The organism is Bradyrhizobium sp. (assembly GCF_036735945.1).
Classification (GTDB): Bacteria; Pseudomonadota; Alphaproteobacteria; order Rhizobiales; family Xanthobacteraceae; genus Bradyrhizobium.
In genome coordinates this window covers 1-57671 of sequence record NZ_DAINNI010000007.1, presented here as the reverse complement: position 1 = coordinate 57671, position 57671 = coordinate 1, and the positions used below count along the sequence as shown (strand labels likewise).

General features: G+C 61.5%; 47 protein-coding genes and 2 pseudogenes. 23 read left to right on the top strand and 26 right to left on the bottom strand.

Annotation, left to right across the window (positions count from 1 at the left end):
• Positions 1–82: 82 nt before the first annotated feature.
• A complete protein-coding gene (locus V7E26_RS04320; protein ID WP_324413833.1) occupies positions 83–334 on the top strand; it encodes a hypothetical protein in 252 nt (83 codons plus the stop codon).
• A 21-nt stretch (positions 335–355) separates the two neighbouring features.
• On the opposite strand, the gene V7E26_RS04315 is transcribed toward V7E26_RS04320, so the two are convergent.
• Entirely contained in the window at positions 356–709 is a 354-nt protein-coding gene (locus V7E26_RS04315; protein ID WP_324413922.1) for a phasin, read from the bottom strand.
• A gap of 279 nt (positions 710–988) precedes the next feature.
• Here V7E26_RS04315 and V7E26_RS04310 point away from each other — a divergent pair, with 279 nt between their 5' ends.
• Entirely contained in the window at positions 989–1174 is a 186-nt protein-coding gene (locus V7E26_RS04310; RefSeq protein ID WP_324413831.1) for a hypothetical protein, read from the top strand.
• Here V7E26_RS04310 and V7E26_RS04305 read toward each other — a convergent pair whose 3' ends face one another.
• The 5 genes from V7E26_RS04305 to V7E26_RS04285 form a co-directional block, all read right to left on the bottom strand.
• On the bottom strand, positions 1175–1381 hold the full coding sequence (locus tag V7E26_RS04305; RefSeq protein ID WP_324413920.1) for a hypothetical protein: 207 nt from the start codon (positions 1379–1381) through the stop codon (positions 1175–1177). It abuts the gene before it with no gap.
• Positions 1382–1522: 141 nt separating this feature from the next.
• The gene (locus V7E26_RS04300) at positions 1523–2656 is read right to left on the bottom strand and encodes an alpha-hydroxy acid oxidase (protein ID WP_324413829.1); all 1134 of its coding nucleotides are present in this window, start codon (positions 2654–2656) and stop codon (positions 1523–1525) included.
• A 127-nt stretch (positions 2657–2783) separates the two neighbouring features.
• Complete coding sequence (locus V7E26_RS04295) at positions 2784–4046, bottom strand: CaiB/BaiF CoA transferase family protein (protein WP_324413827.1); 1263 nt, start codon at positions 4044–4046, stop codon at positions 2784–2786.
• Between the two features lie 300 nt (positions 4047–4346).
• Positions 4347–4769, bottom strand: a complete 423-nt coding sequence (locus tag V7E26_RS04290; RefSeq protein WP_324413825.1) for a GFA family protein — start codon at positions 4767–4769, stop codon at positions 4347–4349.
• Positions 4770–4801: 32 nt separating this feature from the next.
• Entirely contained in the window at positions 4802–5287 is a 486-nt protein-coding gene (locus tag V7E26_RS04285; RefSeq protein WP_324413823.1) for a hypothetical protein, read from the bottom strand.
• Positions 5288–5420: 133 nt separating this feature from the next.
• On the opposite strand from V7E26_RS04285, the gene V7E26_RS04280 reads away from it, so the two are divergent.
• Positions 5421–6977 carry a winged helix-turn-helix domain-containing tetratricopeptide repeat protein gene (locus tag V7E26_RS04280; RefSeq protein ID WP_324413821.1) on the top strand — a complete coding sequence of 519 codons (1557 nt, stop codon included), beginning with the start codon at positions 5421–5423 and terminating at the stop codon, positions 6975–6977.
• A gap of 21 nt (positions 6978–6998) precedes the next feature.
• Here the strand turns inward: V7E26_RS04280 and V7E26_RS04275 are convergent, their stop codons facing one another.
• Positions 6999–8018 carry a hypothetical protein gene (locus V7E26_RS04275; protein WP_324413918.1) on the bottom strand — a complete coding sequence of 340 codons (1020 nt, stop codon included), beginning with the start codon at positions 8016–8018 and terminating at the stop codon, positions 6999–7001.
• 270 nt (positions 8019–8288) lie between these two features.
• Here V7E26_RS04275 and bamA point away from each other — a divergent pair, with 270 nt between their 5' ends.
• Complete coding sequence (gene bamA / locus V7E26_RS04270) at positions 8289–10634, top strand: outer membrane protein assembly factor BamA (protein ID WP_324413819.1); 2346 nt, start codon at positions 8289–8291, stop codon at positions 10632–10634.
• On the opposite strand, the pseudogene V7E26_RS04265 reads toward bamA, so the two are convergent.
• Both V7E26_RS04265 and V7E26_RS04260 read right to left on the bottom strand, forming a co-directional pair.
• A pseudogene (locus V7E26_RS04265) lies at positions 10589–11187 on the bottom strand (DUF6456 domain-containing protein). The gene bamA and the pseudogene V7E26_RS04265 sit on opposite strands and share 46 nt — an antisense overlap.
• Before the next feature lie 77 nt (positions 11188–11264).
• Positions 11265–11762, bottom strand: coding sequence for a GcrA family cell cycle regulator (locus V7E26_RS04260; protein ID WP_324413817.1), 498 nt, complete (start codon positions 11760–11762; stop codon positions 11265–11267).
• Between the two features lie 128 nt (positions 11763–11890).
• Between V7E26_RS04260 and V7E26_RS04255 the strand changes: the two genes are divergently transcribed.
• The 7 genes from V7E26_RS04255 (at position 11891) to V7E26_RS04225 (ending at position 18484) form a co-directional block, all read left to right on the top strand.
• Positions 11891–12526, top strand: a complete 636-nt coding sequence (locus V7E26_RS04255; RefSeq protein ID WP_324413815.1) for a S24 family peptidase — start codon at positions 11891–11893, stop codon at positions 12524–12526.
• A gap of 122 nt (positions 12527–12648) precedes the next feature.
• Complete coding sequence (locus tag V7E26_RS04250; RefSeq protein ID WP_324413916.1) at positions 12649–12924, top strand: hypothetical protein; 276 nt, start codon at positions 12649–12651, stop codon at positions 12922–12924.
• A gap of 157 nt (positions 12925–13081) precedes the next feature.
• The gene (locus V7E26_RS04245) at positions 13082–14269 is read left to right on the top strand and encodes an OpgC domain-containing protein (RefSeq protein ID WP_324413813.1); all 1188 of its coding nucleotides are present in this window, start codon (positions 13082–13084) and stop codon (positions 14267–14269) included.
• 397 nt (positions 14270–14666) lie between these two features.
• Entirely contained in the window at positions 14667–15125 is a 459-nt protein-coding gene (locus V7E26_RS04240; protein ID WP_324413812.1) for a hypothetical protein, read from the top strand.
• Between the two features lie 3 nt (positions 15126–15128).
• Positions 15129–16157, top strand: a complete 1029-nt coding sequence (locus V7E26_RS04235) for a DUF4153 domain-containing protein (protein ID WP_324413914.1) — start codon at positions 15129–15131, stop codon at positions 16155–16157.
• A gap of 33 nt (positions 16158–16190) precedes the next feature.
• Positions 16191–16895: a response regulator transcription factor gene (locus V7E26_RS04230; RefSeq protein WP_324413810.1), complete on the top strand. Its 705-nt coding sequence runs from the start codon at positions 16191–16193 to the stop codon at positions 16893–16895.
• Positions 16892–18484: an ATP-binding protein gene (locus tag V7E26_RS04225; RefSeq protein ID WP_324413808.1), complete on the top strand. Its 1593-nt coding sequence runs from the start codon at positions 16892–16894 to the stop codon at positions 18482–18484. Before V7E26_RS04230 ends, V7E26_RS04225 begins: the two co-directional genes overlap by 4 nt.
• A gap of 8 nt (positions 18485–18492) precedes the next feature.
• Here the strand turns inward: V7E26_RS04225 and V7E26_RS04220 are convergent, their stop codons facing one another.
• Complete coding sequence (locus tag V7E26_RS04220) at positions 18493–19725, bottom strand: acetyl-CoA C-acetyltransferase (protein WP_324413807.1); 1233 nt, start codon at positions 19723–19725, stop codon at positions 18493–18495.
• 33 nt (positions 19726–19758) lie between these two features.
• On the opposite strand from V7E26_RS04220, the gene V7E26_RS04215 reads away from it, so the two are divergent.
• From V7E26_RS04215 to V7E26_RS04195, 5 genes are read left to right on the top strand one after another with little or no spacing between them, the layout of a single operon-like run.
• Positions 19759–20952: a TRAP transporter substrate-binding protein gene (locus tag V7E26_RS04215; protein ID WP_324413805.1), complete on the top strand. Its 1194-nt coding sequence runs from the start codon at positions 19759–19761 to the stop codon at positions 20950–20952.
• A gap of 56 nt (positions 20953–21008) precedes the next feature.
• A complete protein-coding gene (locus tag V7E26_RS04210; RefSeq protein WP_324413803.1) occupies positions 21009–21557 on the top strand; it encodes a TRAP transporter small permease in 549 nt (182 codons plus the stop codon).
• On the top strand, positions 21554–22843 hold the full coding sequence (locus V7E26_RS04205) for a TRAP transporter large permease (RefSeq protein ID WP_324413800.1): 1290 nt from the start codon (positions 21554–21556) through the stop codon (positions 22841–22843). Before V7E26_RS04210 ends, V7E26_RS04205 begins: the two co-directional genes overlap by 4 nt.
• A 29-nt stretch (positions 22844–22872) precedes the next feature.
• Complete coding sequence (locus V7E26_RS04200; RefSeq protein ID WP_324413798.1) at positions 22873–23910, top strand: TRAP transporter substrate-binding protein; 1038 nt, start codon at positions 22873–22875, stop codon at positions 23908–23910.
• Positions 23907–25169 carry a CaiB/BaiF CoA transferase family protein gene (locus V7E26_RS04195; protein ID WP_324413796.1) on the top strand — a complete coding sequence of 421 codons (1263 nt, stop codon included), beginning with the start codon at positions 23907–23909 and terminating at the stop codon, positions 25167–25169. Before V7E26_RS04200 ends, V7E26_RS04195 begins: the two co-directional genes overlap by 4 nt.
• A gap of 20 nt (positions 25170–25189) precedes the next feature.
• On the opposite strand, the gene V7E26_RS04190 is transcribed toward V7E26_RS04195, so the two are convergent.
• Genes V7E26_RS04190 through V7E26_RS04175 form a run of 4 tightly spaced genes read right to left on the bottom strand, consistent with a single transcriptional unit; the run spans position 25190 to position 28513 of the window.
• A complete protein-coding gene (locus tag V7E26_RS04190; RefSeq protein ID WP_324413794.1) occupies positions 25190–26047 on the bottom strand; it encodes an HpcH/HpaI aldolase/citrate lyase family protein in 858 nt (285 codons plus the stop codon).
• 5 nt (positions 26048–26052) lie between these two features.
• Positions 26053–26508, bottom strand: coding sequence for a MaoC family dehydratase (locus V7E26_RS04185; RefSeq protein ID WP_324413792.1), 456 nt, complete (start codon positions 26506–26508; stop codon positions 26053–26055).
• Positions 26508–27284 (bottom strand): enoyl-CoA hydratase/isomerase family protein, encoded by a 777-nt coding sequence (locus V7E26_RS04180; RefSeq protein WP_324413790.1) that lies wholly within the window; start codon positions 27282–27284, stop codon positions 26508–26510. The genes V7E26_RS04185 and V7E26_RS04180 overlap by 1 nt, the downstream gene beginning before the upstream one ends.
• On the bottom strand, positions 27281–28513 hold the full coding sequence (locus V7E26_RS04175; RefSeq protein ID WP_324413788.1) for a CaiB/BaiF CoA transferase family protein: 1233 nt from the start codon (positions 28511–28513) through the stop codon (positions 27281–27283). The genes V7E26_RS04180 and V7E26_RS04175 overlap by 4 nt, the downstream gene beginning before the upstream one ends.
• A gap of 248 nt (positions 28514–28761) precedes the next feature.
• On the opposite strand from V7E26_RS04175, the gene V7E26_RS04170 reads away from it, so the two are divergent.
• The 5 genes from V7E26_RS04170 (at position 28762) to V7E26_RS04150 (ending at position 34231) form a co-directional block, all read left to right on the top strand.
• Positions 28762–29412, top strand: a complete 651-nt coding sequence (locus tag V7E26_RS04170; RefSeq protein WP_324413786.1) for a TetR/AcrR family transcriptional regulator — start codon at positions 28762–28764, stop codon at positions 29410–29412.
• Positions 29409–30182 (top strand): SDR family NAD(P)-dependent oxidoreductase, encoded by a 774-nt coding sequence (locus V7E26_RS04165; protein ID WP_324413784.1) that lies wholly within the window; start codon positions 29409–29411, stop codon positions 30180–30182. The genes V7E26_RS04170 and V7E26_RS04165 overlap by 4 nt, the downstream gene beginning before the upstream one ends.
• A 14-nt stretch (positions 30183–30196) precedes the next feature.
• Entirely contained in the window at positions 30197–32107 is a 1911-nt protein-coding gene (locus V7E26_RS04160) for a flavin-containing monooxygenase (protein ID WP_324413782.1), read from the top strand.
• Positions 32108–32633: 526 nt separating this feature from the next.
• A complete protein-coding gene (locus tag V7E26_RS04155) occupies positions 32634–33263 on the top strand; it encodes a 2-hydroxychromene-2-carboxylate isomerase (RefSeq protein ID WP_324413780.1) in 630 nt (209 codons plus the stop codon).
• A gap of 173 nt (positions 33264–33436) precedes the next feature.
• On the top strand, positions 33437–34231 hold the full coding sequence (locus V7E26_RS04150; protein ID WP_324413778.1) for a class II aldolase/adducin family protein: 795 nt from the start codon (positions 33437–33439) through the stop codon (positions 34229–34231).
• Between the two features lie 51 nt (positions 34232–34282).
• Here the strand turns inward: V7E26_RS04150 and V7E26_RS04145 are convergent, their stop codons facing one another.
• The 3 genes from V7E26_RS04145 to V7E26_RS04135 form a co-directional block, all read right to left on the bottom strand.
• Positions 34283–35434, bottom strand: coding sequence for an epoxide hydrolase family protein (locus V7E26_RS04145; protein WP_324413776.1), 1152 nt, complete (start codon positions 35432–35434; stop codon positions 34283–34285).
• Between the two features lie 238 nt (positions 35435–35672).
• On the bottom strand, positions 35673–35921 hold the full coding sequence (locus V7E26_RS04140; RefSeq protein WP_324413775.1) for a hypothetical protein: 249 nt from the start codon (positions 35919–35921) through the stop codon (positions 35673–35675).
• Positions 35922–36972: 1051 nt separating this feature from the next.
• The gene (locus tag V7E26_RS04135; protein ID WP_324413773.1) at positions 36973–37221 is read right to left on the bottom strand and encodes a hypothetical protein; all 249 of its coding nucleotides are present in this window, start codon (positions 37219–37221) and stop codon (positions 36973–36975) included.
• Here V7E26_RS04135 and V7E26_RS04130 point away from each other — a divergent pair.
• The gene (locus tag V7E26_RS04130; protein ID WP_324413771.1) at positions 37214–38281 is read left to right on the top strand and encodes a metallophosphoesterase family protein; all 1068 of its coding nucleotides are present in this window, start codon (positions 37214–37216) and stop codon (positions 38279–38281) included. The genes V7E26_RS04135 and V7E26_RS04130 overlap by 8 nt on opposite strands.
• Positions 38282–38308: 27 nt before the next feature.
• Here V7E26_RS04130 and V7E26_RS04125 read toward each other — a convergent pair whose 3' ends face one another.
• The 4 genes from V7E26_RS04125 to V7E26_RS04110 form a co-directional block, all read right to left on the bottom strand.
• The gene (locus tag V7E26_RS04125; RefSeq protein ID WP_324413770.1) at positions 38309–39625 is read right to left on the bottom strand and encodes an HlyD family type I secretion periplasmic adaptor subunit; all 1317 of its coding nucleotides are present in this window, start codon (positions 39623–39625) and stop codon (positions 38309–38311) included.
• Positions 39610–41535 carry a type I secretion system permease/ATPase gene (locus tag V7E26_RS04120; protein WP_324413768.1) on the bottom strand — a complete coding sequence of 642 codons (1926 nt, stop codon included), beginning with the start codon at positions 41533–41535 and terminating at the stop codon, positions 39610–39612. Before V7E26_RS04120 ends, V7E26_RS04125 begins: the two co-directional genes overlap by 16 nt.
• 78 nt (positions 41536–41613) lie before the next feature.
• A complete protein-coding gene (locus V7E26_RS04115; RefSeq protein ID WP_324413767.1) occupies positions 41614–45681 on the bottom strand; it encodes an Ig-like domain-containing protein in 4068 nt (1355 codons plus the stop codon).
• A gap of 1517 nt (positions 45682–47198) precedes the next feature.
• A complete protein-coding gene (locus tag V7E26_RS04110) occupies positions 47199–48560 on the bottom strand; it encodes an IS1380 family transposase (protein WP_324413765.1) in 1362 nt (453 codons plus the stop codon).
• A 371-nt stretch (positions 48561–48931) separates the two neighbouring features.
• On the opposite strand from V7E26_RS04110, the gene V7E26_RS04105 reads away from it, so the two are divergent.
• Positions 48932–50272, top strand: a complete 1341-nt coding sequence (locus tag V7E26_RS04105; RefSeq protein ID WP_324413763.1) for a glycosyltransferase — start codon at positions 48932–48934, stop codon at positions 50270–50272.
• A gap of 8 nt (positions 50273–50280) precedes the next feature.
• Here the strand turns inward: V7E26_RS04105 and V7E26_RS29995 are convergent.
• The 5 genes and pseudogenes from V7E26_RS29995 to V7E26_RS04075 form a co-directional block, all read right to left on the bottom strand.
• A pseudogene (locus V7E26_RS29995) lies at positions 50281–50427 on the bottom strand (DapH/DapD/GlmU-related protein); the annotation flags it as partial.
• Between the two features lie 405 nt (positions 50428–50832).
• Positions 50833–51693, bottom strand: a complete 861-nt coding sequence (locus V7E26_RS04095; RefSeq protein WP_324413759.1) for a hypothetical protein — start codon at positions 51691–51693, stop codon at positions 50833–50835.
• A 318-nt stretch (positions 51694–52011) separates the two neighbouring features.
• Complete coding sequence (locus tag V7E26_RS04090) at positions 52012–53238, bottom strand: polysaccharide biosynthesis/export family protein (RefSeq protein ID WP_324413757.1); 1227 nt, start codon at positions 53236–53238, stop codon at positions 52012–52014.
• 426 nt (positions 53239–53664) lie between these two features.
• Positions 53665–56955 (bottom strand): Ig-like domain-containing protein, encoded by a 3291-nt coding sequence (locus V7E26_RS04085; RefSeq protein ID WP_442893351.1) that lies wholly within the window; start codon positions 56953–56955, stop codon positions 53665–53667.
• 532 nt (positions 56956–57487) lie between these two features.
• Positions 57488–57671 (bottom strand): hypothetical protein (locus V7E26_RS04075; RefSeq protein ID WP_324413756.1); only part of this gene is annotated, 184 nt, incomplete at its 5' end.

Sequence of the window (57671 nt, the reverse complement as noted above, 5' to 3'; positions counted from 1 at the left end):
TGCGCAGTTTTAGGGAACCAATGGCATAACCGCGTATTGTCAGGACACCAGTCCGTGGCCTGACATGAACGAGTAGCAGCCCGTGAATATCGAAGAGCCATCGCAGCCCAACATTGCCGAACGCGCTATCGACACCGCGACCGATGTGTCGCGCACGCTCACGGAGGTGTCCGATGGGCTGCAGGCGGCGGTCAACCGCCTTGGCGACGCGATCACGACGGCGCGGCGGCCCGGGATGCCGCTCTCGACCATCAGCGCGATCACCCGGGAAGCGCCGCTGGCCAGCCTGTTCGTCGCCTTTCTGTTCGGCGTCGCGATCGCGCGCCGCCGCTAGCATTTTTCAGAACTTGCCTTTTCAGAACTTGCCCTTGGCCGAGTCTTTTGCGGCCGAAATGACGCCGCCGGTGATCTGTCGCATATGCTCCCCGGCGTTGGTGAACTGGCTGCGCAGGAACTCGGACTGGATCCGCAGCGCTTCCTGAAGATCGGTTGCATGCACCAGTTTGCGGGCATGCTCGAATGCAGCCCTCATGTTCTGCTCGGTGAACGATAGTGCCTGCTTGGAAATCTCTGTGCCCGCCCCCGGCATCGATGTCATGGACTTCCCGGCGGCATCGAAGAACATGCTGAATGCCTTTTCCGCCTGATCGATGGTTTTCTCGGCCAGTTCGCGCAGCTCGGCCGGGACTTCGAGTTTCGGTTCAGTCATGGTCGTCCTCCAGTATCGACTTGGGCAGGTTAGCATAAATCCCGGCGAGGTCTGCTTCGTATTGGAGCGGGCCCGCCCGGCGTCGACCGCCGCGACATCGGCATTTGATCCGTCCAACCGGGGAGCACGATCCACGGAACCCTTTGCTTACCTTGCCACCATTGCCCGATTCCAATGGTGGCAACAGTGTGGCACAACAGTGTTGCAAAGTGATTCGTGTCAGGGTTGTCGGTGGCGTTGCGTCTCTGGTTTTCGTCTCTTTTGGGACAAGGGGATAAGATGCTGCTAACGTTTCGACCGACGCCGACCTGTACGCGTTTCAAGACCAGCATAAAGATGCCCTGCATGAAATGCGGCGCGCAGATGCGGCTGGCCGCGATCGAGCCCCGCGACCAGAACTACGACGTTCTGACCTATCGCTGCGCACCCTGCGATTCCGGCGAGAGTTTCCTGAAGGCGCGCTGATCAGGACCCGTTCAGCACGGCAGTCCCGGCTGGCGTCAGCACAAGCCCGTCATCTCGAACTTCGATCAGGCCCAGGCCTGTCAGCGTCTTCAGATCTTCATCGCTGACCGGCGACAGTTTCAGTCGCCGCGCCTGGATATCCCGCAGTGTCCAGCGAAGGCCGATGGCCTTCTCGAGGCTGAATGCCGCGAAAGGATTTTCTGCCATTCGCCCCAACAATTACTTCGTTAAATCAAAATCGATCATGCGGCGGCGCACCACACGCGCCTGATAATGCGGCAATCGACCTCGGGTTCCCCCGGCCACTCGACCCGGGGGATGATGCAGGCCCGGCGGCGGCCCTGGCCGTCAGTAACGATAGGGCTCGATATCGACCAACGGAAAGGCGCTGAACACGCTGGGCAGATTGGTCGGTGTTGTCGGATGCAAGTAAGACCTGTCGAGTTCGGAAAAACGGGTGACACCCAATAGCCCGAGACAGCGGATGACCTCGTCTTCGAGCAATTCGAGCATTCGCACGATGCCGGCCTCGCCGGCGGCGGCGAGCGCCCAGCACTGCAGGCGGCCGATGCCGACGAGGTCGGCGCCGGAAGCGATCGCCTTGACGATATCGGTCCCGCGGCAGAACGAACCATCGACCATGATCTTGGCACGGCCGGCGACCGCATCGACGATTTCCGGCAGCACATGCATGGAACCGCGGCCGTGATCGAGCTGGCGGCCGCCATGGTTCGACACGTAGATCCACTCCACGCCGTGATCGATTGCGATCCTGGCATCTTCCGCGGTCGCGATGCCCTTGATGGCGAGCGGAATTTTATACTTGTCCTTGATCAGCTTCACGGTGCGCCATTCCAGCCCCTTCTGGAAGTCGCCGCCGGTCGCCCTGATGCGGCTTTCACGGACATAGCGCTTGGCGATATCGCGCTCGCGCCGGCTGTAATGCGCGGTATCGACGGTGAGGCAGAAGGCGGCATAACCATTGTCGATGCTGCGGCTCACGGTGTCTTCGACGAAGGCGTCATCCCCTCGCACATAGAGCTGGAAAATGCGCAGCGCGTCGGGAGCCGCCTTGGCGGTCGCCTCGAGGCCCGGCTCGGAGACCGAACTCAACATGTGGGCGGCGCCAAACCGGCCGACGCCGCGCGCCACCGCAGCACCTGAATCCGGATCGAAAATCTCGAGCGCGCCGACCGGCGCGATCATGACCGGCAGGCGGAGGCGGCGGCCCAACACCTCGGCCGAGGGATCGACCTTGGCGACATTGCGCAGCACGCGAGGCCGGAATGCGATCTCGTCGAGGGCCATGCGATTGCGGCGCATGGTGGTCTCCGTCTCCGCGGCGCCGACGATATAGTCCCAGGCATTCTGGTTCAGCCGCGCTCGCGCCTTCCTGATGAACTCGTGGAGGTTCTGGAATTCCTCGCCGCTGGCGCCGAGTTCGACATTTCGCGCCGGCCGGATGGGGGTCGCGTCGTTCATGTTGTTTCTCTCCCGCTTTGGCGACAGATTAGCCGTAGAAGAACGGGAAAAGCTACCCGCTTTGAATGGGTTAGACGTGGCGTAAACGCAGGGATGTCATTCGTTGGCGGGATGCGTCGGGCCACCGTCAGCCCGTATTGCCCACCTTCCCGAAAGCCCCCGCCTCTGCGAGATCGGCGAGCCGCTTCTCGTCGTAGCCGAGCGTCTTTTGGAGCACCTCCCGCGTGTGCTGGCCGAGCAGCGGCGCCGCCACCGGATCGATGGTCGGCGTCAGGCTCATATGCAACGGGGTTTCAATATTCGGGACGGTGCCCGCGGTAGGATGCGGAATCCGGCTGAGGCGATGGCGGTCGCGCACTTCCGGCGCATTGAAGCCTTCCTCCACGGTACGCAGATAGCCAACCGGGATGTTGGCCTTCTTCATCTTCGCTATCCAGTGCTCGAGACGATCGCTGGCAAAGACGCCGGCGATGATGGCGCGCAATTTTTCCTTGTTGGCGGTCCGGTCCTTTCGATGCGCGAACCGTGGATCGGTGACGAGGTCCGGTCGTTCGAGCACGTCGACCACCAGCCGGCGGTACAGACGATCATTGGCGCAGGCCATGTAGAGCGGCCCATCGGACGCCTGATAGAGGCCGACGGTGGGCGAGCCGTTCGGCGAATTCCCGAAACGTCCCGGGTTCGCGCCGCTGACCAGATAGGCCATGCCGTAGAATCCGGTCATCGAAACGGCGGTGTCGATCAGCGCGACCTCGACCTGCTGGCCGCGGCCAAGCCGGTCGCGCGCGATCAGCGCCAGCAGGATCGCATTGCACGCCGACATGCCCGTGGCCATGTCGACGATCGGCGGGCCGGTCCGCACCGGCTCTCCATCGGCAAACCCGTTCAACGACATGAAACCGCTCTCGGCCTGCGTGATCGGATCGAAACCCGGACGCAGCGCGAACTCGCCCTTGCGGCCATAGGCCGAGATCGAGCAATAGATCAGCCGCGGGTTGGTCGGCGCGACGGAGGCGTAGTCGAGGCCGAACTTCTTCATCACGCCGCCGGAGAAATTCTCCACGACGACGTCCGCCTTCGCGATCAGTTCGCGGGCGACTTCGAGCGCCGCCGGATTGTTGAAGTCGAGCGCGATACCGCGCTTGTTGCGGTTGAGGCTGAGAAAGGCCGCGCTCTCGCCCCCGATTTCCGCATGTTCATAGTGGCGGGTGTCGTCGCCGCCGTCGGGGTTTTCGATCTTGATGACCTCGGCGCCGAAATCCGCCAGCGTTTGCGTGCAGGCCGGGCCGGCTACGACCCGGGTGAAGTCGACGACCAGCAGACCGTCCAGCGCAGTGGGTTCGCCCTTGGCTCGCGGCGTTCGCTCCGGCAATTGCGGTCTGACGGTCATTTCCGGCGCTTCCCTTGTTATTTTGCCTGACGAAATGGAGGTTTTCGCCATGACTTCAAGGCTTTCTTACCGGAACCGGATGGGGAACACCAAACCCCGATTTTGCAGGGCCGGACCTGCGGCTGACATAGCTCTTCAAGGCCGAACCGCTCCACCCCAGGCCTGAACCGGATCGCGGGGGCATATGCAACGGCGCCGCCCGTCTCCCGGTCCGGTCCGGGAGTCGAGCGGCGCATTCCGGATCGGCAGACGCCGCCAACGGCGTTCGCAACACCGTCAGTTCGGCGAAACCTGCCTGGCTTACTCGGAAATCATTTCACCGGAACCGCCAAGCTCGGCAGGAAAATCCTTCAGCTTGGGCAGCCCATCCCGCATGGGCAAAACGGTCTCGGCGTAGTTGACATGCACGCCAGGCTTGAAGGTGAGCGTTGGAAGTGTCGCGGAGAAGACATCGACCAATCCCAGCGTCGGGTGGTTGGTCATCAGATGACCGCCGCATTTCGCGCAGTATTTGCGTTCGCTCATCGCCGTCTTCGCGAACGTCGAAACATGTTGCGATCCCGACGTGACCTCGACGGCTTCCGGCTTCCACAGGGTGAATGCGTTCACCGGTCCGCCGGACCAAGAGCGGCAGGAACGGCAATGGCAGTAGCCCATTCCTTCCGGCTCTCCAGTGACCTGGATCTCGACCGCGCCGCAAAAACAGCTTCCAGTATGCTTCATAGTTCTTTCTCCTCCATGCGATCGAAAATCGATCAGGTCAGTTTGTGCCAGGGGGACAGCATCGAGACGCGCTCCCGGTGACGGTGATATCGATCACCTGACATGTCAATCAGGTCTCGCTCCTCGAGCTTGATGCCGACGAAGATGCAAGCGGTGGTCACCGCCGCAAACAGCAGATGCCCGGCGCTCATCACCGGCGCCGCCCAGAATGCCGTGCTGCGCCCGACAGATCGCGGAATAAACTGCGTCCACCAGTGTTTGAACGGTTTCCGCGCCACGGCGCTATGTTGGACTACGCATAACGAAATCAGAATGAGATCAACCGCAATTGCCTCGAACCAGCCGGTTTCCGGGCCGGTATCGATCGTCTTCGGGACGGCCAGTCCGGACACAAATCCGATGGCGTACAGAATCGTGAACAGAAATGTGAGATAGGCCACACCCCCAAACAGAAATGCAGTGAATGCTAGTATCCAATTACCCGGAATCGCCGGGTGGATGGTTTGGGTCTCCGTCATGAAATCGCTCTGTTACGGCAGATGGAATTGCCGCTGCCGGCCTTGAAACGATGCACGAAGAGCGTCCACAGGACTTTGCCTTCTGCTTCAGCTCTTCTTCAGACGGACTTGATTGTTTCTTGAGAAAGCACACGTGAAATTCAATTTCGACAATCACATATTGGACACCGATCGACGCGAACTCCGCCGGGGCAACGACCTGGTGGCGATGCAGCCACAGGTCTTCGATCTGCTGGTCCATCTGCTAAAATACAGCGATCGCGTGGTCAGCCGCGACGACCTCCTTGCGCTGGTTTGGGGAGGACGGATCGTCTCGGACTCGACCCTCGACAGCCGCATCAATGCCGCCCGAAGCGCGATCGGCGACAATGGCAAGGACCAGCGTCTGATCCGCACCATTCCGCGCAAGGGGCTCCGCTTCGTCGGCACGGTGAATGGCCACTGTGATGCAAAGGTCGCATCGCCGGCAGGAAGGGAGCAACCGCTCTCGCCGCTAGCGTTGCCCGATCGGCCGGCAATAGCCGTACTGCCCTTCGACAATATGAGCGGCGATCGCGAGCAGGAATATTTCTCCGACGGCATCAGCGAGGACATCATCACGGCGCTGTCGAAGCTGCGCTGGTTCTTCGTGATCGCGCGCAACTCGTCGTTCACTTACAAGGGCAAGCCGGTCCACATCAGGCAGGTCTCGGCCGAACTCGGGGTGCGTTACGTGCTCGAAGGCAGCGTCCGAAGAAGCGGCGATCGGGTACGCATCACGGCCCAGCTCAACGACACCTCGACCGGCAGTCACATCTGGGCTGAGCACTATGACCGAGAGCTCACCGACATCTTCGCCGTACAGGATGAGATCACGGATGCGATCGTCGCAGCGATCGAACCGCAGATCTACGCGGCGGAGAACTTTCGCAGCCGGCGCAAGCCGCCCAACAACATCGACGCATGGGATCTGGTGATGCGGGCATTGTCGCATCACTGGCGCGTGACGCGGACCGACAGCCTCACCGCGCAAGAACTGCTGCAACGCGCCATCTCGATCGATCCGCATTACGGCCAGGCGCTGGCCCTGTTCGCGACCAACCGCATGTTCGGCGTGCATCTGGGCTGGACCGATCTTGCAACCGCAGCGCCTGCCGCCGAGGAGGCGGCGCTGGCGGCGATCGCCGCCGACAGTGAGGATGCCTGGGCGCATACCGCCCTCGGCAGCGTCTATTTCTCCACGCGCCGGCTCGATCATTCGCTGGCCGAGTTCGAATTGGCGCTGCAGCTCAACCCGAACTTCTCGCTGGCGCAGGGATACTATGCCCTCGCGCTGTCGTACACCGGACGGTGGATCGACGCATACGCGGCGACGCAACGCGCGATCCGCCAAAGCCCGCGCGACCCCTCCTCCGCGATCTACTACGGCGTTGCCGCCTATGCCCAGTTCGTCGGGAGAAACTATGATGAAGCGATTGCCCTGGCGCGCGAGGCGACCCGCCAGCGTGGCGACCTCACCGGTGCCTACCGCGTGCTGACGGTTGCAGCCGGCATGACCGGCCAGATCGAACTCGCCCGATCCTCGCTGCAGGAATTGCGCCGGACCCAGCCCAACATTTCGCTTGCATGGATCGCAACGCAGTTACCCTGGAAATACGACGCCGATCGCGAACATTATCTTGAAGGCTTTCGCCGCGCCGGGCTGGAGTGAGACGCAGCGGCTGGTCGCGGATTACTGCTGCCTCTCCCAGAATGACAGCAGCCCTTGAGAGGCCGAACCGCCGATCACGCAGGGAATGCCGACCGCGACCTGGCCCAGCGCTGCGGCCGAGACACAGCCGAGCGCGACGGCGCCGACGCCGACCTGCCCCCAGAAGCTGAGGTCGCGACGGCTGTCGGAGCCCTTGGTCTTGAGTTCATCCACGGCGGCCAGCGCGTCCTTGCGAAGCGCTGCGATCTGCACCGTATCCGCCGCCTCGACCACTTCCGCGAGCGGTGCTTTCACCGCCGCCGGCTGCGTGGCGAGTTCGCTGCGGAGATATTCGCGCAGACCGGCGTCGCGGATCGCGTAGCTCGCGAGCGTATAGCGCGCCATGTTTCCGACCGTGAGCTTGTCGACGGTATCGCGGCTCTTGCTCCATGGCAGCATCTGAACGATGCGCTGGATCGGCGCATGCGAGCCGGTCGCAAAATAGTAACCCCACAATGTGTCGAGCAGGTCCTGGTTGCTCGCAAAGGTGAGCGTCGTGTTCAGCTTGCGCTCCTCCTTGGCGAATGGATTCCTGGCGAAGGCGCCGCGCAGCTTGTCCATCATGCCGGGCTTCGCTTCCTCCAGCGGAATGTCGGTCAGGGTCGGCAGCTTGCCGGCCAGGTAGGCGTCGATCATGACCCGCCGGCCCGGCATCCGCGGCGCGACCCGGCGCAGAACGTTTCTCCAGTCGGGCAGCCCTGAATAGGCGATGGCGCGGATGATCACCCATTCGTCCTCGGGGCGTACCGGAAAGAAGCTGGCTACGAGTTGTTCGGCCTTGGCCGGATTTGAGCCGATCGCTCCGGCGATGAAGCCGAGATAGATTCCGGCGTTCTCAGGCTCCTTGAACGTCTGCGAATGAAACAGCACACGCACGGCTGCCGCGACATGGGTGTAATCCGGCTTGGCGCGGTAGTTGTAGATCCATCGCCGAACCACGCCGAGCGAGGCACTCGGATCGACCTCCGGCGTCGGCCCGGCATACGCGGGCTGAATCAGCATGAGCGCGGCAACAACGACGAAAGCTGCATAACGCATGTGATGCTCCTGCGAGCAACGCTTGCGCGGGTTCCTGCGCGAGCGTCCAGGCTCTCTCGATGGCGAAGCATGAAGCGTTCATTGCGACAATTCTGAGAAAACCGACCTTAATGGAAAACGCCCGAATTGCGGCATTCGAAACCAGACCCGCCCGCAACTCACCTTATCCAAGACATTCTTTCGCCCCGCGCCGGCAATTCGATCCTACTCGATCAACTGGAGCCCTGCAGGGACGTGGAGATCAGGCGCATCACGCATCGCAACCGGTCGCTGGGATCGCGTGCGGCCGCTTGCCGGTTTGCCGCCGCTGTCGGCTTCATGCTCGCGACACCAGCCGTCGCCGAGCCCGCGTCACCACTGCAAGGATCGATCATTGTCGAAGGCAATCGCCGCATCGACGTCGAGACCATCCGCTCCCATTTTCATCCCTCCGCCGACGGGCGTTTCGATGAGGCCGCACGTGACGCCGCGTTGAAGGCGCTGATCGCAACGCGCCTGTTCGAAAAGGTTTCCATCGAACGGATCGGCGAGCGGGTAATCGTGCACCTGTCGGAGGCGCCCGTGCTTGACCGCGTCGCATTCGAAGGCAACAAAAAGGTCAAGGACGCCGACCTCGCCGCGGCCATCGAATCCAAACCGCGCGGCTCATTGCAACGCGCCACCGTGCAGAGCGACGTCGGCCGTATCATCGAGGCGTATCGACGCACGGGCCGCGCCGATGTCCGCGTCGACCCGCAAATCATCGACCGCGGCAATGGCCGGGTCGACCTCGTCTACGCCATCAACGAGGGAGCAAAGACCCCGGTACGGCAGATCAATTTCATCGGCAACAAGGCCTTCGGCGACCGCCAGCTCCGCGCCGTCATCAAGACGTCCGCCATCCATATGCTCAGCTTCCTGACCGGCGGTAACGTCTACGATCCGGACCGCGTCGCGCAAGATCAGGAACAGATTCGGCTTTACTACCGCAGCAGGGGCTACGCCGACGTCAATGTCTCACCGGCAAAGGCCGAGTACGATCCCGCGACAAGGGATTTCACGCTGACCTTCACGATCGAGGAGGGCCAGCTCTATCACTTCCACGACGTCGGCGTCACCTGCAACATCGCGGGTATGGATTGCGACAGGCTTCGTGCCTTCCCTACCGCCCGTGTGGGTGCGGCGTTCGACGGCAACGCCCTGGACAAGTCGACCGAGCTGTTGGCAATCGAAATGGCGAAGCTCGGCTATCCCTTTGCGCAGGCAACCCCTCGCCTCACCCGCGATGCGACGACGCAGCGCATCGATGTCGCCTTCGTGATCGACGAGGGACCACGCGCCTATGTCGAGCGGATCGAAATTCACGGCAATACGCGCACCCGCGACTACGTGATCCGGCGCGAATTCGACATTGCGGAAGGCGATCCCTACAACAAGACGCTGATCGACCGCGCCGAGCGGCGCCTGAAGAATTTGAACTACTTCAAGACGGTGAAGATATCGAACAGGCCGGGATCCGCGCCGGATCATGTCATCCTCGATGTCGAGGCGGTCGACCAGGCGACGGGCGATTTCAACGTCGCCGGCGGCTACTCGACCGTCGACGGCGCACTGGTCGAAGTCAAAGTGGGCGAGCGCAATTTCTACGGCACGGGCAAGAACGTCCAGGCCACCTTTACCTACGGCCAATTTGCGCGTGGGGTTAACTTGGCTGCATCAGAACCCTATTTCCTCGGCACCAAAGTCGCGGCCGGAATCGAACTGTTCGGCCGGCAAACCGACGCCAGCACGTATCAATCCTATGGCAGCACCACCTATGGAGCGAGACTGCAGCTCGGTACGCCTATCACCGAGGAAATCGGCGTGCAATGGCGCTACTCGATCTTCAATCAGAACATCACGCTCACACCGAACAATGCTGGCCTGATACCATCGCTGGCCGTCCGGCAGGCGGCCGCAGCCGGTCCGACCTGGGTCTCCGCTCCCGGCAGCACGACCACCTACAGCACGTTGGACAATCCGACGAGCCCGACCAGCGGAATCAGGTCGCAGCTCAGCCAGGATCTGGCCGGGCTCGGCGGCGACGTGAAGTTCCTGAAGACCACGGAAGACGTCCGTTACTACAAGTCGATCAACAGCGATCTGGTCGGCATGGTTCGCGCCCAGGGCGGCTACGTCACCGGCTGGGGCGGCCAGCAGGTGCCGCTGATGAACAATTTCTTCGGCGGCCCGACCATGGTGCGCGGCTTTGCCCCCAACGGATTTGGTCCTCGCGACCTGACGGCGGGCACCACGATGGATAATGTCGGCGGCAGCGCCTACTGGGCCACGACCGCCGAACTGCAGAGCGCCATCCCCGGCGTACCCAACGAATACGGGCTCCGGGCTACCGCCTTTGTCGATGCCGGCACCGTATTCCGCTACAGCGGGTCGACCGCAGGGCTACAGGTCGCCAACAAGACGGTCGTTCGCTCGTCGGTCGGCGCGGGCCTGACCTGGGCCTCGCCGTTCGGCGCATTGACCGTCGACTACGCCGTACCGCTGACCAAGGCGGCCTATGACGTGGTGCAGCCGCTGCGGTTCAGCGCCGGAGGGTTTTGACGAGTTGGGTGCGCCGTCGCGAACCCATACAGCAGCGCCAGCCGATCCAGGCACTCGCGCAACCGTCTTGAAAAATAGTCGTGCCATCGCTGCGTGCACAGCCCTCTCCGCTGCCCGACCTGCTCCATTGTCATGCCCTGGACCAGGACGTCGTGCACCAGCGCCGAACCGTCCGCGCCAAGCTCGCGTTCGGCCCGGTTCAACCGCAGCACGGCCTTGCGCTGACTTTCGGTGATCGGCTCGCGCCCCTGCCCGCCGTCGACATATTCCCTGCCAGGATCGACCGCGCGCGGTCCGCGCTCCGCCTTCTCCCAATCGCTCTGAAACGCGCGTCCCGCCTGAAATTGCGCCTCATCGATCTGGCGATGGGAATGCAGCCGGCCAAGCGGATCGTTGCGGATTGATCGCAAGGCGACGATCTTGTCGCCCGGGTCCAGCGCGAAGGGATTGTCGACCTCGACGGTTGCGACTTCGGCGTTGCGCGGCAGGTCGCTGACCTCCGATCATGTGCACTGACGGGATCATAGGGCTTTCGGCGTCTGGCTTTCGGCATCTGACGGTCTCCTTGAAGGCAGCGGGATCTGGTGTCGGGCAGAGGTCACAGGGACGTTATTCAAGCCATCGCCGCCATCACAGCCAGGTTGGTTCCGGCGGCACGATCGGGTCGCGGCACAAATGAAAATGCGGCGCGCAATAGCTCGAACCTGCCCGGCAGGGATGGCCACAGAAGGTGATCGCCTCACCCTCTTCATCGCCGCCATAGGGATAGTGACAATCACCCTGCTGCAGCTCGACCAGAGAAAGATGGCGCGGTTCGATTTCAACACATCGCAGCTTGACCGGCTTGGTCGGCTTGAACACCGGCACTGGCCAGGGAAGCGCGAGCGTCCTGGCCTCGACGGCGGGATGCGCCGCGATGTCAAGCACCCCTGCGGGCTTGGCGACCGTCGAGCGTGGCTGTGGATCGGCCAGTCCCAGGCGCCGAGCGCGTCCGAGGGCGGCGTTACGCGTGTAAGCGGTGTTGAATCGTGCATTGATGGCGTACGCTGCCTCCGCGTAGCTCAGCCCTTTGGCAACAAGCTCCCGCAGCGCGTCCGAGTGCTCGGGCGCCCAGTTCGACAGTTCCATTGTTATTCCTTGCTATTGTGAGCGCCGCCCGACGTCGGGACTTAATTTCTGATATTCCGAAGCAAAAGTCAAGCTTGATTTCTGATAATCGGAAGGTTACGTTTTCGAAATTCGGAAAGGATTCGGCCATGCTGGACGTGCGACTGATCGAACGGGGCCTGGAAAGGCCGGGCAAGACCAAGGGCGGACTGGCGGCCGCGATGGGCGTTCGGCCCGGCGCGGTCTCCGAAATCCTGTCGGGGATTCGGTTGATCAAGGCCTCGGAAATCACACCCATCATCGAGTATCTCGAGCTCAACTCGGTGCCGATCATGGGCCGGGTCGGCGCCGGCGCATCGATCGAGCCGGAGCTCGAGCAGGTGCCGCCGGAAGGCCTGGGCGAGGTCGAACTGCCCTTCCCGATTGCCGAGGAAACCATCGCCTTCGAGGTATCGGGCGATTCCATGCTGCCGAAATACGAGAACGGCGACATTATCGTGGTCTATCGCAAGCAACGTCACTCGCTGGAAAGCTTCTACGGCGAGGAAGCCGCCGTCCGCCTGAAGACCGGCGAGCGCTATCTCAAGACGATCGAGCGCGGAAAAACGCCGAGCGTGGTCAATCTCAAGAGCTTCAACGCCAAGCCGATCACCGGCGTAAAGCTGGAATGGATCGGCGAGATCTGCGTCACCCTGCCCAGGGGCCAGATCGAGCGGTTGCGCAACAAGTCCGCGGCCCGTGCGCGCAAGGCGGCCCGGGCGGCGAGCCGCGGATCGGACAGATAGGGGAGCTTCGCGGAGCTTGACACCAATTCTGCTTTTCCGAATTTGAACTTGACTTGTTTCCGATTTTCGGAAATACTGCGCGTCGTCGGTTGCGACTCGCGGAATGGGGACATATTGCCAGCATGCAGTATTTCGTTGTGATGATCGACTACGGTCGCCGCGGCCGCGAGGCCATCGTCGATCCGGAAGTCACACGGCGCGAGGTCATCTCGCGCGTCGCCTCCGGTGAATACAGAAACATCAGCTTCATCCACGAAATTGCAGATTGCTCGGTCGAGGACGTCACTGCCGAGATCCTCGACGAGGCCGCGCTGCCTGTCATCGGCACAACCGCCGCCGATCTGCAAGCCAGCCAGTTCGATCACGTTCGCGACCTGCGCAAGCACGAGCGAGTATAGGCACCTCGCACTTCTCAAAACATTGTGATTGATGCACGGCTGCAACAGCCGGCGGCCTGACTACCTGTTGTTCACGCAAAGTCTATTCCGGCGGTGCGAGCAAAGCGCGATATTGTCGCGATTCGATTCCTCCGAAATGCAAAGTTCTAACCTCCCAATGCATCCGTCTATGAACGCCGAACTCGCCGCGCGGGACGGCGACCTCCGACTCTGCTTCCTGCTCGGTATCGCGGCCTGGTTTCTTTTCCTGGATCACGTCCCGCACAATGCGGTCGGCCTGCTGACCATGCGCAATTTTGGATTCAGCGGGGCCGTCGACCTGTTCCTGTTCATCGGCGGCTATACCGCCGCGATTCTCTATGGACGGATGATGCTGGAGCGCGGGTTCGTCGTGACGGCAACCCGTATTTTCAAGCGGCTGTGGCAGCTTTACGCCGCCTATATCGTTCTGTTCGTGATCTACATCGATCTGATCGGCTATGTCGCACGCAAATCTCGTGCATCCCAACTGATCGGCGATTTCAACGTCGCGGGGATCGTCGACCACACGATCCGGACCCTGATTCACGGTCTGCTGCTGCAGGCCAAGCCGCTGAACCTCGAAGTACTGCAGCTGTTCATCGTGCTGATTGCAGCCTTTCCGCTTGTCCTGTTCGGCATGGTGCGCCGGCCGAACGTCACGATGGCGGCCTCGACCGCGCTCTATGTCGCCGCACGTCATTTCGACTGGAATCTGTCCTCGTTTCCGGATGGAAAGTGGTATCTCAACCCGTTCTGCTGGCAGCTTCTGTTCGTGCTCGGCGCCTGGCTGGCGTTGAGCGGCGCTACTCAACTCCGCGCCTTGCGTACCCTTCAGGAATTCACGGTCCTGCGCGCCCTGGCGTGGCTCTATCTGCTGTTTGCGCTGGCCATGACGGTGGCGGGTAAATTTCCACAAGCCGGCATCGTTCCGGACCTGCTGCTCGATCTCTTTCCTCCCGGTCACAGGGAAAACCTCGCTCCATACCGGGTGCTTCATTTTCTCGCGCTGGCCTTCCTGTTTGCCTATCTGGTGCCGCGAGACTGGTCCGGCTTCCAATGGCCGGCATTGCAACCCATCATCAGATGCGGCCAGGAGTGGCTCGCCGTGTTCTGCGCCGGCGTGTTTCTTTCCTTCGCGGGACACCTCGTCCTGATCACCGGAGCTGATGCGCTCATCATGCATGTGCTGGTCAGCATCGCCGGAATTTCGATCATGACGGCCGTCGCCTACTATGTGTCCTGGTCCAAACGGCAGGATCAAAAGCCCGCTTTCCAGACCCCCGCGATAACCGGATTGCCGGAGCAGAGCCGGTTCGCGAAATAGTTCGCGTCGGCTTTCTTCTCCTCCGACCGCTGTCTCAGTCGACCGGGAATGCCGCTTTCAGCCGCGTCTCACCTCCGGGAATGACGAGTATCCGACGATGAAGTGCCGTCCAAGGCTTCGCGCCAAGGTCGCATCGGCCTGCAGAACGCGTTGCTTGCGCCATGCGCCGAGCATCGTTAGCGGCGGAGGCTGCACGGAAACTGCATGAAAATCCTGAACTCCTGCAGAGAGCAGTCCAATCAACTGCACAACAGGGCCGGATAGTTCGCCGCGTATAAGCAGCAATGATCATCGAATGTCTATTCCAACAAGACTGGCAAACGACGGGTGGTGGCTATGCGAGCGCCCCACCGCTGCGCTGGTTCACAACCTCCCTCTCCGCACAGGTGGCGCAAGAATGACCGACCTCACCACGCCGGCAACCGACGCGGGCTCTTCCCATACGATTCCGCTGCCGGCCAAACCCGCGATTGCCTTTGCCTTGGCGGGATTGGCCGACTGGTTGTTCTATGGTCACCAGATCGGGATTTCCGCAGTCGCCTTTGCCCTCGCACTGGTTCTAGGATCACTCGTCGCCAATTTCGCAACGTTGAACAGAAGCCGAATGCTCCTGGCAGCGACCCTCGTGGTCGCCGGGCTAGTTCCTGCCATTGAGGAGTTCAACGCGGCGTCTCTGGCCTTCATGGTTCTGGGACTCGGCGTCGGCCTGCTGCTGACGACAAATCACGATCGGCATCGTCTCGGCGAGCGCGCCGCCGCGTTGTGCGACCTCTATCTGGTCGGCCCGTTCAGATTCTTTCGCGACGTCATCGGCACATTCAACCTGCCCGCACTGAAGACCGGATTTGTCGTGTGATTCATTCCAATCGCTCTCGGCGGCGTCTTCGTGTTCCTGCTGGTATCGGCCAACCCGTTGCTCGAAAAATGGGTCAGCCTGCTCAACCCGGGCAACACGGCCTCTCATATCAGCCTCGGACGCGTACTGTTATGGGCCGCGGCGCTATCAGTCGTATGGCCCTTTATCCACGTCCGGTGGAGCGGCAGGCGAGAGATGCCGGCATATATCGTTACAGCGGCGGCACTGATGCAGACGATGCCGTCGGGCCAGAGCAACTTTTTCGGCGCGGCAACGATCCTGCGCTTGCTGATCCTGTTCAACCTGTTGTTCGCCGTCCAGACCATCCTCGATGCGGTCTACCTCTGGGGCAACGCGGCCCTGCCCACCGATATCAGCTACGCTTCCTATGCGCATCGCGGCGCCTATCCTCTCATCGTCACGGCGCTGCTGGCCGCAGGCTTCGTCCTGGCCGCGATGAGGCCGGGCGGGCCGGCCGACCAATCGCCGGTGATCCGATCACTGGTCTATCTGTGGGTTGCGCAAAATGTCCTGCTGGTGATCTCATCGATCCTGCTGCTCGACCTCTACGTTCAGATCTACCTGCTGACCTGGTGGCGCGTCGCCGCGTTCATCTGGATGATCCTGGTGGCGCTGGGCCTTGTGCTCATTGTCGGCCGCATCGCTCTCAACCGCTCGAATGCCTGGCTGATCCGTGCCAACCTGATCACCCTGACGGCCACGCTCTATGCTTGCTCGCTGGTTAACTTCGCCGCTGTCATCGCCGACTACAATGTCAGCCACAGCCGCGAGGCCACGGGCAAGGGAGTGGCGATCGATATGGATTACCTGTTTTCGCTGGGGCCGCAGGCGCTGCCGGCGATCGACCGGGCCATTGCCTTCCGTGGGCTCGATCCCGCCCTTGTTTCCCGCCGTGGTTGCCTTGTAGAACAGCAGGTGAAAGACACCGCTTTCTGGCGCTCCTGGGGTTTTCGGAGCTGGCGCCTCCGGCGCGCCATGGGCGCCCAATCGAAGAGTTCGACCGCAGGCTAATTCGACCTAGACCAGTTGCGCCAGGAGAGACGTTTGACGCACCGCATTCTGATCGTCGACGACGATCTTCACATCCGCGAGGTCATCCGCGTTGCACTGAAGAAGGCTGGAATGACCGTCTTCGAGGCGCGCGACGGCAAGGAAGCGCTGATCCGTTTCGCGGCGGAAAAGCCTGATCTGATCGTTCTGGACATCGGCATGCCCGAATTCGATGGCCTCGACGTCTGCCGGGAAATCCGAAAATCCTCCAGCGTGCCGATCCTTTTTCTCTCCGCGCGCGACGACGAGATCGATCGCGTCCTCGGGCTTGAGATTGGCGGCGACGATTATGTGACGAAGCCGTTCAGCCCGCGCGAACTGGTGGCACGAGTGAACGTCATCCTGCGACGCATCGCCGTGCGCGGCCCGGATGCCACGGCGCCCACGGCTGCGCTGTCGCAAGGCAAGCTGTCCGTGGATCCCGAGCAGCATATCGCTGAATTCGCCGGCACCCCACTTCGATTGACGGCGATCGAATTCGGAATCCTCCGCACCTTTCTGACCCGGCCGACCTTCGTGTTCAACCGCGATCAGATCATGGGCGCCGCCTATCAGCTCAACATCCAGGTGTCGGATCGCACCATCGACAGCCATATCCGCAATATCCGCGCCAAGCTGTCCGCCGTGAACTGCGACAACGTCATCGAGACCATTCACGGCGTCGGCTTCAAGCTCGGTCGATGCGAGCCGCAGGCATGACCTCGCGCGCACGACAGAAATGGCGACCATCGCTGGGACTGGTGATTTTCGCCATGCTCGCCTCCGTGGCAACGCTGCCCCTGGTCGGACTGTTCTTCTTCCGCCTCTACGACAATCAGCTCATCCATCAGACCCAGGCTGAGCTGATCGCACAAAGCCGCGTGCTGGCCGCGGTCTATGCGCGCGAAGTCGAGGCGCAACTGGCGACTGGAATAGCGCTCGGCGCGGAAATTCCGCCCGAAGCGCGCCCTGATCGGGACGATCAGCTGACGCCGATCCGTCCCGCGCTCGATCTTGCCGCAGGCGGCGATCTGCTCCGGCGACGCCCGAATGCCCTCCCGGCAAACGCACCGGCATCGCCTGCCTACATCGAGATCGGCTCGCGATTGATGCCGATCATCCTGGAAACGCAGAAGGTCACGCTCGCCGGCTTCCGTATCCTCGATCCCCACGGGGTCGTCATCGCCGGCCGCGACGAAGTCGGCCAGTCGCTCGCCCATATCGAGGAAGTGGCGACGGCGCTGCGCGGGCAGTATCGGGCGGCGTTGCGAATTCGCAAACCCGACAAGCCTCCGCCGCCGATCTACTCAATCAGCCGCGGCGTCGGCGTGCACGTGTTCTCGGCGATGCCCGTCGTCGTCAACAACCGCGTGGCGGGTGTCGTCTACACGTCGAGAACGCCAAGCAACATCTTCGACCACTTCTATCAGGAACGTCGCAAGTTCATTCTGGCCGGCCTCACGGTCGTTTTGGCGACCGTCGTCATCGGCCTGATCTTCTCGCGAACCATCACCCGCCCGATGCGCGAACTGGTCGATCGCGCAAGGCGCATTGGACGCGGCGATCGCGAAGCATTTCAGCCGCTGGCGCATTACGGCACGCGCGAGTTCGCTCAATTGTCCGACAGCTTCCTCGACATGGCCGAGCAATTGTCGCGGCGATCGGACTACATCGCCACCTTTTCCTCGCACCTAACCCATGAGCTGAAGTCGCCGCTGACGTCGATCAAGGGCGCGGCCGAGCTGCTGCTGGATTCCGTGCAAGGCAAGTCCGACAGCCTCACACGGATGGAGCAGCGGAATTTCATCTCCAACATTCTGAGTGACACCGGCCGCCTCGAGGCCATGACCCAGCGGCTGCGCGAACTGGCGCGCGCTGAAACGGTACCCCAGAACGAGCAAACCGAACTGTCGCGGGTGATTGGCGAATTAAAGAGCCGGTTCCCGACACGCGCAATCGAGGCATCCGGCTGTCTCGACCGCTCGATTGGCATGTCCGGCGAGAAGGCGCTGATCGTCCTGTCGCACCTGACCGACAACGCCATCCGTCACAATGCAAAGAACGTCCGGCTCGACGCCGTCGCTGAACCGGCGTCGGTCAGGATGACCGTCAGCAACGACGGCGATCCGATCTCCGAGCTGAACCGGGAAAAGATCTTCGACGCCTTCTTCACCACGCGCCGCGACACCGGCGGCACCGGGATGGGCCTTTCGATCGTCCGTGCCGTGATGACCAGTCACGGCGGATCGATCCGGCTGTTGCCGACCAGCAGCAGCGTGAGCTTCGAACTGCAGTTTCCGGCTGCTTAAGTCTGCCGTCAGACGCGCTCGATGATGATGGCCGGCGCCATGCCGCCGGCGGCGCACATCGTCACCAGGCCTCGCTTGAGATCCCGTCGTTCCAGTTCGTCCAGCACCGTTCCGATCAGGATCGATCCGGTGGCACCGATGGGGTGACCGAGCGCGATCGAGCCGCCATTGACGTTGACCTTGTCGCGGTCGAGCTTGAGATCGCGCATGAATTTTTCGGAGACGACCGCAAAAGCCTCGTTGATCTCGAACAGGTCGATATCATCGATCGTGAGGCCGGCCTTGGCCAGCACCTTGCGGGCCGCCGGCACCGGCGCGTTCAGCATCAATGTCGGCGAATCCCCCATATTCGCCATCGCGACGACGCGGGCCCGCGGCTTCAGGCCATGGGCCTTTGCGTAGCTGGGCGACGCCAGCAGAACGGCCGCCGAGCCGTCGACCACGCCGGAAGAATTGCCGGCGTGGTGCACGAAGTTGATGTCGAGATCGGGATACTTGTCCAAAATCAGTTTGCGGTAGGTGGTGCCCTTGTCGTCAAGCGCATAGTCCGCAATAGCCGGAAACGCCGGCTTCAATCCGGCAAGCCCTTCGCGCGTCGTCTGCGGACGCGGATATTCCTCGCGGTCGAGCGCGAGGCTGCCGTCCTCGCGATAGACCGGCACGAGGCTCTTGTCGAAATGGCCGCCCTTGATGGCCGCCGCGGCGCGCTTCTGGCTCTCGAGGCCGAGATCATCGACGTCCTGCCGCGTGATCCCTTCCAGCGTCGCAACCGCGTCGGCGCAGACGCCCTGATGCGATTGCGGATGCCGGGCACGCAGGCGGAGATTGCCGTTGTCCATCATGAACGGCCCCTCGCCGCGACGTCCCTCCATCGACATCATCTCGGTGCCGCCGGCGATCACCAGATCTTCCGAACCCGCCATGATGGCGTTGGCCGCCATATTGACGCTGGTAATGCCCGAACCGCAGAACCGGTCCAGCGTCACGCCGCTGGCGCGCACGTCATATCCGGCATCGAGCGCAGACATCCGGCCGAGATCGCCGCTCTGCTGGCCGCGCTGCGAGCTGGTGCCCCAGATGATGTCGTCGACATCGGCGGTATTGATGCCGGCGCGGTCGGCCAGCGCGCGCAAAACCGTCGCGCCAAGCTGCTGAGGATGAATACCCGACAAGGCGCCCTTGCCGGCCTTGCCGACGCCCCGCGGCGTCCTGCATGCGTCGATGATCAGCGCGTCAACCATGGTCTTTTCCTCGCGTGAATTCGTTGACCACATTTGGCCGATCGGGCACCAAAGTCAATTCATCCGACCCTACACCGGGGGCCGCACGCTCTTCGATTGCGGCCGCCGATATTCGCATCCGGGGCGCCATCCTTGACGATCAATTTCGTTTATGCGCAGCTATCCAAAACAACAACATGTCCCCTGGGAGGAGATATGGTCGCGGTGCTGCGGGCGCTTGCCGGTTCCGGCTTTTTGATTGCATCGGTGGTTCTGGCGCAGGCCGCCGAGCCCATTCGTTTAAGGGTCGCAGACTCCTTTCCGAAAGGTCATTACCTCGTCAAGCTTGTCCTCGAGCCCTGGATGGAGGAGGTCAAGAAGCGCACCAACAACGCCGTCGCGTTCGATCACTACCCGGCGCAGCAGCTCGGCAAGGCCGCCGATATGCTGAAGCTCACGCAGACCGGCGTCGCCGACATCGGCTACGTCGCTCCGGGCTACACATCGGACAAGATGCCCGTCTCAGAGGTAGCCATGCTTCCGGGGGCTTTCGAACATTCCTGCCAGGGCACCCTCGCCTACTGGAAGCTGGCGCGGAACGGCGTCATCGCACAGCAGGATTATACCCCCAACAACATCCGCCTGCTGCTGGCCGTGAGCCTGCCGCAATATCGCATTTTCACCGTCAAGCAGCCGGTCAAGGACGTCAGCGACGTCACCGGGTTGAAGTTGCGTTCCACCGGCGGCGCACAGGACCTCACCCTGCGCGCGATCGGAGCAGTTCCGGTGCGCATGGCCGCACCCGACGCCTATGAATCGCTTTCGCGCGGCACCATGGATGGCCTGCTGTTCCCGCTCGAAAGCGTCGTCGCCTACGGCGCCGACAAGCTGGTCAAATATTCCACCGACGGCCTCGGCTTCGGCAGCTTCATCGTCTCGTATTCGATCAGCGACAACGTTTGGAAGAAGCTCTCGCCCGACATCCAGAAGGCGATGACCGATGTCGCCGAAGAGATGCTCCCCGCCGTGTGTCAGCAGGTCCAAAAGGCAGATAACGAGACCAAGAAATCGCTCGAAACCGCCGGCATTCGTTTCGAGACCCTACGACCCGAGGTCAACGCGAAGTTCAAGGACTTGATGAAGGGCGTCGCCAAGGCGTGGGCGGAGGGCCTGGACGGACGCGGCAAGCGGGGCAGCGATGCCCTCAAGGAGTTCGACGCCGCGGTGGCGGCCATCCCCGCCCAATAAACGCAAGATGCCGAACAGCAGCGGCCGGCAAAATCGATACTCTGGGGAGATAAATTTTGCTCGACGGAATATTACGGGCGGTCGGCAAGGTAGAAAAAATCGCCTCGACCATCGCCGCCGGATTCATGTTCGCCATCATGATGATCGTGTTCGGCGACGTCATCATGCGTTACGTTTTCAATCGGCCGTTCTCCTGGGCCTACGACCTGATCTCGATCTACCTGATGGCGGGCGTATTCTTCCTGGTGCTTTCGGAAGCCTATACCGGCCGCGCCCATGTCAGCGTCGATATCCTGCAGCAGAAATTTCCGCCGTCCATGATCCGCCTGTCGGAAATCGTCACCTGCATCGTCGGTATCATCGTGTTCTCGCTGATTGCCTACCTCGGCTTCCTGCGCGCGGTCGACAGCTTCCAATCGGCTGACGTCATGGCCGGCGCAATACCGTGGCCGATGTGGCCCTCGATCGGGCTGGTGCCGTTGGGATCCGGCTTGATCACGATACGCCTTGCGCTGCATCTGATTGCGCACGTGCTTTCGCTCGTCACCGGGCGGACATTCATCGGCCTGCCTGCATCGCACGCCGCCGGAGAGACTTTCGAATGATTCTCACGCTGGCGATGATCGTGCTGTTCGTGCTGCTCGCGATCGGCACCCCCGTGGGCTTTGCGATGGCGGGCTCGGGCGTGCTCGGGCTATATCTGGTCGGCGGCATGCCGATGCTGAGCGGCATCCTGCAAACGGCGCCGCTGTCCGCAGTGACATCCTACGAACTGATCACCATTCCGATGTTCCTGCTGATGGCCGAGTTCGTACTGGTCAGCGGCATCGCGGACGATTTGTTCAAAGCGACCGCCGCGTGGGTGGGCCGCATACCCGGCGGCCTTGGTATGGCGACTGCGCTGGCTGGCGCCGGCTTCGGCGCGATCTGCGGCACCAGCACCGCCTCGGCCGCAACCCTGTCGGCCACCAGCCTGCCCGCGATGCTGAAGCAGGGCTATGAGCCGAAAATGGCCGCCGGCGTGGTCGCAATTTCAGGCACGCTGGCGATGCTGATCCCGCCATCGGTCGCTCTCGTCATTTATGGTCTGCTGGCAGAGGTGAATATCGGCGCGCTGTTGATCGGCGGCGTCATCCCCGGCATCCTCGTGACCATCACCATCATGGCGACCGTCTGGTTTCTCGCCTGGCAGGATCCGTCGCGCGCACCATCGGCGCCGCCCGTCTCACTGATCGAAAAATTCCGGATGCTGCGGGTGGTGGGGCCCATGCTGCTGCTGTTCGGCATGGTAACCGGGGTGATCTACACCGGTGTCGCTACACCGACCGAAGCATCGGCGCTGGGCGCCTTCGGCGCCTTTGCCCTCGCTTTCTGGAAGGGCAAGATCAATTGGCAGTCGTTACGCAGCGCGCTGCTGCGCTCGGCCCACGGCACCTGCATGATTGCGATGATCTTGTTCGGCGCCTCGATCTTCGGCTATTTCTTCACGCTGACGCAGGTGACGCAAAACCTGGTGGCCTGGGTGGGCAGCCTGCCGGTACCGCCCTGGGTGGTCCTGACGATCATCCTGTTCGGCTACATCGTGCTCGGCTCCTTCATGGACCAGATCGCCATTCTGGTGCTCACGGTTCCGATCGTGCTGCCCCTGATCAAGTCTCTCGGCTACGATCCGCTGTGGTTCGGCGTCATCAAGATCGTCACCGCCGAGGTCGGCATGATCACGCCGCCCGTCGGATTGAACTGCTTCGTCGTGGCCCGTTATTCGGGACGGCCGGTGGCGGAAGTGTTCCACGGCGTCTTTCCGCATTTTTTGGCTCATCTGATCGCCATTGCCATCCTCGTCATCTGGCCGCAGATCATTCTGTGGCTGCCGATCAAGATGGGATACTGAAACAACAACAAGCAGGGGAGGAAAACCTCATGATCGCAGCTCTCGACAGGCGGACCATTGTCGCATCGGTGATGCTCGCAGCTATAACAGGCCCTGCCGCAGCGCAGGAAAAGATCACGCTGCGTCTCGCCGAAAGCCTTCCGGCCGGCCACGTGATCCATGAACTCGTGGCCAAGCCGTTCATGGAATTGGTCACGAAGGGCACCAACGGACAGGTGACGTTCCAGCACTATCCGGCCGAGCAGCTTGGCAAGGCCAAGGATATGGCGCAGCTCACCGTCGCCGGCGTCGCCGATGTCTCCTACATCGTTCCATCCTACTCATCGGAAAAATATCCGCTGACGGCGGTTGCCGAACTGCCGGGCGTCTTCGATACCGAATGTCAGGGATCGCTCGCCTTCTACAAGATCTCGCACAATGGCGGGATACTGGAGACCAGGGAATTCGGGCCCAACCAGTTGCGGCCGCTCGTGACCATCGCGCTGCCCGCCTATCAAATCCAGCTCGCCACCAGCCGCGAGGTCAAGACCGCAAAGGATCTTGAGGGTCTGAAGATCCGCACTACCGGCGGCGCCATGGATCTCATGATGCGCTCGATCGGCGGCGTTCCCGTCCGCATGGCCGCCCCTGAGATCTATGAATCGCTGACCCGCGGCACGCTCGACGGCCTGATCTTCTCGTACCAGAGTTCGGTGTCTTACGATTTCGGCAAGATCCTGAAATCGGGCACCGAAGGGCTGAACTTCGGAACCGCCATCTTCACCTATTCGATCGGCGAGGCGAAATTCAAATCCCTGCCGGAGAACGTTCGCAAGGTGCTGGTCGCAGCAGGCGAGCAGACCACGCGCGAGGGCTGCAAGCGCTTCGAGGACGGCGAGAAGGCCGCGACCGAAAAGATCAAGTCGCAAGGCATGAAAGTGATCAACTTCGGCGCCGACGACAAGAAGGTCTTCGACACCGCGTTCAAGTCCGTCGCGGAAGATTGGGTCAAGGACATCAACAAGCGCGGCAAACCCGGCACCGAGGTGTTCAAGGCCTTTACCGAGGCCTTGGCCGCAAGCCATTGACCGGGCATTCTCACAGGGAAGCCAACGCTGCGGCGCCGGAGGGACCTCTCGCCGGCGTCAAGGTCATCGATCTGACCAGCGTGATGATGGGTCCCTACGCGACCATGATCCTCGGCGACTATGGCGCCGACGTCATCAAGGTCGAAAGCCCCGATGGCGACGTGATGCGCTACGCTGCGCCGATGCGGCATCCCAGGATGGGTGCGATGTACCTGCAGGGTAATCGCAACAAGCGCTCCATCGCGCTCGACCTGAAAAAGGCCGGTGGCCGGGCGGCGCTGCTGCGGCTCGCGGCGAGCGCGGACGTCTTCGTTCATAATGTGAGGCCGGCCGCAATGGCCCGGCCGAAGCTCGGCGCCGACGATCTGCTCGCCGTCAATCCGCGGCTGGTCTATGCCAGCCTGCATGGTTTTGGCGAACAAGGCCCCTACGCCGGCCGGCCGGCATATGACGATCTGATCCAGGGTTTGACGGCGCTGCCCGCACTGACCGGAAAGATTACCGGCGAGCCCCGCTATTCGCCGGCCACGATGGCCGACCGCATCGTCGGGCTGAATGCCACGCACGCGATCCTGGCGGCGCTGTTTCACCGCGAACGTACCGGCGAAGGGCAAGCCATCGAAATTCCGATGTTCGAAACCATGGCCCAGTTCGTGCTGGGTGATCACATGGCCGGCCGCAGCTTTGAGCCGCCGATCGGGCCACCGGGCTATTCGCGATTGCTGTCACCAGACCGTCGGCCCTATCAGACCAGCGACGGCTATGTCTGCGCGCTGGTCTACTCGGACAAGCAGTGGAGCGCGTTCTTTCGCCTGATCGGGCTCGAAAACGCAGCCGACCGCGATCCCCGCCTGAACAGCATCACCGCAAGGACCCGGAACTACGACTTCGTCTATGAGTGGTTTTCGAAGGTCATGAAGACCCGCACGACCGCCGAATGGCTGCAGTTCTTCAATGAGGCCGACATCCCTCATGCGCCGTTGCACGATCTCGATGGCCTGATCGACGATCCGCATCTTGCAGCCGTCGGATTGATCCGCTCGATCGCGCATCCGTCCGAGGGTATGCTACGTGTCGCCGGCCCTGCCGCGACCTGGAGCAAGACCCCTCCCTCGGTCCGAACCCATCCGCCGCGTCTCGGCGAACATGGCGAGGAGATCCTGCGCGAGGCGGGGTTCACGGATGAGGAAATCGCGGCGCTTGAAGTCGAGGGCGCGCTGATCGAACCGGCCAACACCGATCACAACCCGTCCGTTTGAGGAGCGCGCCCGCGGCGCGCCTATCGCCCCCGCAACGCCAGGATTTTCTCCGCGGCGCGCAGATGCGGCTTGTCGATCATCTTGCCGTCGATCTTCACCACACCTGAAGTCGGGTTGTCGTTGAAAGCCTTGACCACCTTCTCCGACCAGGCGACTTCCTCGTCCGTCGGCAAGAAGGCGGCGTTGACGACGTCGACATGCTTGGGATGGATGACGGCCTTGGCAAGAAATCCGTCCTGGCGCGCGGCGATGGATTCCTCGCGCAGCGCCTCGAGGTCGTTGATGTCGGTGGCAATGGTATCGATGGCAACGACGCCGGCGGCAGCAGCACTGATCAGGCAGAGGTCGCGCGCCAGGAGAAACGGCCCATGATAGCGGCCGCCGGTCCGGTTCCGCGACGCGCCGAGCGAGGCCGCGAGATCCTCGGCGCCCCACATCATGCCCCACAGCCGCGGGCTCATGTTCTCGAAATCAAGCAGCTTGAGCACCGCCCTCGCCGTCTCCGTGGCCACGGTGACGATCCGCGTCGTGCCCTGCTCGATGCCGGCGGCGGCCTCGAAGGCATCGAGATACAGCGATAGGCGATTGACGTCGGCGGCGCCGGCGCATTTCGGCAGCACGATGCCGTCAGGCCGGCCCGGCATGACGGCGGCGAGATCGCCAAGCGTCAGGCCGGTATCGAGCGCGTTGACGCGAATATAGGCCTTCTGTCCCGGATTGCGCGCATCGAGCATCTCGCGCACGGTTTTTCGCGCGCCGACCTTCTCGTCCGGCGCAATGGAATCCTCGAGGTCGAGGATCAGCGCATCGGCCGCGGTCTTCTTGGCGCTCTCGAACTTGCGCAGGCTGTCGCCTGGGACGAACAGGAACGATCGCATCTGCCTTATGCCTTCGGCTTGCAATGCATCAGGCCGGTCCGGCGGCAGATTGCCACCACCTCTCCGCGCTGATTGGTCATGGTGTGCTCAAACTCCACAATACCCTGGTTCGGCCGCGACTTGCTCTCCCGCTTGGAGATGATCTTGGTGTGGGCTCTGAGCGTATCGCCGTGGAAGACCGGCTTCGGGAATTTCACGTCAGTCATGCCGAGGTTGCCGATCGTGGTGCCGAGTGTCGTATCATAGACGCTCATGCCGATCATGATGCCGAGCGTGTAGAGGCTGTTGAACAGCCGCTGGCCGAATTCGGTATTTTCCGAAAAGTGCGCATCGATGTGCAGCGGCTGCGGGTTCATGGTCAGCAGGCTGAACATGGTGTTGTCCATCTCCGTGACGGTCCTTGAGAATTCGTGATGGAATTCCCGCCCGACCTCGAACTCCTCGAAATACAATCCCGCCATCAGCGTCCCCTGTAGTTGGGCGTTCGCTTCTCGACGAACGCATTCAAGCCTTCCTGACAATCCTCCGTCGTGGCGACGAGCGCAAAGCTCTCGGCCGCGTTCTCGACCGAGCGGCGGAAATCGGCGTCGACCGCCCGCATGAAGGCATCGCGCCCGATCTTCATGACGATCGGCGACTTGGCGGCGAGCTTGCGCGCAATCTCCCGCGCCCGCTCAAGCGCCGTCCCCTTCGGCACGACTTCACTGAGCAGCCCCATGCGAAAGGCCGTCGCGGCATCGAACGGCTCGCCCAGGAACAGCGGACCGAAGGCCTGGTGCTTGCCGACCAGCCGCGGCAACTGCACGAAGTGAATCGCCGGGATCAGGCCGACATCGATCTCGGGATAGCCGAAGGTGCAGGCATCGCCTGCGATAATCATGTCGCAGGAAATTGCGATCGTCATGCCGCCGGCGCGCACCGCGCCATCGAGCGCGGCAATCGTCGGCTTGCCCATGCGGTACTGGGTATCGTTGAGCGCGAAATACAGCCGTTCGAGGAATTTCTTGGTCTCAATGCCCGGCTTGCCACGAACAATGTCGAGATCGAGTCCCGCACAAAACACCTTGTGGGCGCTGCCGACGATGACGGCGCGCACCGCCTCGTCGTCCCTCGCCTTCGCCAGCGCCGACAGCAGCGCGTCGATCAGGTCCATGCTGAGCGCATTGACCGGCGGGCGATCGAGCATGATCTCGGCAATATTTTCCGAAACGGAATAACGAACGAGGTCGGTGCTCATGCCTTGCCTCCGCTGGTCTTCTTGCCTCCGCCGGCGTTGCGCACGGCGCCGGCCTTGACGAGTTCGTCGATGGCGGATTGCTCAAAACCCGCTTCGCGCAGCACCTCGACGCTGTCCTCGCCTATATCAGGCGCGGGGCATAAGTCATCCTCCGAAAGGCTGGCAATGCCGGGTGTGCGTGGTGAATAAACCGGCCCAACGCCCGGCGTGTCCTGGCATACCGCGGCGCGCGTCGCCTCGACATGGGCGTTGCGCAGCCATTCGCCGGGATCGAGTATCCGCTCGGCAATGAGATCGGCGGCGTGCAGCCGGGTAAGCCATGCATCGGTCGGCTGCGTCAGAAATACTTCCCGCAACTGCGGGATCAGCACGTCGACGGCGTCAGGGCGCCGCGCAAAATCGGCAAACCGCGGATCGCTTGCGAGGTCCTCGCGGCCGATCGCCGCGCACAGCCGCTTGTATTGCGGCTCGTTCACCAGCGTGACCATCATCCAGCCGTCGGCGGTCTGATATGAACCGGCGGGAACGTTGAGTGCGCGCGGCGTACCGCCCTCCAGAATGTGTTCAGCGACCTTGTGGCCCAGCAACGCGGATGTCGATTGGCACAGATTGACGTCGATCCAACGCCCCGTGCCGACGGTGGCGCGCGCGAACAGCGTCGTCGCGATGGCCTGGAAGGCATAGACACCGGTGACGACGTCGGAGATCGTGGTGCCGGCCCGGTGCGGGGTGCCGTCATTGCCGACATTGATCGATACGAAGCCGGAGAAGGCTTGCGCCACGGAATCGGAGCCTGGCCGCTTCGAATACGGACCGCTCTGCCCGAATGCGCTGACCGAGAGATAGATCAGGCCGGGATTGTCGCGCGATAATTCCTCGTAACCGATCCCGAGTCGCGCGGCGACGCCCGGTCGAAACCCTTCGATCAGAACGTCGCAGTCCTTCGCCAGCCCTTGCGCGACGGCGATGCCGTCCTTGTGCTTCATGTCGAGGCAGAGACTGCGTTTGCCGCGGTTATAGACCGCCGAAAGCGTGGTGTGGCTTCCATAGGTCGTACCGAGGAAGCGCGACCAATCGCCCTCGGGCGGCTCGATCTTGATGACGTCGGCGCCGTAGACGCCCAGCAGCATCGCGCAATACGGCGAAGCGATGCCCTGCCCGAAATCGAGCACGCGCAAACCGCGATACGGCGCCTCATGCGTCGGCGCCAGCTTACGATCGATGGCCATTTCTTCTCCCGTATCGGGTGAAAGCTACAGCGCGAGACAGCGCTGACGAATGTTTTCGTTGGCTTTCAGCTCTTCGATCCCGAATGTGTACACAAAGAAAAGGGGGTGACGTCAAGACAAAGATGAATTATGAGTCAGAATTCATAAATTCGTAAAGGGTAAGGACATCAGCCCTTTTGAGCGCCGCGCAATCCTTCCGGCAAAATCCTCAAGCGCGTGCTGCGCGCGCCGAACTGGAATTTTGACGCATGACGCAATCATCGCAGGCCGCTTCGGGCAAGGTGACCAAGCTCAACCGTGTCGAGCGCAATGCCTGGACCAAGCGCAGGATATTCGACGCCGCCACCAAGATCGTCGGCAAGTACGGATACGCCGAGGCGTCGGTTGCCCGCATTACCGAGCAGGCCGGCGTCGCGCAGGGCACGTTCTACAATCACTTCGAGAACCGCCAGGAGTTGCTTGATCAATTGCTGCCGAAGATCGGCATCGACATGGTCCACTTCATCCGCGACTGCACCGGAACGGCGGACGCAGCACGACAGGAGATCGAGCGCTTCAGCGCCTTCTTCGAATTCATTCGCGAGGTGCCGGAGTTCCTGCGCATCCTCAACGAAGCCGAGTTCTTTGCGCCAATCGGCTACCAGAAGCATCTCGACAACATCTCGACCGCCTATGTGCGCATTCTCCGGCGCGCCCGCCTCGCCGGCGCGATCGTCGATTTCAGCGACGACGAGTTCGAAGCCATCGTTCACATGTTCATGGGCGCGCGAGGCTATCTCAGCCGGCGCTACTCCTACGCCGATGGCGCGGTCACCGCGGTCCCGGACCACGTCATCTCCGCCTACCAAAAGCTGGTCACGCGCGGCCTCTTCACTCCCGACAAAGGCAACGCGCCATGACCTCTGAAGGCGTCGTCCTCGTTACCGGCGGCAGCCGCGGCATTGGCGCCGCCACCGCCGCGCTTCTCGCCGGGCAAGGCCAAAAGGTCGTCATCGTCGATATCGCGCCGGAGCCGCTGGCGGGGGCGCAGGTGATCCTATGGCCCGCACCTTTCGATGTCGCGAGCGAAGCCGCCGTCGTCAGCGGCATCGCCGATATCGAGGCCGCGCATGGTCCGATCACGGGTCTCGTCAACGCCGCCGGGGTGTTCGGCAAGATGCACCGGATCGAACGCGTACGGATGGAGCAATGGGACCGCGAGGTCAATATCGACCTGCGCGGCACATTTCTGGTCGCCCGCAGCGTCGGCGTGAGGATGGCCGAGCGCCGCCGCGGCGCGATCGTCAACGTCGCTTCCGTCGCCGGCATGACCTCGGGCCCGATCCATGCCTACACCGCCGCGAAAGCCGGCGTCATCCAGATCACGCAGACGCTCGCCGCCGAATGGGGACGCCGTGGCGTGCGCGTTAACGCGGTCTCGCCCGGCTTCACCCGCACGGCGGCGCTGGAAGCCGGCATCGCCTCCGGCGCGCTGAACAGGAAATGGCTTGAAGGTCCGAGCGCGATGAACCGCCTGGTCGAGCCGATCGAGGTCGCGCAGGCCATCGCCTTCCTGCTTTCGCCGGCGAGCAGCGGCATCACCGGAATCAATCTTCCCGTCGATGCCGGCTACATCGCCGGCACCACCTGGGCCGCCTACGGCGGCCTGCCGAACGAACCAGGCGCGTAACCGAGGACATCAGCATGAACATCGAGTTGCCGCGCAAGCAACTGGACCTCTCATCGGCGATTGCCGAAGGCGACGTCCGCGTACTCCTGATGGTGCTGGTGCACATGACCGGCGACGAACGCTGGCTGGAGCCGCCCTACAAGCCGAAGCGCGACGTCCGCCTGATCCCGGATCCGGACGCCGGCGTCCCGCCGGAAATCCAGACCGAGATCCGCGATGCGGTGCTGAAGCTGTTCGCGCAGGGCGAGTCGAATCCCGTCATCACCAACCCCGGCGATGAATTGATGCTGAGGATGATGCGCGCGACGCTCGGCGAAAACGTCGCGCCGGAATATGCGCCGCTGATGCGCGAGGAAATGGGCTTCATCCCTCGCGAGGCGCGATGGACCAACCAGCCTTCAAACGAGAAGCTGGCGCAACAGCATGTGCTGATCGTCGGCGCCGGCGTGTGCGCCATTGCGCTCGGCGTAGCGCTGGGCCGGCTCGGCATCCCCTACACCATCGTCGAGAAGAACGCGGAGCTCGGCGGCACCTGGTATGTCAACCGCTATCCCGGTTGCGGCGTCGATACGCCGAACCATTCGTATTCGTTCTCGTTCGGCCGACGCAATCCATGGACGCGCTATTTCGCGCAGCGCCAGGAACTGCTCGACTATCTCAAGCAGGTCGCGCTCGAACACGACATTCGCCAGCATCTGCGCCTCAATAGCGAACTGACATCGTCGCGCTGGGACGAGAGCAAGCGGCGCTGGGTCTCGACGCTGAAGACCGTCAATGGCGAGCAGACATTCGAATCGACCATCCTGGTCAGCGCAATCGGCCAGCTTAACGACCCCCATCCCGCGCATTTCAAGGACGAGGAAGAATTCAAGGGCCGGATGCTGCACTCCGCGCTGTGGTCGGACGACATCAATCTCGATGGCAAGCATGTTGCCGTGATCGGCACCGGCGCCACCGCCATGCAACTGGTGCCGTCGATCGCCGACCGCGTGGCCTCGGTCACCGTCTATCAGCGCACTGCGCAATGGGCCCGTCCGGTCGCGGGCTACTCCGATCCGATCACAGAAGGCGCACAGTGGCTGCTCGCGCATCTGCCGTTCTATGTGCAGTGGTACCGCTTCAACATGTTCTGGCGTTACGGCGACGGCCTGCTGCCGTTCCTGCGCAAGGATCCCGCCTGGCCGCATCCCGAGCGCGCCGTCAACAAGGGCAACGACCGCCACCGCGAGGAACTGACCAATTTCATCCTGTCCGAACTGAAGGACCGCCCGGACCTGATCGAGAAATGCGTGCCGACCTATCCGCCCTATGGCAAGCGCATCCTGCTCGACAACAACTGGTTCAAGACGCTGACCAGGCCGAACGTCGAACTCGTCACCGACAACATCGACCGCTTCACACAGGACGGCATCGTCGCTGCCGACGGCAAGCTGCGGCCCGCTGATATCATCGTCATCTCGACCGGCTTCAAGGTCACGGAAATGGCCGCCCGCCTCAACATCACCGGGCGCGGCGGAAAAAATCTGAAGACGGCATGGGCAAACGACAACCCGACCGCCTATCTCGGCCTGACCGTGCCTGATTTCCCCAATCTCTTCGTGATGCTTGGTCCCAATACAGGTCCCGCGCATGGCGGCAGCGTGATCTTCCAGTCGGAATGTCAAAGCCGCTACATCTCGTCCTGTCTCGTCGAGATGATCGAGCGCGACATCGCTGCGATCGATGTGCGCCCCGAGGCGCATGATCACTACATCGAGAAAGTGGATGCCGAGCATGAGCAGTTGATCTGGACTCATCAGGGCATGACGACCTACTACCGCAACAGTCAGGGTCGCGTGTTCTCGGCGATGCCCTGGCGGTTCGTGGATTACTGGGCATTGACCCACGATCCCGACCTACGCGACTACCGCCAAACGATGCGATGAAATTGTTCCCGGGGAACTCCTCGCGCGACGTGACCTTAGGATGACTTGACAGCGGCCAACATCTGCCGCAGCATTTCGGACGTTGCACCTGTTGGAGTCATGGAGCGGTGAGCTCCCCGCTTCGCAGGAATTGGCGCCCCGGTTTGATGATCGAGACGACACGCAGCGAGAGCGGACGCGAAGTCCGTTGGCAAACTCTTGGAGAGGAGCATGACGCCGCCGGGTTGTCCGGTGACCTTGCTCAGCGCAAGGTCCAAGTGCGGTTGAGGTCACGAGCAGCTGCCAGCCTCATCGCGCCTTCAAAAATTCGAACATATCTGCAGGACCGGAGCGCAAAGGCCACGTGCTCCAGGATCCTGAGCCCCTACTGGTGTGTACCAGAAATCCTTCGCCTATAACGAAGATGTCGGGCCCCGCGATGCTCTGATGCACCGGGGCCCATTCGTTTTTGTGCCTCAAACTGTATCTCATGGTTCCCAGCTCTGTTCGGATCGCAGATAATGATCCGATCGAACAGGGACACGCCATGGATAGACCGTGCGTACGAATCTACACCGACTACAAGAGCCCCTACGCGTTTGTCGCGAACAAGCGCCTGTTCGAGCTCGAGGAAGCTTGCGGCGTCGAACTCGAATGGCTGCCCTACACGCTGCGCATTCCCGAATTCATGGGAACGGTCGAGGAGCGCACGCCGCATTTCTGGCGCAAGGTTCGCTACTCCTACATGGACGCGCGCCGCCATGCCAATGCGCAAGGCCTTGTCATGAAAGGCCCGCGGCGCATCTATGACGCCTTCTATGCCAGCGCCGGCATGCTGTTCGCCCTACGTAACGGCCTGTTCCGTCCCTACCATGACACGGTGTTCCGACGCTTCTGGAGTCACGATCTCGAAATCGACGAGCTGTCCGCCATCTCAGGCGTGATCGCGTCACTTGGTGGCTCGGCGGAAGAATTCGAAGCCTACGTCCGCGGCCCGGCACGGTCGGAGCATGACCGCATCATCGATGAGGCGGAAGAGCTCGGCGTGTTCGGCGTGCCCAGCATGGTCTTCAACGGCGAATTGTTCTGGGGCGGCGATCGCATCGACATGCTGATCGAGCGCATCAGGAGTCCGGAATCGATTGCGACGGCGCTGGGCAGCCGCCACAGGAAATGAGCCGTGCCTGGCTAACCGCTGGAGCACTGGTCCAACGGTGCATCCGAATTTCACCCGCCAGACCTGCAATAACGCTGGCGGGCCCGCCTTGCGAGGCCACAAAATTTGTCGCTATCCTGCTCGCCAATGTACCGGCCTTGAAGCCGAATAATTCCACTTTGGGGTGAAACGCCATGAATCCTCCCGTCAGCGCGCCGGCCATCAAGGTCGTCAAATCCGTCCGCGAGCAGGTGAGCGCGGAGGAATGGGAGGCTCGGGTCAATCTCGCAGCGTGCTACCGCCTCACCTCGATCTACGGGATGACCGAGATGGTCGCCAATCACATCTCCTGCCGGGTGCCGGGAACGACGGACCAGTTCCTGATCAACCCGTACGGGATGCTCTATGAGGAAATCAACGCTTCCAGCCTGATCAAGGTCGACGTTAACGGCAACACGCTGTTCAACGCGTCCGACTATGACGTCAACGTTGCCGGCTTCGTCATTCACAGCGCCATCCACATGGCCAAGCACGACATGGATTGCGTGGCACATACACACACGCCGGCGGGCATGGCGGTCTCGGCGATGGAATGCGGGTTGTTGCCGCTGGCGCAGACCTCGATGCGGTTTCTTCACATCGCCTATCACGACTTCGAAGGCATCGCCGACAATGTCGACGAGCGCGAGCGGCTGGTGAGGGATCTCGGCGACCACGAAGCCATGATCCTTCGCAACCACGGCCTGCTTGTCGTCGGCCGCACCGTTCCGGCCGCGTTCAACGTCCTGTTCCGGCTCGAGCGCGCCTGCCAGGTGCAGGTGATGGCACTGTCCTGCAACACCCAGCTGATCTACCCGCCGAAACCCATTCTCGAAGACACCTATGAGCGGATGCAGCCGAAGCCGGGCCGCGGCGCGCGCAACGGCGACCTTGCCTGGCCGGCGCTGCTGCGCAAGCTCGACCGCACCGATCCGTCCTACCGCGACTGAAATTCGTCGCTTCGTGACGCGCACCGCCTCGCTCGAAGTGGGCCGGCAGGTTCAGCCTTCCCTGTGCAACGTCCGGAAGAAGTCCCGCACGTCCCGCACGAACAGGTCCGGCTGCTCGAATGCCGCGAAGTGACCGCCCTTTGGCATTTCGCTCCAATGCCGGATGTTCGTGTAGCTCGCTTCCATCCACTTTCGCACCGGCGCGACGATCTCCTTGGGGAACACGGCAACGCCGGTCGGCACCGCTACCTTGTGAGCGGTGCGGCGCTTGGGCCCAAAACTTTCCCAGTACAGGCGCGCCGATGAAGCGGCCGTCGCCGTCACCCAGTAGAGCATGACGTTGTCGAGCAGTTCGTCGCGACCGAGGACGTTTTCGGGATGACCGTCGCAATCGGTCCAGGCCCAGAATTTTTCCAGGATCCACGCGGCCTGCCCGCTCGGCGAGTCCGTCAGGGCATAGCCAAGCGTCTGCGGCCGGGTCGACTGCTGCTTGGAGTAGCCGGAATCCCAATCGGCGTAATACTTGATCCCCTGCAATGCCCGCGCTTCCTCCGCCGTCGGCTGTCCCTCGACATTGGGCCGCGCCGACATCGCCAGTGTGATGTGGATGCCGGCGCAATGCGTCGGATCCTGTGCCCCGATGGCGGTCGTGACCGCCGAACCCCAGTCGCCACCTTGCGCGGCATATCGCGCGTAGCCAAGGCGGTCCATCAGCACCGCCCAGGCCGACGCAATGCGGTCAACGCCCCAGCCCGCGGTCTTCGGCTTCGCCGAAAACCCGAAGCCCGGCAGCGACGGACAAACCACGTGGAACGCATCGGCAGCGTTGCCGCCATGCGCGGTCGGATCGGTCAAGGGCTCGATCACCTTGTGGAACTCGACCACCGATCCCGGCCAGCCATGCGTGATGATGAGCGGCATCGCGCCCGGATGCGGCGAACGGACATGCAGGAAATGAATGTCCAGCCCGTCGATCTCGGTGGTGAACTGCGCGAAGCGATTGAGCCGCGCTTCGCGCTGGCGCCAGTCGTACTCCTCGGCCCAGTAGCGGCAGACCTCCCTGATCCACTGCAGCGGCGCGCCCTGGCTCCAGTCGTCGACCAGTTCGGCCTCTGGCCAGCGTGTGTTGCGCAGCCGGAATTTGAGATCGTCGAGGACGTTGTCGCCGATCGAAATGCGATAAGGCTTGATCTCAGCGCCCATGAAAGCCCCTTTGCAAAACCCGGGCGGAGCGCCGGGACGGACTGCGGAGGTTCGGGATGGCGAACCATGATGCCATAGGTCGACGAGAGCTCTCTCAGCCCTCAGATTGCATTGTCGGTCGACATAACTCCTGGTTGTAGTGACAGCACCCAAAGGGGCAGCCCGCGGGCCGCGATCCGATCAGCAGCCTTTCGACCTCGAGGGCCTATTGCCGGCCGCGCCTCGGTGGCGAAGCGACCTAGGTTGGGGGGCGTTCCAGCATCAGCGGCAGGATGGTGGCCGAAGAAGCACGCGGCTCAGTTCGCTGCGATACGCGTAGCGGCATCCTGTTGCTGCGCGTGATCCGGCGCTTGCGAGGCGGCGATTTTTTCAAGGGAAAGAGCAAGCGGGCGACTTCTGCGCGCAGACGGAGAAGCTCCTCGTATTCGACCATTAAATCGAAACTAGTCCGACGAAGTAATCCTATGCAGCGGCTGTACTCCGACATAACTCACTCCCAAAACAAAAAGTTGGAAATTGAGAAAACAAACATCATTTCGAAAACCTGGCCGCCCGAATGCCGGGCCCAATATGCGCTGTTTTGGCCGCGACTTTATAATGCGGTCGCTACGCTTTTACCTCATTTTAATTGGAAAACAACATTGGTTTTTAATGCATACAAATAACGTCCGAATCACATGAAAATCCCAGAAGACAGCGGTGGAAACCAGTTGAACTCGAACGCCGGCTTAGCCAGTTGCAGCTTGTGATGCTTTGCAGGAAGCGAGTGCGGGCCCGGGAGGCCAGACATGAACGGAGCCAGGTCCCACAGTTATGCCCACCCGGAGCGTTCTCATGCTCACGTCGCAGCGCCGAAAAACGACGCCGCAATTAGCGGTCGAAAGCGGGAAGTCTTGACGGCCTGTCGATATTATTGATGACCTCTGGCAGATACCGCCTGGAGGCCTCGGCCAATTGGATTGCTGCTCGGAGCTTCTGAACTTCCGCCAATTGGTTGCTGAGGTCGGCGGAAGCTCGCAAGAGACGCTGTTCGGAAACCTGGATAGACCATTTCATCCCAAAACTCCCCTACGCAAAACCTGGATTCCCAGTCACGCCTGAATTTTCGCTCTAGTTCGAAAGAACGCGGGCAGCTTCGCGAAAATCTCGACTGGATGCCCCATCTCAAATACTCGCTACGTAAAAGCTTGGACCTCCAATAAATATCCCCAAGTCTGCAACAATTGTGCCAACTTCTCACCTCCCAACTGGTGAGAGGTTAGGCCAACATTGTTTCAAGACAATTACGCCGATCCGGAAAACCGCCTTGTGAACGGGTACGGCCCCGCGCTGCGGCTGCCTCTTCACGCTGCGTCGCGGCCTGTTCCCTATTGGACCGAAACTCGGTGAGTCGCCAGATGTCGGAGACAGGCGACCGATTTGAGCATGAGGACAACGGGGATCGCTTCAAGCGGAGCGGCACTTTTCGAGTGGCGCCGGCTTCCGGGGATCGCTTCAACTTTGACTTAACGGCGTCAGTCGGGTTCATCGCCCCGAAATCATGTTCCCGAGCCGACGAGATATCCAACTTGTCGATAAACCTTCTGTTGTGATTTAATTACAACCAGCTCGATAGTATTGTGAGATGGCGCTGGTGAGTTATCCGGCTCACCTGCGCCCGAGCTTCGTTGCTGGCGAACAGCGCCTGAAAAGTATGGATGATCGACACAGGCATTGCGCTGCACACCTCTTGATGCAACTGGAATTTTTGCAGCGTGGCGGCCTTGTGATTCCATGACAATGACCATGGTCGATCTCGCTGTCATCGTCAGCGCTCAGCTCACTCTTCTCCTGGCGATTGTCGCGCTCAAAGTTTATGTCAGGGAAACTGACGTCTTGAGCGGACGCTACCTGCATAACGACAGCGATTATTCACCCGCCTTGAGCGAACATTTCGCTCGCGCCGATGCGACCATCATCGAACGGAGTCCACAACCTCGCGCTGCTGCTTTCCCTCCAGCGCGACCGGCACGCTCGAGCGCACACCAGGAAACGTCTCCGCTTCCAACTGCAGAGACCCGGTCCGGCCACGCTGGTCCGTCGCAGAGCTTTCGCGCCACGGCAACCCTTCCTGCGGGCGTCAGGATCTACGCGATTGGAGACATTCACGGTCGTGCAGACCTTCTCCGGATAATGCTCGAAAAGATCGGCATCGATCGGCAGCAGAGGCCGGTTGAGCGGCCAATTCTCCTCTTCATAGGCGACTACGTCGACCGGGGACCGTCATCGCGAGAGGTAATCGACATCCTGCTGAAATGCAGGGACGCCGGCGAGAGCATCTTTCTCAAGGGAAACCATGAAACCTTCATCACCCGCTTCCTCAAAGAACCTGCAGTTCTCAGCGATTGGCGCCAGTGCGGAGGCCTTGAGACGTTGCTTTCGTATGGCCTGAAGCCGTCCTTCAGCCCCGACGAAGGCGAACGAGCAAAGCTTTCGGAGGAACTCGCCGCGGCCATGTCGATCGACCAGCTCGCGTTCTTGAACTCGCTGCCGCTATCCTTCCAGTGCGGAGACTTTCTGTTCGTGCACGCAGGCATCCGCCCAGGCATTCCGCTTGCGGATCAAGTCGAGGAGGATCTGCTTTGGATTCGCGAGGACTTCCTCGGCTCTGAAGCAGCCTTTGGCGTATTTGTCGTGCACGGTCATACACCCGTGCGCGAGCCGGAAATGCGATCCAACCGCATCAACATTGATACGGGAGCTTTCGCGACTGGACGTCTCACCTGCGCCGTCATCGAAGGGGCGGCGATTACGACGCTGTCCACCGCGCCCGCGGGCCGTACGGACTCTGCACCCGTACAGTCATGAATGGCCCCGCGCGTTTCGGCGGATCTGTTACCGCTCCTTGAGCGCCCGCTCCGCCTGATCCATCAGCGGCTTGATCAAATACGACAACGCGGTTCGTCCCGATGTCTTGATGAACACATCCACGGGCATGCCGGGCACCACCTTGTTGGACCCAAGCTTGGCGATTTCTTCGGGCTTGAGCCCAACACGAACCGTGTAATAACTGGCCCCAGTTCGTTGGTCCTGCGTAAGATCGGGGGAAACCATGTTCACCGTCCCCTCAATCTCCGGGGTGGTCTTCTGATTGAAGGCTGCAAACCGCATTGCAGCGACCTGGCCAAAATAGACCTGATCGATCTCCCGCGTCGCTATCTTCACCTCGATGGCAAGCGCGTCCGCATCCGGAACGATCAGCATGATCTGCTCGCCCGGCGCAATGACCCCGCCGACGGTGTGGACCGCCAATTGATGGACGCGCCCGCTCTGGGGAGCACGAATGTCGATCCTGTTCAGCTGATCCACGGCGGCCGTCTTGCGTTCAGACAGTTCCGAAAGCTTGGATCGCGTTTCGATCAGGTCCTTGCCGACCTCGGTCCTCAGATCCTGATCGACCTGTATTATTTGAAGCTGGATTTCCGCAATCTTGCCTTTGGATTGAGCGATCGCTCCCGTCAAGTGACTACGCTCGCCTTCCAGACGAGCCGTGTCGCGCTCCAACGCCGTCAGCCGCGTGATCGGGACAAGGTTCTTCTGCCACAGCGAGCGAACTCCCTCGAGTTCCTTGTAGATCAGGTCGATTTCCTTCTGCTTGGCCTCGCTCTGCCCCACATATCCCTTGATCTCGTCCAGCAGCTGGGTGCTTCGCTCTTTCAACTGGGCTTTTTGCCCGGCTCTCGTTTCCCGACGCAAATTGAAGAGCGTTCGTTCTGCCGCGATGGCATGCGCCGCCTCCGACTTGCTGTCGCGGCTTCGTTCGATCAGAGCTCTCGGAAACACGATCTCGTCGGCATTGTCACGCTCCGCCCCGAGCCGGGCCTGGCGCGCGAGCAATTCGTCGACGCTCTGGGTGACAATCGTGGCGTTGGCCAGCGTCTGCGTCTCATCAAGGCGGATCAGGATATCGCCGGCATTGACGCGATCGCCTTCGCGCACGCGCAGCTCTCCGATAATACCCCCGGTAGCATGCTGTACCTTCTTGACGCTGGAATCGACGACAACGGTCCCTTGACCGATCACGGCGCCGGACAATTGGGATGTCGCGGCCCAACCGCCGACCCCGAACGTCACGAAGGCGGTTATCAACATGCCGACGATGATGTACCGCTGGATCGAATGCAGCGCCGGTTTTATCACTTCGCGGTCCACTGCGCCCCTCCCCTGCCGTCGTCAACCACCCTCAGCGGTACGGTTGGCCGCAAGACCTTCCTCAGCACCTCTTCCTTCGGTCCAAACGACTGCACCCTGCCTTCGCCGACCACCAGAACGTAATTGACGCCCTCAAGCGCCTTCGGGCGATGGGCGACCACGACCACAACCCCGCCGCGGCGCCTGACATTCAGGATCGCCTCCGTCAGCGCTTCCTCGCCGTCGGAGTCGAGGCTCGACGTGGGTTCATCGAGCACGACCAGGAACGGATTGCCGTAGAACGCGCGAGCCAGACCGATGCGCTGGCGTTGACCGGCCGACAAGGCCGTTCCGCCTTCGCCGATGCGCGTAAGGTAGCCGTCGGGCAGCGAGAGAATAAGATCGTGTGCGCCTGCAGCCTTCGAGGCCTCCAGGACCTGGGCCGCGGTTGCATTCTCGTCGAAACGGGCAATGTTGAGAGCGATGCTGCCGTCGAACAATTCGATGTCCTGGGGCAGATAGCCGATGTGCCTGCCAAGCGCCTCCGACGTCCAATGCTCGAGCACGGCATTATCAAGTTTGATCTTGCCTCGCACTTGCGGCCAGACCCCGACCAGCGCCCTCACGAGCGTGGATTTGCCGGCACCGCTCGGACCAATGACGCCGACGGCGTCCCCGCTCTTCAGTGCGAACGACACGTCCGACAGCAGGTGCTTCTCGGAACCTGGAGCCGCGACGTAGAGGTGCTCGACGACCACCGTGCTGGTTGGCGGAGGCAATGCGAGCGGCTCCTCCCGGGCGGGCAGCAGCTTCAGCAGCTTGTCCAGGCGCTCGCCGGACTGGCGAGCGGCAACGAATCCCTTCCAGTTCGCAATCGCGATTTCGACCGGCGCCAGCGCGCGCGCCGTCAGAATCGAGCCCGCGATAATGATGCCGGCAGTCGATTCCTGGTTGATAACCAGGTAGGCACCGACCGCGAGAACCAGGGACTGGAGAAGCGAGCGAAAGACTTTCGAGACCCCGCCAAGGCCGCTGGCGATATCGCTCGTTGTTTCGTGAGCTTCGAGGTATTTCTGATTGGCGTCCTGCCAGCGCTGCGCAGCCTGACGCCGCATGCCCATTGCCTGCAGCACCTCGGCATTTCGCCTGCCCTCGGCCGCCAGCGCATTGCGCAACACGGCATGTTGGGAGGTCGCCTTGGCCGGACCTCGGGTCCGCAGTTCGACAAGAAGCGTGAGCGCGACAAGAACGATGCCGCCCAACAAGGCAGTCACACCGATCCAGAAATGGAAGAGGAAGCAGATGGCCAGATAGGCAGGTAACCACGGCAGATCGAACAGAGCAGTCGGTCCGCCGCCGGACAGGAAACTACGGACCTGATCGAGGTCGCGCAACGGCTGCAGGCCATCACCATCGCCACGGGTCTTCAGAGGCAGCCTGACCACAGCATCATAGACCCGCAGCCCCAGCCCTTCATCAAGATGGCGTCCGATACGCACGCTTATCCGATTTCTGACCAGGTCGAGCCCACCCTGCAGCAGGTACAGCATCGTCGTCAGGAGCAAAAGCGCCACAAGCGTGGGAATGCTGCGCCCGGGCAGGACACGATCGTAGACCTGAAGCATGAAGAAGGAGCCGTTCAGCATCAAAAGATTGCTGATGCCACTGAAGATGGCGAGAGCCCAGAATATCCGGCGGCAGGAGGCGAGGAATGCCGAGATCTCCGAACGGGCCTCCGCGTATCCCGCATTCGACGGGGCACGGCCGGAGAATATCCGCCGGCGCATCGCTTCCACGGTCGAACTCAACCGCGAGCGCGTCCGGTCCGCCAGAATACGCGCAGCCGCGATCGCCACCTGAAGATTTGAAACTTCGATGTCGTCGATATTCACAGGCGGCGGAGCTTCCTGCCGCCGACCGATATCAGTCATGGCGTTGCCCCCCCGACCATGCCTTGTGCTGAGAGATATAATATCAAAATGTGCCTTGTTGTCTCCCGGGGACCGGTTTTACGCGAAGCGGAAGTCGTGACTGTCCAGATGGCTCAGCGCGGTATTCTTCAGCGTAAGCGTGTCGAAGCCGGTCTTGATCACCACATCCGCACCGACCTGACTTGCGTCGGCAAGCACGCTCGCGAAACTGTCGAAATCGGTCTTGCTGAACTGAATGACGTCATGTGCCGATCCGGTCGCCTCGAAGTTCTGGATGACATCGCGCCCGAAATTGGCCGCGAACACGAAGGTATCAGTGCTGCCGCCGTTGCCCTTGAACACATCGTTGCCGCCGGTGCTTACCAGCGTATCGTTGTTTGCCGTTCCAAGGATCGCGCTCCCCGAACTCGCGACCACCTGGCCAGCGCTGTCGAGTTGCTTGGCCATGAACGAATGTGCTTCATTCGAACTGGCCGACGACGTGAAGCTCCAGGCTCCGTTGGCGTCGGATTGCGTCATCCCCACCGCTTTGGCGCCATCGTAGATACTGATCTGGCTGTTCGCAGCGCCGGTGCCCTTGACCGTCACCATGTTAGCTGAGTTCACACTCAGATCGGTGACGTCGAGCACCGAAGCCGTAACATTGCCGGCGCTCAATGCGGAAGCGCTGATCACCGGAGCGCTAATCGCCCCGTCGCCGTTCAGATCCTGGTGGAATGTGTTCTCGTAGCCCTTCAGCGTAGCGCTGTTTCCGGCAACGGTCCCGGTCACATTCGCAATCTGGTTGCCGTTGGCGTCGGTCGACCATATCACGTACTGGTTGCCGGCGGCCTTCCAGGCCACGAGGTAACCGGTCGACATCTGCTCGACGGCAATCGGCGTCGTGCTGCCGAACTGCCCCGCAACAAAGTCCGCCCCGGCGTATTTCAACGTGGGACCACCGTTGCCGAGAAGATAGTTGTTTCCGCTCTGGACCAGGCTGGTCGATCCAAACGACTCGCTTGTCGTCGCTGGCGTGCCAATCGTCCCGTCGCCGTTAAGGTCCTGGTGCAATGTGTTCTCGTAACCCTTCAGCGTGTCGCTGTTTCCTGAAATGGCCCCGGTCACATTCGCAATCTGGTTGCCGTTGGCGTCGGTCGACCATATCACGTACTGGTTGCCGGCGGCCTTCCAGGCCACGAGGTAACCGGTCGACATCTGCTCGACGGCAATCGGCGTCGTGCTGCCGAACTGCCCCGCAACAAAGTCCGCCCCGGCGTATTTCAACGTGGGACCACCGTTGCCGAGAAGATAGTTGTTTCCGCTCTGGACCAGGCTGGTCGATCCAAACGACTCGATTGTCGTCGCTGGCGTGCCAATCGTCCCGTCGCCGTTAAGGTCCTGGTGCAACGTGTTCTCGTAACCCTTCAGCGTGTCGCTGTTCCCTGAAATGGCCCCGGTCACATTCGCAATCTGGTTGCCGTTGGCGTCGGTCGTCCAAACCACGTACTGATTGTTGCCGGCCTTCCAGACCACGACGTAGCCCGTCGACGTCTGCTCGACGGCGATCGGCGTCGTGCTACCAAACTGCCCCGCAACAAAGTCCGCCCCGGCGTATTTCAAGGTGGGGCCATTGCTGCCGAGAAGATAGTTGCTGCCGGCCTTGACCAGGTTGGTCGATCCGAACGACTCGATCGTCGTCGCGGCCAGGCCAATGTTCCCGTCGCCGTTGATGTCCTGTTGGAGCGCGGTCTCGTATCCTTGCAGAGCGGCGCTGGTCCCTGAAACGGTCCCGGTAACATTCGCAATCTGGTTGCCGTTGGCGTCCGTTGTCCACACCACGTATTGGTCCTTGTTGGGGACCTTCCAGGCAACAACGTAACCGGTCGAGGTCTGCTCGACGGCAACCGGTGCAATGGCGCCAAACTGTCCCGCAACATAGTCCGCCCCGGCGTATTTCAGCGTGGGGCCGTTGCTGCCGAGGTAATAAGTGTTTCCGGCCTTGATCAGGCTGGTCGTCCCGGTCGATTCGATCATCGTCGGCGCGGAGACACTGACGGAAAGTACCGTAGACGCCGAGCCAGTGTTGCCGGCGGCATCCATCGCCTTGGCAGTGAAGCTGTGGCTGCCGTCGGTTAACGTCCCGGCGGTATAGGTCCAGGCGCCGTTGCCATTTGCGGTTGCGGTACCGATCTGAGTCGTGCCGTCGTATACTTTGATCGTGCTGTTCGCTTCCGCAGTGCCGGTCAGAACCTTAATATTGTTATTGGCAAGGCTAGCCGCCGCGGTAGATGCCGTGATCGTCGGCGCGACCGGGGCACGCGTGTCGACCGTTATGCTCAGCGCTGAGGAGGCCCCGCTGCTCTGCCCCGCCGCATCGGTGGCGGTCGCGGTCAGGACATGCGCGGCATCCGACAGAGCCGACGTGGTGTAGCTCCAGGCGCCATTGCTATTCGCGGTCGCCGTGCCGATCTGCTTTCCGCCATCGAACACCTTCACGGTGCTGTTGGCCGCCGCCGTGCCGGTCAGGGTCAGCGTGTTGTCGTTGGTGATATTGTCGCCCGCCACGCCAGTGTCCCTGGAGAAGGTGGCGATCGTCGGAGCAGAGGGAGCCGGCCCCGCCGAAATCGTGACAGCGGCGGCTGAAGACGCCGAGCCGGTGTTGCCGGCGGCATCCATCGCCTTGGCGGTGAAACTGTGGCTGCCGGCTGACAACGCCGTGGTGGTGTAGGTCCAGGCGCCGTTGCCGTTGGCGGTCGCGGTCCCGATCTGGGTCGAGCCGTCGAATATCTTGACGGTGCTGTTCGCTTCCGCAGTGCCGGTCAGAACCTCGATGCGGTTGCTCGCCGGGGTCGATGCCGAAATCGTCGGAGCCGTCGGCGCCACGGTGTCGACCGTGACCGACAGCGTCGTCGACGCGCTGCTGGTGCCCCCGGAGTTCGTCGCGGTGGCCGTCAGCGAGTGGCCGCCGTTGGCCAGCGTGCTCGTGGTGAGGCTCCAGGCGCCGCTCGCATTCGCGGTCGCGGTACCGACCTGCGTCGAGCCATCGAACACCTTCACGGTGCTGTTGGCCGCCGCGGTGCCGCTCAGGGTCAGCGTGTTGTCGTTGGTAATACGGTCGCCGGCCACGCCGCTGTCGGTGGAGAACGTCGCGATCGTCGGAGCAGAGGGAGGCGTCGATCCGCCGCCCGTACCACCCCCCGTATTGCCACCGCCACTGCCGGAAGGCGTCGCGACGTTCGGATTGTTGAACTGCACGACGATGTTGCTGTAGTCGACGGCAAGCGGGTATTGGACCTGTTCGGCCCAACCCTCATAAATCCCCATTTTCAAATACTGACCGCCGGTCTCACTGCCCAACTGGCCATGATAATCGACGATCAGGATGCCATCACGCCAGACCTGCAGGAAGCCGGTCGCATCGGTAGAGAAATTGGCTTTGATTTGAATGTCATACGCGTGACCGCGGATGATGGGGTTCGGATCCTCATAAGCCAACCCGCCCCAGTCCGCGTTCTGATCGGTCAAGATCGTCATCTTGTCGCCGACGATATTGATCGAAAACGGGATTCCCGCATCCTCGTGCATCTGCGCCAGCGAAAGCCAGGCAACAGGATTTATCTGCCCGGGCTCGATGGTCATCGTGAAACTTGCGTTGAAGACCTGATGGTCGAGCGCGTTCGTGACCGTCAGGATTTCGGATCGGGCCGTCTCGTCATCGGCCCATAGGTCGCCAGGCCGCACTTCCATCCGAACCGTGTGCGTATCCGGATTGGTCAGGCTCCAGGCCTTGTTGCCATTCTCGACGAACCATCCCTGGCCGTCGATCTGAATCGGGTTCGACCAATTGTCGCTGGCCGGTCTGAAATCCGTAACGCTCGCCACCACTTTGACCGACATGGGATCGGAGGCCGCGCTGGTGCCCGCCGTATCGGTCGCGGTAGCGGTCAGGCTGTGGGTCGTGTCAGAGAGCTTCGGGGTCTCGAACAGCCAGATACCCGAACTGTTCGTCGTGACGGTGCCCAGAAGCGTCGATCCGTCATAGACCTTCACGCTCGAATTCGCATCGGCAGTACCCGACAGCGTAATGACGTTCGCGTTGGTGATCCCGTCGCCGAGGGTCCCGCTGTCCGCATAGAAACTTTTGATTATGGGCTTGTTAGCCATATTTAAATCCCCCGCCGATCAGACGAACCCAAATTAATGCTTGCGTGGGTCATATTTGAATCCTCGCATGGGTCATGAATAAATACTTGTGCGGCTATCAAGCGCAGCCTAGCACCGACCCATTTAGGGGCCATTGAGCCCATGTTTAGATATTTAACAAATCGCCCCGATCCCGGCCGCCGCTCGACCCTTCCCCATGATTCCATATTAAATATCCGGTCCACCTCTAAAGCCATGCTAATTTCCGATTTGAATGACGCAATTTCCCCTGTGAACAGCCATTTCCTCGGTGGCCTCCTGACGATGTCACTGGATGCCAGCGGTAAGCACTTTTACGGACTTGAGCCCCGTCGTCTTTGAACGCTTGAAGTTTGCCCCCTCTTGCTCGTTGATGGGATATTTAGGCCGATTGATGACGAGCATTTGGCGACCCCAAGGTAAGATTCCTCGCGCGCGAGAGCGCACTTGCTGGAAGAACTCGATGCAGCCGAAGTACTGGAGACAGGGTCCTCGGCGCTCGGCAACACCTTCGCCGAACAGCACGCAAAAGCGCTCGGGTAATGCCGGTAACTTCTCAGGACCCGACCGATCCTGGCGCAACAAAATGGAGGCAATCTTGTCGTCTGCTTCCCCAAGCGATCCGCCCGCGAGCTCCGCCCAGTCATGCTCGAGTTTGATATCTGATCCAGCCGGACACGAAACGGATCGGCTAATCGCGATGCTGCTGCGCTCCGCGCCGAATCATTTCCGATGCACCAATAGAATCACGCCCCGCCAAAAAGAGAAGATCTTCCGATCAAGCGCAGCCTTCCCTCCGATCGCGGACAACCCATACGAAGCGATACGCTTCGTATGGCAGGCTCGGCAGCGCCGGACCATGTCCTTGCCGCTGCCCCGCCTCAACTCAGGTGGCGTCGATCCACACATACGATCCCGTCGCCATCGATCGGGCGCGGCGGCAGCGCCTCGACCATGCAGGCTTCAGGAAGTCGGGGGAGTAGCCCGCTTGCACCGCGTGGGGATGTTCAGTGCGACCGCGGCGGCCCCCGGGGTCTGTCATCTAGCCGGGCCTGATCAATCCATGGCGGCTCTCAAGACGACGAAGAAGCAAGCCAGGCATCGATGGCTACCTTCGCGGCAAGGCACCAAAGTTCGTTCGACAACTGCCTCAATGGGCAGGCCGGCGGCAGGGCTCAGCATTGGACGGCGGAGCAATGCGGTAAATTGATAGGGAAGCTGGCCAAGAATTTTGCGCAATGTGGCCGCATTGGCCGGTATCGAGTTACTTGATCTTTACCAGCCAGACAAATATCGCATCTCGCCGAACCGTACTCCAGTTCCGACGATGCTAGCCCGCATTTCTCACAGGGCCAATTGTTTTGCGACGTGAGATAGGGGTGTCTGACGAAAGCAACGAGGTGCCGTGGCGCTGAAGGCGCGGCCGTCGATCTGGCTTTGATTGTCTGCGTTGGACCTTGTGGTGATGCTGCCGATTGGGCGCGAGGCGGCTTCGCGTGTCAGGCCGGCGAGGCACGAGCCTTGGCGGCTTCGGCCAGGCGGCCGGCGGCGATTGCCCACTGTTCGGCGGCTGGGCAGGCCGAAGCCGTGGCGATCTTGATGCGGCGAACGGAGACGCGCACCAGCGCGCCGATCTTGAGGAGCTTGAGGCGGATGGTACCGCAGGTGGCGTCCGCAAAGGTGGTTTCAGCCAGGCCGATGCGCCGCAGGGCACACAGCAGCACATAGGCCATCGAGGCGAACCACAATTTTAGCTGATTGGCCCGCATAGTGGCGGCCGAAGTGCGGTCGGCGTAGAGGTCGAGCTGGCATTCCTTGATCCGGTTCTCCATGTCACCGCGCGCGCAGTAGACGTCCTCATAGAGCTGCCGCGCCCCTGCCTCGGCCCGCTTGAGCGAGGTGACGACGCGGCGCCTTCGGCTCCAGGTGTCGAGCGTCGTCCATTGGAAGTCCTTGAAGCGGTGCGCCGGGCGGCCGGCTTTCTCGGCCGCCGCCCTGGCCGCGGCAAGCTCCTCTTCGATCATGGCGACCAGGCGCGCGTTGCGGGCGAGTCCGAACAGGTAATCTACGCGGTTTTGCTCGCACCAGGCCATCAGCGCCCCGCGCGCAAAGCCTGAGTCTGCCCGCAGCACGATGCGTACCAACGGCAAGCGCGCGCGGGTTTGCCGGACAATCCGCTCGACCTCCGCCACGCTGCCCGCGCTGGCGTCGATGTCGGAGGGGCGCAGCTTGGCCGCCAGCAGATGCCGGCCGCAGAACACATACAGCGGCAGATAACAATAGCAGTCGTAGTAGCCGTGGAAGAAGCGTCCCTCCTGATGCCCGTGCAGCGGGTCGTCGGTGGCATCGAGATCGAGAATGATCTGCTTGGGCGGTCGCTGGTGCGCCTCCTGGAACAGCGTCACCGGCAGCGCCTCGATGGCCGCCGCGTCATAGGCTATCTTGTGATAGCGCGAAGGCTCGTTTCGGCTCAGCTCCAGCCGGTTCAGCGTCGACTTGCCGGCCACCGGTGCGCAGTCCTCGCGCCTGGCTTCAAGCTTGCCCGCCAGCACCGCCATCAGCGGATCGTGCCGCAGTTCGTCGTGATCGTTGAGGTCTTCGTAGCCCAGCGCCATGCCAAAGACCCGCTGTCCAACGAGCGTCCCGATCGCATGCTCGATCAAGTCCTGACGGCGATGATCGCGAAAGCAATTGGCAAAGCGCCCCACTAGATCGATCGCTCGATCAGTCGCGCCCAGAAGCAGCGCTCCGGCATCCGACGTTACCAGGCCGGCATCAAACGCGGCTTCCACAGCCCGGCCTTCCACCCGGCCTTCCACCCTTCCAAAATCAAACCGCTCTGCGCTACACTCTGTCGGCATCGGGGCATTCCTTGAATCATCGAAAAGTCCTTCTCGCAAAAGAACTTTCGCTGATTCGCGCCCCGATGCGCCTCAACACCGTGAGAAATCCGGGCTAGCGCCCGCATTCCCGCGCGCTCGATCGCCATGAACACTCTCGCCGGCGGAGGGCAGTCAGCCCCCACAGCGAACCGCACAATCCGATTCGGGGGCTCGCTGCTTCGTTGATTATTTTTCTGATTTAAAGTAGATTATCCGCATTAATATAAGCCAATTATTATTAATTACTATTATTACGAACGCCGAGGATAGAAACAAGCCTCGTTGCGCGGGCAAGAGATCGGCATTAATGTCTTGTTCTTGCTCACTCATTTCGTCCGGAGAACAAATTTTTGAAAATTGTTTTGGGCATACCGTGGTTCACGCCCACCTTTATGGGAGGGACTGAGGTTTATGTGTCCGGTCTGGCCGAAGAACTGCGACTCCTGGGGATCGAGTGTGTGATCGCGGCGCCTTCCGCCGATGGCAAGGCCAGAACATCGAAGTATCGGAATACTCGAATCTTCCACTATCCCGGGCCGTGGGAGGATGCGCCAACACGAAGCGTTCTGGATTGTGGTAACGCGGACCTGTTTCGCGATTGGCTCTCCTCTGAGCGACCGGATGTGTATCATCAGCACGACTGGTCGCCGAATTGTGGTCTCGCCCACCTGCGAGCGGCCAAAGGGATGGGCATACCGACGTTCCTCACCGTCCACCTGGCGAAGCTCGTATGCATAACGCGCCTGATGATATGCGAAGGGGCATCGCAGTGCGACGGCGAGATAATCGAACAGCGCTGCGCCAGATGCTTCATGAAGTCGCGAGGAATTCCTGCATCGGTGGCCGCATCCCTGGCGCAGATCCCCAGCGCCATATCTGTCAATTTCGAAACCTTTCCGGTCGTTGGCCGCGTCCTCGCAGGCGGCTTGAGAGCGAAACGCGCGCTGGCCGGGATCGGTCAAGTCGCAGAGACCGTTGATGGCATCGTGACGGTCTGTGACTGGCTCAGATCGGCTTTGCTCATCAATGGTGTTCCGCAAAACAAGGTCTCGTTTGTGCGGTCTGGCGTTGATCCGGAAATTGCCGCCGTGGCCGTTCCGCCCAGACGGCACAGCGGTGTGCTTCGCATTGGCTTTATCGGGCGCTGGCTGGAGCCCAAGGGACTCCATGTTCTGATTGAGGCGCTCGAGCAACTGCCGAAAGAGGTCCGATTTCACCTGAAGGTTGTAGGTGTCGCCGGCACCGACAAAGTCGACATCGCGTACCGCGATAGAATCGAAAAGCTGGTCGCGGGCAACTCGCAATATGAATTCGTTGCCAACCAGCCCCGGGAGGCCATGAACGAATTCTACCAAGACATCGATGTCCTCGCCGTCCCGTCGCAACTATTGGAGACGGGTCCGCTGGTTGTGCTGGAAGCGAACGCCTGGAAGGTGCCGGTCATTGGCTCTGATCTGGGCGGTATCCGCGAGCTCGTTCGCCATCAGGCAACTGGTCTGCTTGTGCCCCATGACGACGTCGGCGCGTGGACTGGCGCGCTGCGCCAACTTGCCCAGGATCCGGCCATTCTGCAGCGCTTTCGAGAGAACATCGGTCCGGTGAGAACCATGCGCGATACGGCGCACGAAATGGCCAATCTTTATGGCTGGCAGGTCGATTACACGGCGAATCTGTTGACTACGTCCGGATAGGCGTCGCGCCTGATGATTTTGGCGGGATTGCCGACGACCACACAGTGTGGCGGCACGTCCTTGGTAACAACACTGCCTGGCCCGACAATGGCGCCCTCTCCAATGCTCACGCCCAGGATGACGGCATGCGCGCCAATCCATACGTCGTTTCCGACGACCGGGTAGACCGTAGTCCGTCCCTCGGCCGTAATCGTATCCTTGCGCCCGAGCACGACACCGTTGAACAGCGTCACATTGGATCCGATCTTGCAATCTTTGTTTACGACGAGCCCCCATCCGTGGATCAGCAAGAGGCCCGGGCCAGCCTGGATAGCCGACGGAAAATCCATGCCGGCCATGCCTTGGGTCCATCGGTGCAACACTCGAGCAATCAATGAGCCGATCCGAGACCGGCTCGCGGTCCATCGACAAAGTCGCAGCGTCAGAACAGGTCGAAAAGTTCGTTCAAATATAGCCAGGGAAAGGATGGTCGCGTGCGACGTCCTGCCCGATGCGCGAAATGCATCAGCTTTGATATCGTTCAACATTTGAGATCTATCGCAAGCATACAGAGAATGATGTCATTTCACAGGATGTCGGCGGAGGGGCCGACCGGCAACCTGCGCCGGTGCGGGTTCGAGCAAGGAGCCGGCCGCCAGAAAATCGACGGTGTCGTGCGCCCTGAGAAATTGCAGAAGATCATCGCATAGCGCCCAGATGGGCTCGTCATGAACGAGGTGATGGGTCAGGATGCCGATTGGATATTCCAATGGCAGAAATCCTCGTCGTCGCAGCCGTAATTGCCCAACAACCTGTGCGGCGACGGCGATGGTGTCCCGCGCGGTCCCCTTCTTCCAGTCGATAACGTCGACATGCACGTCCAGCCTCGGGACAACGACGCGCTGCGGCATTTTCACTGCCGGCATCCACGGCAAACGCGAATCCAGGCGCAATAACGTGCGTTCGTAGAAACCTGGCCAAACCGATACCGCAGCAAACCCTATATCGGGCAAGGCATGCACCAACTGTGCCGCGATGCGATTATAGGGCGGAACGAAGATCACATTGCTGTCGCCAAAGTGATCTGAAAACGTCCTGTAGGCCAGCGTGGCGTCCGATTGTAGAGCGGAAAAGGGACGACGGGAGCCAAATTCTTCCGGCTTGCCCGGCAGGCCGTAGTCCGTATGCATCCACCCGTGGCACATCGGATAGAACATTCTGGTCGAAGCGGCCAATGCGTCCAATAGACTGCGTTGGATCTTTCCCGGAATGACGGCCAAGCCGATATTGATATCATATTGCTGGGCAACATCCCGAAGTCGCGCCAGCGCCGGGGTCATTTCGCATGCATCATCGTCGCGAAGCCAAAATCTGGGCCTGAGGCCGAGATCGGCCCAGCGACCAAGCTCGCGCGATACATCGTTCCACGGTTCGCCGACCATACAAGCATCGATCCAAGACGGAGAACTGCAGTATCACATGCACCGCCAAACCGCTTCCGCCGATTGGACGGAATTGGCGGCAAATGTCGTTAACCCTATTGCGCGGGACGCATGGCACTGCAAGCCGTCAAGACATCCGAGGGCCGATTAACCGATAACACGGGCGTTCCAGCTTCCGTCGGCCATCCCGCCGATCGTCCGCTGCAATGGAGCGAACGCCGCCTGGGCGCCATTCTGAACCATGACGCCCTGCCACTGAAGCGAGCAGCAGCAAACCGCGAGGCAGGCAGGCTGGCGCCGGCCGACGCGCCGGATCACCTATGGCGCGACGGTGGTCCCTCCGATTACGACGGCGGATGACGTTGTCCCGGTAGCGAGTGAATTCCTCAACAGGACGACGCCGTTCGCGTAGTTGACCGGATCCTGCGCGGTTCCGATGATCAACCTGACGTAGTTCAGGAATTTCGAGACATCGACCGAAATGGAATTGGAGACGTAGAGCACGTCCTTATTCCGGATTTCGAACGTCGTAGTCATGAAATAGCCGGCCGGATCACGCAGGTTGACCTGGTAAATCACCGGGATGATGGCGCCGGTATAGGCGGCGGTGTCTATCCCGAGCTGCTGAGCGATCTCGCGCGTTTCGCCGCGATAGAGAAACACCGAGCCGGCATCAGCCTGGGTGTCGACAAGACCGCTCGCCTTTGCCGTAGCTTCAGCTAGAGACACACGCCACGCGCCGAACGGGAATTGTCCCTGACGGCCAGTGGCCCCGAACGCCAGGAAGGTCTGCGGCTCGGTATAAACGAAAATCGTGTCTTGAGGACGCACATAGATATTGTTGGTTGAGTCGTAGACCAGGGCGCCAAACGGAACGGTCTCGCGGCGTCCCTTCCGCTCCAGACTAACCCAGAGATCGTAGCCGGGCGACTTTAGACCCGCGCGCGCAAGTGCATCCAGGACACGCTCGCCGCTCGCACTCGCGGGAAATCGAACCGACCCCACCGCATCCCCAAGGACGCTGATCGATGTCGCTCGCTGGTCGGTCCAGGAGACGACGGCCTGCGGATCCAACGCCCGGTTCTTCAGAGAGGCTACAATTGCGTCTTGCACCTCGACTGCAGTACGGCCTGACGCCCGAATTGCGCCCGCGTAGGGAATTGAAATATTCCCTTTGCTGTCAACAGCCTGGGTCGGCAGGGTGATGAAATTACCTGGACGGACACCGGCCTCGAGCGGGATGAAGAGGCCACCCGCCCCTGACTCGAAGATTGTTACGCTGACCTGATCCCCGACCCCAAATCGAATGTCATCGGGTCCCCGGCGATCGGTGAAAGCGGTCGAAAATCGTGGCTTGGTGCGAGACAATACTTCCAGCACTTTCGGCGTAACCGGCACGAAAGCATAGGGAAGGCTTTCGGCATCGCGCTGGCCGGCCCGCACATCGATGCCAGTCGGGCCAGACGTCGGTATGATGCCGCACGCGCCGAGGCACACTGTGGCTACGGCCACACCCATGCCTGCAAATAGACGTAACCGGTTCACCCAAATCCCCACAATGAATGCGTAGTTCTACCCCTTAATCGCCTCTTCTTCCCCCGATTTCGACAACATAGCAAGGACGCCAGAGAATATTCCTCATGTGTTGCCAGAAGGTTACTAGGTTAAGAGCTCAACAACCTTCTTTTGAGCGCTGACGCCGGAAAACCTTTGGTTTTCCCCAGCCACCTGTTGCACGAGAACGATTTCGGGCGAAGCGGCGTCACCCAGAAGGCGTCAACGTGTCGGCCAACTACGCTTCCAAGGGCATGGCGCCAACCGTCATGAAACCCCTGAGCTGACACAGCCGGCGACGAAGGGCTGGTTGGCTTGGTGCCGCCCCCAAAAGAATGCGGCGCCGGTACGTCTGTACACGGCGCCGCAAATGCTTAAATCGGACAACAGTCCGCAGGTGTAGCCCTGCTGCCCTTCCTACGCGAAATGGAAGTCGTGGCTGTCCAAGGTACTTAGCTTGGTGTTCTTCAACGTAAGCGAATCCGAGCCTGCCGAGATCACCACATCCTGGCCAACCTGGCTCGCATGGGAGAGAACGCTCGCGAAGCTGTCGAACTCGCTCTTGCTGAACTCCACGACATCGTGCCTGCGCCCGACCGCGTCGAAGTCCCTGATGACGTCATTGCCGAAGTTTGCGGCGAATGCGAACGTGTCCGTGCCGCCGTTGCCGACAAAGAGGTCGTCGCCTGCGGTGCTGGCCAGCTTGTTGCTGAAGCTCGAGCCGAGAATCGCTTGACCTGAACTCTTGGCGACCACGTTCCCGGTGCTGTCGACTTCCTGTGCCGAATACGTATGCACCGCGTTCGAATAGCCCAGTTTCGTGGTGTAGGCCCAGTTTCCGTCAGCGCTTGCGGTTACCGAACCCATCGCCTTCTCGCCATCGAAGAGTTTGACCGTGCTGTTCGGATCGGCGGTACCCTTGATTGTGACGCTATTCCACCAGCCTTTCGAAAGGCTCGTGATATCAACCCCGTCCGTCGGCGCGCTCGCCGGCGGTGCGGTGATGCCGACATTGGCCGAGGCCGAAGCAGCGCCAATGTTGCCGGCGATATCGACCGCCTTGGACGTGAAGCTGTGGCTGCCGGAGTCGAGATGGCCGGTATCGAAGCTCCAGGTCCCGCTGCCGCTTGCGGTCGCGGTCCCGATCTGGGTCGATCCGTCAAACACCTTGACGGTACTGTTCGCTTCTGCCGTCCCCTTCAAGATGAGGTCGTCGAGGGTCGTCGTGCTTCCGACGGCCGAACCTGCCTGCGAAAAGACGCCCATCGTCGGCGCGCCGGGTGCATGCGTGTCGATCGTCACCGCAAGTGCTGCCGACGCGGCGCTGGTATGACCCTGCGCGTCCGTAGCCGTTGCGGTAAGGCTGTGGCCGCCATCGCTCAGCGCCTGCGTCGTGTAGGTCCATTGCCCGTTGCTGTTGGCATTGGCCGTACCGACCTGCGTCGAGCCGTCGAACACCTTCACGATGCTGCTGGCCGCCGCCGTGCCGGTCAGGGCCAGCGTGCTGTCGTTGGTGATCTTGTCGCCGGCCACGCCGCTGTCGGTGGAGAAGGAGGCGATCTTCGGAGCGGAGGGAGCCGGCGTGGCGGACCCTGTGATATTGACGACGGAGGCTGCGGACGCCGAGCCGGTGTTGCCGGCGGCATCCATCGCCTTGGCAGTGAAGCTGTGGCTGCCGGTCGACAACGCCGCAGTGGTGTAGCTCCAGGCGCCGCTGCCATTGACGGTCGCGGTCCCGATCTGGGTCGTGCCGTCGAACAGCTTGACCGTGCTGTTCGCTTCCGCAGCACCGCTCAAGACGGCGGTGGTGTTGGCACTGCCAAGGCTCGCCGCCGAGGTCGATGCCGCCATCGTCGGCGCGACGGGAGCCAGCGTGTCGACCGTTACGCTCAGCGCCGCGGAGGCCGCGCTGGTCTGCCCGCCCGCATTGGTGGCGGTCGCGGTCAGGACATGCGCGGCATCGGCCAGAGCCGTGGTGGTATAGCCCCAGGAGCCGTTTGCATCGGCGGTCGCCGTGCCGATCTGCTTTCCGCCGTCGAACACCTTCACGGTGCTGTTGGCCGCCGCCGTGCCGGTCAGGGTCAGCGTGTTGTCGTTGGTGATACGATCGCCGGCCACGCCGCTATCGGTGGAGAAGGTGCCAATCGTCGGAGCAGAGGGAGCCGGCGTGGTCGCCGCGAGATTAACGACCGCGGCTGCAGATGCCGAGCCGGTGTTACCGGCGGCATCCATCGCCTTGGCAGTGAAGCTGTGGCTGCCGGTTGACAACGCCGAGGTGCTGTAGGTCCAGGCGCCGTTGCCGTTGGCGGTCGCGGTCCCGATCTCTGTCGAGCCGTCGAGTATCTTGACGGTGCTGTTCGCTTCCGCAGTGCCGGTCAGAACCTCGATGCGGCTGCTCGTCGGGGTCGACGCTGAAATCGTCGGAGCCGTCGGTGCCACGGTGTCGACCGTGACCGACAGCGCCGTCGACGCGCTGCTGGTTCCTCCGGAGTTCGTCGCCTTGGCCGTCAGCGAGTGGTTGCCTTCGGTCAACGCGGTCGTGGTGAGGCTCCAGGCGCCGCTCGCATTCGCGGTCGCGGTACCGACCTGCGTCGAGCCATCGAACACCTTCACGGTGCTGTTGGCCGCCGCGGCGCCGGTCAGGGTCAGCGTACTGTCGTTGGTGATACGGTCGCCGGCCACGCCGCTGTCGGTGGAGAACGTCGCGATCGTCGGAGCGGTGGGAGGCGTGGGCGTCGATCCCCCCGTATTGCCGTTGCCCGCCGATGAGGGCGTGGGAACGTTCGGATCATTATACGTCACGACGATGTTGCTGTAGTCGACAGCGGTCGAATATTTGACTTGCTCGGGATATCCCTCGTACACGCCCAGCTTCAAATACTGGCCGCCGGTCTCACTGCCCAACTTGCCGTGATAATCGACGATCTGGATGCCATCACGCCAGATCTGCAGGAAGCCGGTTGAATCGGTAGAGAAATTGGCCTTGATCTGGATATCATACGCGTGACCGCGCACGATCTGGTTCGGATCCGAATAGACCAGCCCGCCCCCCGAATTTTGATTGGCCAGGATCGTCATCTTGTCGCCGAGGAGTTGGATCGAGAACGGGATTCCCGCATCCTCGTGCATCTGCGCCAGCGAAAGCCACGCGACATTATTGATCTGCCCGGGCTCGACGGTCATCGTGAAGCTTGCGTTGAAGACCTGTTGGTCGAGCGCGTTGGTGGCCGTCAGGATTTCGGAACGCGCTGTGCCGTCCTCACCCCACACGTCGCCGGGCCGCACTTCCATCCGGATGGTGTGAGAATCAGGGTTGGTCAGACTCCAGGCCTTGTTGCCATTCTCGACGTACCATCCCTGCCCGTCGACCTTGATCGGGTTCGACCAATTGTCGCTGGCCGGCCTGAAATCCGTGACGCTCGGCACCACTTTCACCGACATGGGATCGGAAGCTGCGCTGGTGCCCGTCGTATCGGTCGCGGTAGCGGTCAGGCTGTGGGTCGTGTCGGAGAGCTTCGGGGTCTCGAACAGCCAGATACCTGAACTGTTCGTCGTGACGGTGCCCAGAAGCGTCGATCCGTCGTAAACTTTCACAGTCGAATTCGCATCGGCAGTACCCGATAGCGTAATGACGTTCGCGTCGGTGATTCCGTCGCCGAGGGTGCCGCTGTCGGCATAAAAGCTTTTGATTACCGGCTTATTGGCCATATTTTACTGCCTCCGAAGATTGTTCAAATCCGAGTGGATCCTTGCGTCAGCCGAGATGTGCCGCCGTGCCGACCGATCCGTTGGAGAGATTGTGGGGTCCCGCACGTCCATGAAGCGAAACTGTCCGTCGTGGCCGCGTCGTAGGCGTCTGCCAAACTTTTCAAGGCTTCCCGCTGTTGGAGGAGAACGAGCGGATTACGGCAGTGTCCTCAGCAACTGAAGTTATTGTGGCCAAACTGCATCTCCTTTCTGGATACTCGATGGATACTTGCAGTGATCGGCGATCGGACCGGCGCTCAAATTTCAACTGTTCCGGGCAGCGACGCCAGTTGCGCTTTACAATTCGCGTTTGGTCGATTGCAGGGAGCTTTTTTGAGACGATGGTTTGGTCATTCTTGGGAGGCTTTGCGATCAAACTTGTCATCGGAACCGCGCAGCGAATGCGTGCTTGGTTGCGCCCACAATGGGAACTCGATCGCCGCGCAGCAGAACAAGACGCGCCGTTTAAGTCGGCCTACCTTCTATTATCGGATTAAACAGAGGGCGATTGGGCGATTGTGCTAACAAAAATAATGGATCGACTAATTTCCTGAATAACCCTGCGCGTGAACTCAATGTCGTGGACGGACACGATCATTATCGTTGCCTGTTGTCGCGTCGCACGTAAGCGGTGTTTTGCCCGCACCTTTTCCTGACGTTTACGATCGGCGAGTGTG

What these genes read in the sequence shown, in the direction of transcription:
- V7E26_RS04190 (WP_324413794.1), bottom strand. Translation starts at nt 26,047, where the DNA reads ATGCGATCGTTCCTGTTCGTCCCAGGCGACAGCCTGCGCAAGTTCGAG.
- V7E26_RS04135 (WP_324413773.1), bottom strand. Translation starts at nt 37,221, where the DNA reads ATGGTCATTGTCATGGAATCACAAGGCCGCCACGCTGCAAAAATTCCA.
- V7E26_RS04165 (WP_324413784.1), top strand. Translation starts at nt 29,409, where the DNA reads ATGACCTCTGAAGGCGTCGTCCTCGTTACCGGCGGCAGCCGCGGCATT.
- V7E26_RS04085 (WP_442893351.1), bottom strand. Translation starts at nt 56,955, where the DNA reads ATGGCCAATAAGCCGGTAATCAAAAGCTTTTATGCCGACAGCGGCACC.
- V7E26_RS04130 (WP_324413771.1), top strand. Translation starts at nt 37,214, where the DNA reads ATGACCATGGTCGATCTCGCTGTCATCGTCAGCGCTCAGCTCACTCTT.
- V7E26_RS04175 (WP_324413788.1), bottom strand. Translation starts at nt 28,513, where the DNA reads ATGGCCATCGATCGTAAGCTGGCGCCGACGCATGAGGCGCCGTATCGC.
- V7E26_RS04200 (WP_324413798.1), top strand. Translation starts at nt 22,873, where the DNA reads ATGATCGCAGCTCTCGACAGGCGGACCATTGTCGCATCGGTGATGCTC.
- V7E26_RS04305 (WP_324413920.1), bottom strand. Translation starts at nt 1,381, where the DNA reads ATGGCAGAAAATCCTTTCGCGGCATTCAGCCTCGAGAAGGCCATCGGC.
- V7E26_RS04240 (WP_324413812.1), top strand. Translation starts at nt 14,667, where the DNA reads ATGACCGACCTCACCACGCCGGCAACCGACGCGGGCTCTTCCCATACG.
- V7E26_RS04290 (WP_324413825.1), bottom strand. Translation starts at nt 4,769, where the DNA reads ATGAAGCATACTGGAAGCTGTTTTTGCGGCGCGGTCGAGATCCAGGTC.
- V7E26_RS04170 (WP_324413786.1), top strand. Translation starts at nt 28,762, where the DNA reads ATGACGCAATCATCGCAGGCCGCTTCGGGCAAGGTGACCAAGCTCAAC.
- V7E26_RS04310 (WP_324413831.1), top strand. Translation starts at nt 989, where the DNA reads ATGCTGCTAACGTTTCGACCGACGCCGACCTGTACGCGTTTCAAGACC.
- V7E26_RS04225 (WP_324413808.1), top strand. Translation starts at nt 16,892, where the DNA reads ATGACCTCGCGCGCACGACAGAAATGGCGACCATCGCTGGGACTGGTG.
- V7E26_RS04145 (WP_324413776.1), bottom strand. Translation starts at nt 35,434, where the DNA reads ATGGGCGCTGAGATCAAGCCTTATCGCATTTCGATCGGCGACAACGTC.
- V7E26_RS04285 (WP_324413823.1), bottom strand. Translation starts at nt 5,287, where the DNA reads ATGACGGAGACCCAAACCATCCACCCGGCGATTCCGGGTAATTGGATA.
- V7E26_RS04295 (WP_324413827.1), bottom strand. Translation starts at nt 4,046, where the DNA reads ATGACCGTCAGACCGCAATTGCCGGAGCGAACGCCGCGAGCCAAGGGC.
- V7E26_RS04150 (WP_324413778.1), top strand. Translation starts at nt 33,437, where the DNA reads ATGAATCCTCCCGTCAGCGCGCCGGCCATCAAGGTCGTCAAATCCGTC.
- V7E26_RS04155 (WP_324413780.1), top strand. Translation starts at nt 32,634, where the DNA reads ATGGATAGACCGTGCGTACGAATCTACACCGACTACAAGAGCCCCTAC.
- V7E26_RS04205 (WP_324413800.1), top strand. Translation starts at nt 21,554, where the DNA reads ATGATTCTCACGCTGGCGATGATCGTGCTGTTCGTGCTGCTCGCGATC.
- V7E26_RS04255 (WP_324413815.1), top strand. Translation starts at nt 11,891, where the DNA reads ATGCTGGACGTGCGACTGATCGAACGGGGCCTGGAAAGGCCGGGCAAG.
- V7E26_RS04180 (WP_324413790.1), bottom strand. Translation starts at nt 27,284, where the DNA reads ATGAGCACCGACCTCGTTCGTTATTCCGTTTCGGAAAATATTGCCGAG.
- V7E26_RS04300 (WP_324413829.1), bottom strand. Translation starts at nt 2,656, where the DNA reads ATGAACGACGCGACCCCCATCCGGCCGGCGCGAAATGTCGAACTCGGC.
- V7E26_RS04110 (WP_324413765.1), bottom strand. Translation starts at nt 48,560, where the DNA reads ATGCCGACAGAGTGTAGCGCAGAGCGGTTTGATTTTGGAAGGGTGGAA.
- V7E26_RS04185 (WP_324413792.1), bottom strand. Translation starts at nt 26,508, where the DNA reads ATGGCGGGATTGTATTTCGAGGAGTTCGAGGTCGGGCGGGAATTCCAT.
- V7E26_RS04250 (WP_324413916.1), top strand. Translation starts at nt 12,649, where the DNA reads ATGCAGTATTTCGTTGTGATGATCGACTACGGTCGCCGCGGCCGCGAG.
- V7E26_RS04315 (WP_324413922.1), bottom strand. Translation starts at nt 709, where the DNA reads ATGACTGAACCGAAACTCGAAGTCCCGGCCGAGCTGCGCGAACTGGCC.
- V7E26_RS04220 (WP_324413807.1), bottom strand. Translation starts at nt 19,725, where the DNA reads ATGGTTGACGCGCTGATCATCGACGCATGCAGGACGCCGCGGGGCGTC.
- V7E26_RS04160 (WP_324413782.1), top strand. Translation starts at nt 30,197, where the DNA reads ATGAACATCGAGTTGCCGCGCAAGCAACTGGACCTCTCATCGGCGATT.
- V7E26_RS04245 (WP_324413813.1), top strand. Translation starts at nt 13,082, where the DNA reads ATGCATCCGTCTATGAACGCCGAACTCGCCGCGCGGGACGGCGACCTC.
- V7E26_RS04260 (WP_324413817.1), bottom strand. Translation starts at nt 11,762, where the DNA reads ATGGAACTGTCGAACTGGGCGCCCGAGCACTCGGACGCGCTGCGGGAG.
- V7E26_RS04115 (WP_324413767.1), bottom strand. Translation starts at nt 45,681, where the DNA reads ATGGCTAACAAGCCCATAATCAAAAGTTTCTATGCGGACAGCGGGACC.
- V7E26_RS04140 (WP_324413775.1), bottom strand. Translation starts at nt 35,921, where the DNA reads ATGTCGGAGTACAGCCGCTGCATAGGATTACTTCGTCGGACTAGTTTC.
- V7E26_RS04120 (WP_324413768.1), bottom strand. Translation starts at nt 41,535, where the DNA reads ATGACTGATATCGGTCGGCGGCAGGAAGCTCCGCCGCCTGTGAATATC.
- V7E26_RS04275 (WP_324413918.1), bottom strand. Translation starts at nt 8,018, where the DNA reads ATGCTGATTCAGCCCGCGTATGCCGGGCCGACGCCGGAGGTCGATCCG.
- V7E26_RS04095 (WP_324413759.1), bottom strand. Translation starts at nt 51,693, where the DNA reads ATGGTCGGCGAACCGTGGAACGATGTATCGCGCGAGCTTGGTCGCTGG.